The organism is Kitasatospora sp. NPDC091276 (assembly GCF_040684355.1).
Classification (GTDB): Bacteria; Actinomycetota; Actinomycetes; order Streptomycetales; family Streptomycetaceae; genus Kitasatospora.
In genome coordinates this window covers 54,947-110,324 of sequence record NZ_JBFBFU010000027.1, presented here as the reverse complement: position 1 = coordinate 110,324, position 55,378 = coordinate 54,947, and the positions used below count along the sequence as shown (strand labels likewise).

Here is a 55,378-nt window from a genome sequence, read left to right as displayed (position 1 = left end):
ACGGCGCCCGCCGCTGGGACGTCCTGCGCGCGGTCGAGCGGGCGCTCGACGCGATCGACCTCCAGGACGTCAACGGCACGGCGGCCGCCGCCCGTTCGGAGCTCACCGACGTGCTGGCCGCGCCCGCCGTGCCGTCCGCGCACCGGATCAGTGCGATCGGCCACGCGCACATCGACTCGGCCTGGCTCTGGCCGCTGCGCGAGACCGTCCGCAAGGTGGCGCGCACCACCGCCAACATGACCGCGCTGCTGGAGGACGAGCCGGACTTCCTCTACACCATGTCCCAGGCACAGCAGTTCGCCTGGATCAAGGAGCACCGCCCCGAGGTGTACGCCCGGGTGCAGAAGGCCGTGGCGGAGGGCCGGTTCGTCCCGGCCGGCGGCATGTGGGTCGAGTCCGACACCAACATGCCCAGCTCGGAGGCGATGGCCCGGCAGTTCGTGCACGGCAAGCGGTTCTTCCTGGACGAGTTCGGGGTGGAGAACCACGAGGCCTGGCTGCCCGACACCTTCGGCTTCACCGGCGGCCTGCCGCAGATCATCCGCAACGCGGGCTCCAAGTGGCTGTTGACGCAGAAGATCTCGTGGAGCCAGATCAACAAGTTCCCGCACCACACCTTCCTCTGGGAGGGCATCGACGGGACCAGGATCTTCACCCACTTCCCGCCCGTGGACACCTACAACTGCTCCATGAAGGGCAGCGAGATCGCCCACGCGGCACGGAACTTCAAGGACAAGGGGGTGGCCCGGCACTCGCTCGCCCCGACCGGCTGGGGCGACGGCGGCGGCGGCACCACCCGCGAGATGGTCGCCAAGGCGGGCCGGATGAAGGACCTGGAGGGCTCGGCCACCGTCCGCTGGGAGAAGCCCGCCGAGTTCTTCGCCAAGGCCGAGGCCGAGTACCCGAACCCGCCGGTCTGGGTCGGCGAGCTCTACCTGGAGCTGCACCGGGCCACCCTGACCAGCCAGGCGAAGACCAAGCAGGGCAACCGGCGCAGCGAGAACCTGCTGCGCGAGGCCGAACTCTGGTGCGCCACCGCCTCGTTGCGCACCGGCGCGGCCTACCCGTACGAGCAGCTGGACCGGATCTGGAAGACCGTCCTGCTGCACCAGTTCCACGACATCCTGCCCGGCTCCTCCATCGCCTGGGTGCACCGCGAGGCCGAGGCGACGTACGCGGCGCTGGCCGCGGAGCTGGACTCGCTGATCGACGGCGCCCAGCAGGCCCTCGCCGGGGACTCCGCCGGCGGGCGCGAGCTGGTGTTCAACTCGGCGCCGCACCCGCGCTCGGTCGTCCCGGCCGGCGGGGCCGCCCCGGCCGCGCTCGGCTCGGGCGCCTGCGAGGTCATCGAGCGGCCCGAGGGCGGCTTCCTGCTACGCAACGGGCTGCTGGACGTGGTCGTGGACGCCGACGGCCTGGTGGCGTCGGTGGTCGAGGTGGCGAGCGGCCGGGAGACCGTCGCCCCCGGCACCCGGGCCAACCTGCTCCAGCTGCACCCGGACTTCCCCAACATGTGGGACGCCTGGGACGTCGACCAGTTCTACCGCAACACCGTCACCGACCTGACCGCCGTGGACGCGCTGACGGCGCTCTCCGCCCCCGACCAGGCCGCCGTCCGGGTGGCGCGCTCCTTCGGCTCGTCCACCGTCGTCCAGACGCTCACCCTGCGGGCGGGCGAGCAGCGGCTCGACATCGACACCGAGGTCGACTGGCACGAGACCGAGAAGTTCCTCAAGGCCGCGTTCCCGCTGGACGTGCACACCGAGCGGTACGCCGCCGAGACCCAGTTCGGCCACCTCTACCGGCCCACCCACACCAACACCAGCTGGGACGCCGCCAAGTTCGAGGCCTGCAACCACCGCTTCGTCCACCTCGACGAGCCCGGCTGGGGCGTCGCCCTCGTCACCGCCTCCACCTACGGACACGACGTCACCCGCGCCGTCCGCGACACCGACGGCGGCACCACCACCACGGTCCGCTTCTCGCTGCTGCGCGCGCCCCGCTTCCCCGACCCGAAGACCGACCAGGGCCTGCACCGTTTCCGGCACGCCCTCGTCCCGGGTGCGGCGATCGGCGACGCCGTCCGCGAGGGCTACCGGATCGGCCTGCCCGAGCGGCGCGTCACCGGCAGCGCCGAGCAGGTCGCGCCGCTGGTGCAGCTGGACAACGACGCGCTGGTGGTCAGCGCGGTCAAGCTCGCCGACGACCGCAGCGGCGACCTGATCGTCCGGGTCTACGAGGCGGGTGGCGGCCGCGCCCGGGGCCTGCTCACCACCTCCTACCCGCTGGCCGGCGCCGTCCCCTGCGACCTGCTGGAGCGGCCCTGGGACGGTACCCGCGGCGAGGTGGCCGTGGAGGACGGCGCGGTGCGGCTGGCGCTGCGGCCGTTCGAGCTGGTCACGCTGCGCCTGAGCGCGGCGGGCTGAGCACCGCCGACTGACGGGCGGGCGGGGCCCCGCTGTTCGGAGCCCCGCCGTTCGGGGTCCCGCACCCCGCCCGCCGCGCCCCGCATGCCGCACTACGCTGATCGGCGCCCCGGCCCGCCCGCCGGGGCGCCGCCCCCGCCCGAACCCGCCTGGAGCCCGCCGCGATGACCCTCACCCCGCCGCCCGCCGCCACCCCGCTGTTCGCCGCCGTGGACATCGGCGGCACCAAGATCGCCGGGGCGCTGGTCGACGGCCACGGGCGGCTGCGGCACCGGCACCAACTGCCCACCCCGGCCCGGGAGCCGGGCGCGGCCGTGCTCGCCGTCGTGCACGAGGTGCTGGACCGGCTCGCCCGCACCGCCGACTGGGCCGCCGTGACGGCCGTCGGGATCGGCAGTGCCGGCCCGGTCGACCTCGTCGCCGGCTCCGTCAGCCCCGTCAACATCCCCGGCTGGCTCGACTTCCCGCTGGTCGCCGAGGTCGCCGCGCACCCGGCGGTGGCCGCCCGGCGGCTGCCCGTCCAACTGGCCGGGGACGGCGTCGCGATGGCCGCCGCCGAGCACTGGCAGGGCGCCGCCCGGGGCGCGGCCAACGCGCTGTGCCTGGTGGTGTCGACCGGGGTCGGCGCCGGGCTGGTGCTCGACGGCGCCGTCCGCCCCGGGCCCAGCGGCAACGCCGGCCACCTCGGCCACATCACCGTCGACCTGGACGGCGAGCCCTGCCCGTGCGGCTCGCGCGGCTGCCTGGAGGGCCTCGCCAGCGGCACCGCCATCGCCCGCCGGGCCCTCGCCGAGGGCTGGCGCCCGGCCGGGGAGGACCGCTCGGCCCGGGCCGTCGCCGCCGACGCCGAGGCGGGCGACCCGATCGCGCTCGCCTCCTTCGACCGCGCCGCCCAGGCCCTCGCCGCCGGGATCGCCGCCACCGCGGCCCTGGTCGACCTCGACCGGGTGGTGGTCGGCGGCGGCGTCGCCACCGCCGGCGACGTCCTGTTCGCACCGCTCGCCCGCCACCTCGACCGCTACGCCACGCTGTCCTACATCCGCGGCCTCGACGTCCGCCGCGCCGAACTCGGCACCGATGCCGGGCTGATCGGCGCGGCCGCGCTCTGCCGCTGACCCGAACCCCTCGGAGGCCGCGCCATGTCGCTCCCGCCCTTCGCCCTGCTCCACAACCCGGTCCGCCCGTACGCGTGGGGCTCGCCCACCGCCATCCCCGCGCTGACCGGCACCACGCCGACCGGCGCCCCGCAGGCCGAACTGTGGATGGGCGCACACCCGTCGGCGCCCTCCGAGCTGCTGGCTCCGGACGGCGCCGGCGGGCCGCAGCCGCTGGACGAACTCATCCAGCGGTACCCGAACGCCATGCTCGGGCCGGACACCGTGGGGCGGTTCGGCCCGACGCTTCCGTTCCTGTTCAAGGTGCTGGCCGCCGACCGGGCGCTCTCCCTCCAGGTCCACCCGACCCGGACCCAGGCGGCGGCCGGGTACGCGGCCGAGGAGGCTCGCGGCGTCCCGCTCGACGCACCCGAGCGGGTCTTCAAGGACCCCGGGCACAAGCCCGAACTCATCTGCGCCCTCGGGGACTTCGAAGCGCTGTGCGGCTTCCGAACGGCCGCCGACACGGCCCGGCTGCTGGACGCGCTCGCCGTCCCGCTGCTCGCCCCCTGGGCGGACGACCTGCGCGCGCACCCCGCCGCCGAGGCCCTGCCCGCGCTGCTGCGCCGGGTCCTGGCCGAGGACCGGCCGACCCGCACCCAACTCGGCGACGTCACCAGGGCGTTGCACCGGCTCGCGGCCGAGGGCGGCCCGTTCGCCGAGGCCTGCGCCGGCTACGCCCGCGCCGCCGCGCAGTACCCCGGCGACCCGGGCCTGATCGCCGCGCTGCTGCTCAACCACGTCCGGCTCACGGCGGGCCAGGCCCTCTACCTGGACGCCGGGGTTCCGCACGCCTATCTCCGGGGCGTGGGCGTGGAGTTGATGGCCAACTCGGACAACGTGCTGCGCTGCGGGCTCACCCCCAAGCACGTCGACGTCGACGGCCTGCTGGCGGTCACGTCCTTCCGCACCGATGAACCGCAGGTCCTCACGGCACTCCCGGGCGACCGATTCGAGGAGGAATTCCCCTCCCCCGCCGAGGAGTTCAGGCTCTCCCGGCTGCGCCCCGGCCCGGCCGCCGTCCGCGCCGAGCTGCCCACCCCGCAGATCCTGCTGTGCGTCGAGGGCCGCGCCCGGTTGCACGCCCCCGGCTTCGCGGACCTCGACCTCCCCCGGGGCGCGTCCGTCTACCTGCGGCCGGGCGCCGGACCGGTCGAGCTGACCGGCCGGGGTGCGGAGCTGTTCCGGGCCACCACCGGCGCGCCGGCCCAGGCCGGCACCGGGTGGCCGAACAGCAGGTCGTAGCCGTCCGGGAGCTGCTCGACCACGCGGTCGACCAGTTCCCCCGGGGCCAGGTCGGCGAGGGTGCCGAGCACGGCCCCGATGTCCCACGGCCCGGTCGCCTCGGTCGCGCCGTCGATCCAGCCGACCACGCCGCGCACGAAGCGCTCGGCGGTCAGCGGTTCGGCGGCGGGCCCGGCATCGCGCAGCAGCGGGGCGTACGCCTCGGGCAGCGCGTCGGCGAGCTCGGCCCGTTCGGCCCCGACCAGGTGCTCACCGAGCAGCGCGAGCACGACCCGGATGGCGTGCTCCGCCTCCGCCTCGCTCGGGTACTCCCCGCAGTCGACGACGCGGGCGCGGAAGTCCTCCGGGGAGATGGTCATCGCGTCCTCCTTCCGGTCGGCGGGGACCGGCTGCGCTCCGCCCGGAGGCCGGAGGCCGAGAGCCGCCGGCCCTCTCGCGGACGATCCCTGGCCCGGAGGCCCGGAGGCGGCGGACGGCTGGTGTGGCGGACGGCCCGTGGCGGACGGCTGGTGGCGGGGAGGTCCGGTCGGCTGCGCCGTCACGGCCCGTGACCGCCCGGGGTTCGCCGGTACCCGTGCTGCTCAGCGTACTGCGGCACGGCGGCAGGGAGACCGGCCGGACGGATCGACGCCGTTGTCGATCACGCCGCCGGCCCGCGCCCTGCCCGGCGCGGGGCCACCAGGGGGCCGGGTGTCAGGCCACCGACGCCCGACACCGTCTGCGGGTGCGGTGCGGCAGAGCGGCGCCCGAGCGGGCCGCCACGCGCTGCGGCGGAGGCGCCGTGACCGGCACGGCCGGTGCGGCGGGCACAACGGGCAGGGTGGACACAGCCGGCGCGGCCGGCGGGACCGCGACGGCCTGCACGGCATCCGGCATAAACGCCTCGAGAAAACGCCGCTCGTTCGAACTGAGTTTGCGCGAGCGGCCGGATTCACGGTCCCGCGCGACCACCACGGTCCTGGCCCGCATAAAGGTGATCGGGTCACGGCAGACATTCACTACGACATGCGTGGAACTCCGCCCGATCCGTTCAACCGTCAACTGCACCGACAAAGGCTCGGGCCGGTGGTACAACTGCTCCAGGAAATCGATCTCGTGCCGCGCGATAATGAATCCGGACGGGAACAGGGCGTCCCGGACGGCGGTCTCGTGGTGGCAGAACATGTCGTAAATCCCCTCCTGGACGTAGCCGACCAGCCGGGCGTTGTTGATGTGCCCGTTCTCGTCGACGTCGCTCCACCGGGTGGGGCAGGACAGCACGTGCACGCCCGGGTGCAGCGCGCTCACTGCTGCGTCAGCCCGGCGCCGGTCGCGGCGGGGAGCAGTGCCCGGCGCAACCTCGCGTAGTAACCGGACTGCTCCGCCGCCATCCGGGCCGCCGTCCAACCCTCCTCGGCCGCTTCCGCGGCGACCTGGACGACCAGGCTGTCGAGCACCGCGTCGACCGACCGGCAGAGTTCGGCGACCGCCGCGAGGCGCTCGGTGACATCGGCGCCGACGGCCGCACCCCGGGCCGGGAAAGCGGCCAGCGATTCCGCCGCGAGTTGCAGGTCGTCGACGGTGTCCGGCATTTTCTCCGGCATGTTTTCCGGCATCAAATTCGACACGTTTTTCTCCATGACTCATTCCGGCCATTACGGCCCGGTAACTAGTGTTCGAATACACCGAATCGGTGTCGGCCCCCCGACGCCTTCGACGCTATCCCAGCCGACACGGTCGACGGATGGTTTACGGACGGCGACGGGAAACTCACTCCTATTGGAGTAGTTTGGCGGGGTACACAATATGCCCCATCATCCGAATGCCGTCGGCAGAACGGGTGGCATCGCCGACCCGAACCCCGAAACCGACACCTGCACGTCGCGGATCTGCTACCAGCCTCCCCACCACCTCGCCTTGTAGAGATGCGTCCCGCGCAGCATCCGCGTCCCGTCCGGCCGGTGCAGGGTGATCACCGAGGTGCACCAGGAACACGGCCCGCTGTGGTCGGGGGCCACGGTCAGCAGCCGTCCGGTGCCGGGCTCGTCCCCGACGCTCTTCACGTCCCGGACGGCTGCGGGGTCGCCCAGCCGCACGGCGGTGAAGCGGTCGGCCGCCGGGTCGTACCGCCACAGGCCGGTCAGCGTGCTCACCCAGAACCGTCCGGGCTCGGCCAGCACCGGCGCGAGGTCGTGCCCGCCGTGGTCGGGCAGCGGCGTCGAGCGGACGGCGGTCAGGGTGGGCGCCGCCGGGGTGCCGCCCACCCGCAGCGCGGTCAGCACGTCGTCGCCGAGCACCCAGAGCAGGCCCGTCCGGCCGTCCCAGTGCACGCCGTGCGCGCCCGGGAGCGGGTAGCCTGCGTGGGCGGTGGCGCGCGGCCCCTGCGAGGCCGCGTACAGCCGCACCCACCCGCCGCCGCTCGCCGCGACCGCGACGTTGCCGTCCGGCAGCAGCTCGATGCTGTGCGGATTGACCGCCCCGCCCAGGTCCGCCGCCCAGCGGGTCGCGCCGGTGGTGGTGTCCACGACGGCGGCCAGGCCGCCGGAGGCGGTGGTCAGCAGGTAGCGCCGGCCCTGCCGCACCCGGCTCTTCGCCTCGTCCGGATTCGTCCAGCTCCGCGCGGGCGTCAGGTCCGCGAGCCCGGCCGCCCGGTCGGCGCTCCAGCCCCACACGACCGGCAGCCGCCCCGGGCCCCGGTAGGCCATCAGCTCCTCGGCGCTCTGCAGCACCAGGACGCTACGGGACTCCTGGTCCACCACCACGACCGCCCACCCGGGCGACCTGGCCTGCGCGCCGGTCGCCGGCACGCAGAACAGCAGGACGCACAGAGCACACAGGGCCACCAGCGTTCTCCTCAGCACGCCCCCACCGTGCTTGTTCCCGGGCCGCTTTGCACGGCGGAGCGTCCGAACGGCCGTGGCGAGCACGGTGGCGGATCCGGGGTGGCGAATCCGCCACCGTGCTCGCCACCGTCCGGATCCGCGCGGGTGCCCGCCCTCACGCCCGGACCCGCGCGGCCGCGTTCACTACCTCCCGGAGACGACGTCCGCGACGCGGGCGATCGGCGAGGTGGTGGCCCGTCCGCCCGCCTCCTGGCGGTCCGCCGCGTGGTAGGCCGCGTACATCGCGTGCACCCCGATCCAGCGCAGCGGCTCGGGCTCCCAGCGGCGCACGGTGTGGCCCACCCAGGGCAGCCCGGTCAGCCCGGTGTCCCGCCCGAGGACCAGGTCGCGCAGGGTCCGGCCCGCCAGGTTCGTCGTGGTCACCCCGCTGCCGACGTACCCGCCCGCCCAGCCGAGGCCACTCGCACGGTCCAGCTCCACCGTGGCGCACCAGTCCCGGGGGACGCCGAGCACGCCCGCCCAGGCGTGGTCGATCCGGGCGCTCGCGGCCGCCGGGAAGAAGCGGTTCAGGATCTGCCGGAGCTGGCGCACGGTCTCCACCTGGGTGCCGCCGTCCGCATCCGTCCGCGAGCCGAACCGGTACGGCACGCCCCGGCCGCCCAGCGCGATCCGGTCGTCCGCGGTGCGCTGCGCGTACATGTAGGCGTGCGCGAAGTCGCCCAGCACCTCGCGGCCCTGCCAGCCCGCGTCCGCCCAGAAGGCGGGCGGCAGCGGCTCGGTGGCGATCATCGCCGAGTTCATCGGCAGCCAGGTCCGCCGCTCGCCGCGCAGGCCGGCCGTGAACCCCTCGGTGGCGCGCAGCACGTACTCGGCGGTCACCGTGCCCTGCGGCGTCACCGCGCGCGGCCGGGCGTACGCGGTGCCCGGCAGGATCGCCGTCACCGCCGTCCCCTCGTGCACCGCCACCCCGAGGTCCCGCACCACCCGCGCCAACCCGCGTACCAGCTCGGCCGGTTGGATCCGCGCACCGTACGGCGTCCAGGTGCCGCCGAGGGCGCCCGCGACGGCGATCCGGTCGGCGGCCTCCTTGGCGCCCAGCAGCTCGACGCGGCCCTCGCCGTACGCCCGCTCGGCGGCGGCGAAAGCCTTGAGCCTCTCCAACTGGGCTCTGTTCCTGGCTACTTCGAGCACCCCGCCACGCACGATGTGCGCGTCGATCCGCTCGGCGGCGGCGACGTCCACGACCTCCCCGACCGCCTCGTCCATCGCCCGCTGCATCGCCGCCGCCGCGCCCGGGCCGTACCGCTTCGCGAACGCGCCCCGGCCCGCGAAACCGTTGTACAGCCACCCGCCGTTGCGGCCCGAGGCGCCGTAACCGCAGAACCGGCGCTCCAGCACCGCGATCCGCAGCGACGGCTCCGCCTTCTTCAGGTAGTACGCCGTCCACAGCCCGGTGTACCCGCCGCCGACGACGCACACGTCCACATCCGCGCTCCCGGGCAACGCCGGCCCCGGCTCCGGCAACCCGCTCGCCGCGTACCAGAACGACACCTCGCCGTTGACCGCCACCAGAACCTCCCACACCCGTCGCCGACCTGCCCGGACGCTACGCCGCACCGGTCACGCCGGAACACCCCCACACTGCCAAGATCCCCCCGCCCGGCCAGCCACCCTGTCAGACCGCCAGCAGCTCCAGCACCCGCGTCCAGCTGTACGCCCCCGGCGTGAACTCCGCGATCCGCACACCCATGCTCCGCAGCCTGGCCAAGCTCTCCCCGTACGCCGGATGCGCCGCCTGCGCCGCGCTCAGGCAGGGCTGCACCGCCACCGGGACCCGGGTGTCCGCCCCCGCGGCGCGCAGGGGCGGACACCATCACACAGCGCCGGCCGGATCGCCGTTCATACCCCGCAGGTCGTAGACCGTCAGGACCACGGCTCCGACCTGCCCTCCTCCTGCGCGCGGACGACCGTCGCCGGTGCCGCGTGGTGCCCTGGTGGTCCCGGGCGCGCCGGCCCGACGAGAGGAGACGCTCCGTGAACCCGTCCACCCCGTACAGGATTCGACCACTCCGGCTCAGCGCAGCGGCCGTCGCCGCGGGCGCCCTGCTGTTCGGCGTGGCCGCCGCGCCGGCAGCACAGGCGGCGGGCCCCCGAGCCGACCTCGTCCAACAGCGGCTCGACGCGCTGGTCCGGCAGGACGGTGTGCCCGGCGCGCTGGCCACCGTGCGGGACCGGAACGGGCACACCCGCACCTACACGGCCGGGGTGGGCGATCTGGCCACTGGCGCGGCGGTGCCCGTGGACGGGCAGGTCCGGGCGGGCAGCAACACCAAGTCCTTCACGGCCGTCGTCGTCCTGCAGCTCGTCGCCGAGGGCAAGGTCGATCTGGACGCCTCCCTCGACACCTACCTGCCGGGCCTCGTCCGCGGCACCGGCGCCAGTGGCGAGATCGACGGGCGGAAGATCACCGTCCGCCAGATCCTCCAGCACACCAGCGGCCTGCCCGACTACACCCACTTCCTGCCCGACCAGAGCCTCTCCCAGTACCACGAGCCCCGCGACCTGCTCGACCTCGCGCTCGCACAGAAGCCCGACTTCGAGCCCGGCAAGGGCTGGAAGTACTGCAACACCGGTTACCTGATCGCCGGTCTGATCATCCAGAAGGTCACCGGGCGGCCCGCCGGCGAGGAGATCACCCGGCGGGTCATCGACCGCATCGGCCTGCGCCACACGTACTTCCCCGCCCAGGGCGACATGACGGTGCACGAGCGCCACCCGCACGGCTACTTCACCGAGGAGCCCGGCGGCCAGCCGCTGGACGTCACCGAACAGGACATGTCCTGGGCCTGGACGGCCGGCGCCCTGGTGTCCACGAACAGCGACCTCAACCGCTTCTTCCGTGCCCTGCTCGGCGGCGAGCTGCTGGCCCCGGCCCAGCTCGCCCAGATGCAGGTCACCGTCCCCGCCGAGTACATGGGCCCCGGCGGCCGCTACGGGCTGGGCCTCGCCAGCCGCCCGCTGTCCTGCGGCGGCGTGTACTGGGGCCACGGCGGCACGCTCCCGGGCTACGTGACCCGCGGTGGTGTCACCGAGGACGGTCGCGCCGCCGACATCGCCGTCACCACCCTGCCCTCCGCCGACGTCAAGCAGCGCGTCGCCGACGCCGTCGACGCCGCGCTCTGCCGTTGAGGCGCTGAGGCGCTGAGGCGCTGAGGCGCTGAAACATCCAGGCCCGGAAGCGGCCCCGGGCGACGGCCGTGCCCGCCCCCGCGTCACGGGGCGGGCACGGTCGCTCATCCGCAGTCTCAGCCGATGGTGGAGCCGGTGACGGGCTCGGAGAGTTCGACGGTCCTGCCGTTCAGGCCGGCCTTGACGAACTGCCAGGTGAGGCCGTTGATGACGCCCTGGCCGAGCGGGGCCAGCTGGGCGAACGCGGGCTGGCTGAGGTCGAGGTGGCCGGCGTCACAGGAGGGGCACTTGTCCCGGACGGGGACGGTGACAGTCTTGCCCTGGTAGCTGACCTTGACCGAAATGCCCTGACACAGGGGGTCGTTGTTGGGGTTGGCGCTGGTCCACCAGGTGTGGGAGACCGCGACGAGCATCTGGTTGGAGGCGTTGATCTGGGTGCCGCAGGCGCCGTAGCCGGCGTCGTTGTAGTAGGTGGCCTTGCCGGACATGGGCGTGTTGATCGGTATCGCCGCGCTGGCGGTGCCGGCGGTGAGGGCGATGAGGGCGGCGGCCGCGAGCGGGGCGCCCGCGAGGATCCTGAGGTTCTTGCTGATGGCGCGCATGGTTCCCTCCGGTTCTCTAGCCATGGGCATGACAGGCAGAAGTCGCCGAAGCCGCAAGGGGGTTCAGCGAGATCGCCCGATGCCCGTCCGAGTGAAGAGAACGTATGCGCCCGACGGCGGCATGGTCCAGACCGCCGCCATGTTGACATGAACACAAGGCAGGAATCTTTACCAATACGGCCGAAGGGGCGAAGATACGTGACCGCACCGCGCCGCAGGGTGTTGACAGGCCACCACGCCCACCCCCGGAGGCCCCGCCCCATGCGCACCGCACTCGCCGCCCTGCTCCTCGGCGCCGCCCTGATCCCGGCCGCCGCCGCACCCGCCAACGCCGTGTCCGCCAACGGCGCGCCCGCGCCCCGCGCGGTGAACCAGGGCTACAGCATCCCCGTCGGCGCCGTCACCGACCTCGGCGCGCTGCCGGTGCTCGGCAGCCTCGGGCTGGACTTCGCCCGCCTGCTCGGGCAGTAGGGTCGCGCCCCCTCGAACCCGGCGCCGCCAGACCCGGACCCCTCACACCCGGACCCCTCACACCTGGACGCTGAACAGACCGCCGGACAGCGGGTGTTGGTCGGACCGGGCGGACGTGATGTAGAGCGTCCGCCCGTCCGGCCCGCCGAAGGCGCAACTGGTGACGCGCGGCACCGGCAGCTCGACCGACGCCAGCACCTCGCCCTCGGGCGAGAGGCAGCGCACCGCCCAGCCGTCCCAGAACGCCACCCACAGGTTGCCGTCGGCGTCGAGCGTCATGCCGTCCGGGTAACCCGGCAGGTGGGAGACGTCGAGCGTGCGGATCCGCTCGCCGAGGGGGCCGTGCTCGGGGTAGGGGTAGAGGGCGATGCGGCGCGTGGTGGTGTCGATGTGCCAGAGCCGGTCGGGCTCCGGCCAGGCGAGGCCGTTGGGGATGTCGAGCCCGCCGAGGATCGCCCGGACACCGCCGTCGCGCTCCAGCCGGTACAGCGATCCGGGCTCGCGCGGCTCCCCCCGCCCCATCGAGCCGGCGACCGGTCGGCCGTACGGGTCGGTCTTGCCGTCGTTCATCCGGCGGTCCGGGCGGTCGGCCTCGACGGCGGCGACCAGCGTGGTGCGGCCAGTGGCCGGATCGAACCGTTCGAAGCCGCGCTCGGTGGCGAGCATCAGCCCGCCGTCGCCGTACGGCATCAAGGTGCCGGGGGTGGCGTCGAGTTCGACCGAGCCGATCGCGCCCGAGGCCGGGTCCAGGGTGAGCACCCGCCGGTCGGGGATGCCGATCCAGCGCAGCAGTTGCGCGGACTGGTCCCACAGCGGGCCCTCGCCCAGCTCCAGGTACGGTGTGTCGGCGACCGGTTCGGCACGCACAGCGGGGCCCTCCTCGAACAAGGTGTCAGCGCAGCGGGGCTTCGGGCAGCATCGCGGTCGTTCCTCCGTCCACGGCGAGGCGGGCGGCACTGACGATCGAGGATTCCCCGCCCGCCAGGAAGCCGACCACCCGCGCGACCTCGGCCGCACTGCCGAACCGCCCCAGTGGGGACGACCGTAGCATCGCGGCGCTCGGCTGCGGAGCCGTCCACACGCGCCGGTTGCGCTCCACCGGGACGAAGCCGGGAGCGACCGCCGCCCTGGCCCGCCCGGCGCCCGGGCCGGCCTCGGAGCACTCGCCCAGTCCGTACGCTCCGTCACCGCCGGACGGTCGCGCCACCCGTCACGTGGTCCGCACCGGCACGCGGGCGTGCAGCAGTTCCAGCACGGGCACCGACCTCCCCTTCGCCAAGGCCCGAGGGCGCGCCCTCGGCCCGCTCCGAACTTACTTCCGCTCCGCAAGTTAGTAACCGCCGCGAGCCCGTCACAAGGTCGAACTCCCGCCCGCAACACACCCGCCACCCCCGCGACATCCGCCGCAACACACCGCAACGCGTCGGCAACACCCTTTCCCAGCAGTCAAGTTGACGATTGACAGCGCGCCCCGCCCTTCAGCACGATGAGCGCCGAGCCCACTCGCGGCAAGCCGGAAGGAGGGCCGATGCACACCGCTGTCCGCCGTGTCCCGCAGACCGCCCCGCAGACCGCCCCGCACACCGACCGGCCCGTCGACCCGCCCACCGACCCGCCGGCCGACCCCCGCCGCCGCGACCCCTGCGCCGCCGACGACCGCGCCAACTGACCGCTGCAGCAGGCCTTCGACCAGTACTACGGCGTCCTGGAAGGCCTGACCGGCCTCTTCCCCCCCTGCCCGTCACCGGGGCCGCTACGACGGCGGCTGGGACGAACTGCGCCGCAGCCGCTTCGCCCGCCAACTCGCCGCCGGACACTTCCCCGAGGGCACCCGCAGCTACTTCGGCCGCTTCCTCCACCACCCGAACCTGCCCGACGACTGGAGCCCGGACGTCGAGCGCGAGATCGCGCTCATCGGCGGCCCGCAGAGCCTGGTGCGCTACCCGCGCAGCTGGGGCCTGGCCTCGGCCGGCCGTCGAGGCACGGCGGCCGGCCGCTGCGGTCGCTGGACGGCGCCGAGCAGTACCGCGAGTTGGCCTCAGTGCTCCCGGTGCTCCCGGTGCTCCGGGTGGTCCCGGCGGATCTTCCCCGGAAGGCCCGCCGGGACCACCCCCACCCGGGTTAGGCTCGATCCGCGCGGCGGCCGTCCGCGCACCGACCGAGGGGGAGCGTGTGATCGGGGACCTGCTGCCGGACGCCGTCGTGACCGAGGTGTCCTACGACGACCCGCCGGAGGCCCGGCTGGAACCGGCCGAGGAGGCCGCCGTCGTCCAGGCGGTGGCCAAGCGCCGCCGAGAGTTCACCACCGTCCGCCACTGCGCCCGCACCGCCCTCACCCGCCTCGGCATCCCCTACCGCCCGCTGGTCCCCGGCCTGCGCGGCGCCCCGAGCTGGCCCGACGGCGTCGTCGGCAGCCTCACCCACTGCGAGGGCTTCCGAGCGGCGGCCGTCGCCCACTCCGGCGACCTCGCCTCGGTCGGCATCGACGCCGAGCCCGCCCTGCCGCTCCCGGACGACGTCCTGGACGTCATCGCGCTGCCCGAGGAGGGGAAGCGGATCGTCGAACTGCTCGCCGAACACCCCGGCACCCCGTGGGACCGCATCCTGTTCAGCGCCAAGGAATCCGTGTACAAGGCGTGGTTCCCGCTCACCGAGCAGTTCCTGGACTTCAGCGAGGCCGACCTGGTCCTCTCCCCCGACGGCTCCTTCACCGCCCGGCTGCTGGTCCCCGGCCCGAACGTCAACGGCCGCCGCATCGAGGGCTTCGAGGGCCGCTGGGCCGTCGGTGACGGCCTGCTCGCCACCGCCATCGCGGTCGCCCGGTAGTCCGGCGCACCGACGACCGCACTCGGCATATCCTCGACCCCGTGACCGTGACCTATGTGATAGCTGGCACCCGGATCCACACGCTGGACGACTTCTGGGACGTGGTCGGTGAGACCATCGGCAGCGACGGCTACTTCGGCCGGAACCTCGACGCCTTCGCCGACTGCCTGCGCGGCGGCTACGGCACCCCCGAGGACGGCGACTACCTGATCGAGTGGCGCGACCACGCGGTCTCCCGGCGCAACCTCGGCTACCCCGAGACGGTCCGCCAGCTGGAACTGCGGCTGGCCCACTGCCACCCCGCCAACCGCGAGCACGTCCGCGCCGACCTCGCCGCCGCCAGGGCCGGCAAGGGGCCGACGGTGTTCGACTGGCTGGTCCGGATCATCGAGGAGGAGCACCCGGGAGGCCTCCGACTGGCCTAACGCCGCAACGCGGTCCGCGCACGTCGCCGCAACGCGGCACGCCCGCGCCTCACCGCAGCACGTCCGACAGCCGGACGAAGCGCCGCCCCGCCGCCAGCAGCCCCGGCACCGCCGCCACCACCCCGGGGGCGGTGCCGCCGCCCGGGTGGTTCATGTGGCAGATCACGATCGCCCCGGGCGGGGCCGCCGCGATCTCCTGCCGTACCTCGGCGGCGCTGAGCGTCGCCCCGCCGTCGCCGTTCACGGTGAAGCCCGCGGCGCGTTCCCCCAGGTCGGCGACCACCCGGGCGGCGACGTCGTCGTAGTGCGCGGTGCCGGAGCGGAAGAAGCGCACCGGGCGGCCGAGCAGCCCGGCGAGCTTGTGCGCGTTGCCAGCGACCTCGTCGTACACCTCGCCGACGCCACCGGTGCCGGCGATGCCGTAGGCGGAGCGGCCGGTGACCGAGAGCGGGCGGTGGACGGTGCCGTGGTTGCCGATCTCGAAGAGCGGGTCGGCGGCGAGCTGCTCGAACACGTCCGGGTTGGCGTCGATCCAGCGGGCGTTCAGGAAGAGCGTGGCGGGGACGGAACGTTTCCGCAGGAAGTCGATCAGGTCGGCGTCGTACCCGTTCCCGCCGGGGCCGCCACAGGCGTCGAAGGTGAGCGCCGTCGCGCTCTCGCCGGCGGGCAGCTCGGTGATCACCCCGGCGACCTCCATCCCCCACTGCTTCGGCTCGGTGCCGCCGTACCGGGCGACCAGCTCGGTCCGGGTCGGCTCCGGGCGCCCGGGCGCAGCGGTCGGGTTGGTCGGGGTGGTCGGGGCGGGCGTCGGGGGCTCCGACGGCGTCGCCGCCGATATCGCCGAGGCCTCGGCGGCCTCGGAAACCGAAGCGGAAGCCGCCGGGGCCGCCGCCCCGCCGCCCGCCGAGGGCCCGCACCCCGCCAGCGTGCTCCCGGCCACCGCCGCCAGCAGCGCCCGCCGACTCAGTGCCACACCCGTCTCCTCCGCGATGATCCGATCCGCTCGCTATGAATATGAACGGACTATTCATCACCGCCCGCAACTCGCCGACCCGGCCGACGGCGACCCCCTTCACCGACCCGCCCCCCGCCCGTGGGCCCCGGCTCACCCCTGATTCACCACCACGGGTAAGGAGCCGAACGGACCCCGCCCGATCTGCCCCGGAGGACCCGATGCCCGCCGACCACGACACCCCACGCCCCGCCCGTCGCGACCTCCTCCGCACCGGCCTCACCACCGGAGCCGCCGCCGCCCTCGGCCTGGCCGCGACCACCCCCGCCGCCGCCTCCGCACCCGGCGCACCCGGCACCGAGCGGACCCTCACCCTCACCGGCCACCTCCCCACCGGCTCCCCCGACTTCGTCCACCTCCCCGTCGAAGTCCCCGCCGGTGTCCGCGAGATCGCCGTCAGCTACGGCTACGACAAGCCCCCGGTCCCGGCCGGCACTCCCGGCAACTCCTGCGACATCGGCATCTTCGACGAACGCGGCACCGACCTCGGCGGCCCCGGGTTCCGCGGCTGGTCCGGCGGTTTCCGTACCGAGTTCAGCCTCGCCCGCGACACCGCGACCCCCGGCTACCTCCCCGGCCCGATCAACCCGGGCACCTGGCACCTCGCCCTCGGCCCCTACCAGATCGCGCCGCAGGGGCTGGACTACCACGTCCAGGTCACCCTCCGGTTCGGCGCCCCCGGGCCGGCGTTCACCCCGCACTACCCGTCCGAGCGGGCCCGCGGCCGCGGCCGCGCCTGGTACCGGGGCGACTGCCACCTGCACACCGTGCACTCCGACGGACGGCGCCTCCCGGAGGAGGTGGCCGCCGGAGCCCGCGCGGCCGGCCTCGACTTCATCGTCTCCACCGACCACAACACCAGTTCCTCGCACGCGGTCTGGGGCCCGCTGGCCGGCCCCGACCTGCTGATCATCCCGGGCGAGGAGATCACCACCCGCAACGGCCACTGGCTGGCCCTCGGCCTCGAAGCGGGCCAGTTCGTCGACTGGCGCTACCGCTCCCGCGACGAGGAGCACCCGCGCTTCGTCCGTCAGGTCCACCGCTCCGGCGGCCTGGTGGTGCCCGCGCACCCGTACTGCCCGTACGTCGCCTGCCAGTGGAAGTTCGGCTACGAGCAGGCCGACGGCGTCGAGGTGTGGAACGGGCCCTGGACGTACGACGACGAGTCCGCGGTCGACACCTGGGACGGCCGGCTCGCCGTCGCCCTGCGCGAGGGCCGTTCCTGGCTGCCCGCCCTGGGCAACAGCGACGCGCACAGCGCCCCGCAGGTCATCGGCTCCCCGCACAACGTCGTCCTGGCCGAGGACCTCACCCGGGACGCGATCCTCGACGGGCTGCGCGACGGGCGCAGCTGGCTCGCCGAATCCGCCTCCGTCCAGCTGGAGTTCACCGTCACCGGGCACGGCCGCCGGGCCGGCATCGGCGAGGAGCTGGCCGTCCCGGCGGACGCCCCGCTGGACGTCCGGCTCGCCGTCTCCGGCGTCCCCGGCGGGACGGTCCGCCTCCTCACCGACGAGGGCCAGCTGCACCAGGAGTCACTGCCCGCCGACGGCTCCGGCACGGTGGTCTGGCGCACGACGGCCTCGCTCGCCGCCTACGTCCGGGCCGAGGTCCGCCACCCGAAGCCGGACGGGTCGCCCGGCAAGGGCAACGCGATGGGCCCGGACCTCCCCTGGGGCCCGATGGCGGCCCTCACCAACCCGATCGTGCTGCGCGTCGAGGACCGCTGAGCGCCCCGGTGCAGGAGTGGGGACGACTCGGGGCACCGGCGTGGACTAGGTTGATCCCCGAAAGCACCAGTCGTAGGGACGAGGCGGTCGGCTGTCCGTATCCGGGCCGGCCGGCCCGTCCGCACTCCGACCGCCTCGCCCCGGCTACCCGTCCGTCCCCGGCCCGCGAAGGGATCAGCAGCTGTGAACCGTACGACCGTAGGTGGGCCGGAGCTCGGGGGCGGCCGGGGCGCCGGCGGCGTCCTCGTGCTCGTCGACCCGGCCGGGGCCGGCCAGAGCCCGGTCGCGAGCCGGCTCGCGGAGGAGCTGCACCCGAGCGTCCACCTGCGTGCGCACGACTTCCTGCGGGTCATCCGGCGCGGCCAGCTCCCGCCGCACCTCCCCGAGGCCGAGCGGCAGAACACCACCGCCCTCGCCGCCGCCGCGCAGGCCGCCTTCGCCTACGCGACCGGCGGCTACCAGGTCATCGTCGAGTGCCCGGCCGCCCCGCCCACCCTCGACACCTTCCGCCGCGAGAGCCGCACCACCGGCGCCGCCCTCCACCTCGTCGTCCTCCAGCCCACCCCGGGCGCCGTCCCCGGCCCGCACACCCTGGACACCAGCTCCCTCACCCCCGCCGGCGCCGCCGAGTCCATCCTCGCCGCCCTCACCCGCCGCACCCACCTCCTCGGCTGGTGACCCCGCCGGGTGCCCGAGGCCCCGGCCCCGGGCACCCGGCCCCGCTACAGGACCGGCGCGGCGCCCCGCGTCAGGTCCTCGAAGACGTCCAACAGGTACCCGCTCACCAGGGAGCCGTCCAGGGCCAGCTTCGGGTTGACGACCAGGTTGGTGCCCCGCGTCATCGCCAGCCGGACGAAGCGGTCGAACTGCTCGTCGCTCAGGATCCCGGCCACCGTGAACGCGGGCAGCTCGACGCCGCTGCGCGCCCAGTTCCGCACGTAGGAGTCCAGCTCCAGCGGATCGGTGAGCAGTGTGATCACCCCGTCCACGACCACGGGGTCCCCGGTCTCCGCGTCCACCAGGTACGCCAGTGGCGCGTAGTACCGCCGGCAGTCCGAGTAGGCCTCCCCGATGGCCTGGGTGTACCGCACCGCCTTGGCCCGGACGCACGGGATCGGCTCCTCCCCTTGGCGGAGCAGCCTCGAGTAGGGGGCGAATCCGGAGCCGTCGGGCGTGTAGCACCAAGGGTCCCCCGACCTCCGCGCGGCGGCGAAGTCCGCGTTCATCCGCTCGGCGCCCTCCGCCGCCCTCCGCTCCGAGCGCCGGGCCACCCGACCGCGGTCGGTGACGTAGTTCGCGCCGCCGTCCTCCAACGAGATCCGGACACACCAGCCGCCCCGGGAGAAGTCGTCGTACTCCGACTTCCAGGCGATGCGGGCGACCGGCAGCTGCGCCCTCGCGATCCCGCCGAACATCCACTGGCCGCCCTGGAGGGCGGCGATCCAGCCCGCGTAGTCGAAGTTGCGCAACCGCGGATTCTCCCGGAGGAGTTCGCCGTCGACCCCGCCGAGCACCCGGTCCGTCGGCCGCAGGCACTCCTGGTGCACCAGGCCGATGTCCTCGGGGCGGCCCTCCTCGTCGACCTCGATCAGCGGTGCGCCCGCCTCGGACACGGCGTCGCCGCAGTGCCGGCAGCCGAAGGCGTCCTCGACGCGTTCGGCGAGGTTCGCGCAGTGCTCCGCGTGCGCGCGGGCCGCCGGTGCGTCACTCGGGTCGTCCGTGAACGTGGCGGGGATCATGAGCACCCGCCGGTCCCGGTACTCCTCCGCACGGTTTTCGAGGTGCCTTTCCAGTCCCGCCCAGGTGGCCCACCGTCCGACGACCCTCCACCGCTCCCCCGGCGCCCACTCGACGTGCCCGTCCGCGAAGGTGACGCGCTTCGCCCCGGCCTCGTCGAACCTGCGGAAGTCCGCGATGACGAGTTCGCGCCCCTCGAAGGAGGCCTCCGCGAGCACCACCTCCCGGCCGAACGCCAGCCCGGCCACCGTCTCCCGGTTCAGCAGCCCGCTCGCGCCGGGCCCCGGTGGCTCCGGGTGGTCCCGGACGTACTTGCCCATCCGTGCCCGCAGACCCTCGGCATCGATCGCGAGCCTGTCCCGTGCCAGCGACACCGCCAGCGCGATCAGGCCGCCCCAGAGCAGCCGCGGTCCGATCGCCGACCGGACGCTGAGCATCAGCAGTGCGGCCGACTCCAGCGAACCGCCCTCCCGCACGTCCAGCGAGCTGACCCTGATCCGGGCCAGGATCTCCCGCAGCTCCACCGCCGTGATCGCGCGCCCGGTCGCCGTCTCGTAGTGCGCCCGGACAAGCCCCTCGGTCTTCTCCAGGACGTCCCGCTCGGCCCCGTTGAGCGGAAGCTCCGCGCTGCTCGACCGGCTCAGCCGCGCGGCCTCCGTCAACTTGCGCAGTTCCCTGCGCACCCGGGCGGACGCCTCGGTCGAGGTCGCCAGCAGATAGACGTCCCCGGGCCGGCTGTCCGTCACGTACTGCCGCACGAACTGGCCCAGCACCGACCCGAAGTCCGAGGTCGGCGCGGCCGACACGCTGATCGTGTTCTTGGCCTGGACGAAGTACCGCACCCCGGGCCCGACCAGCACGAGGTCGTCGATCTCGTCCTCCGTCTCGAACCGCAACTCCTCGACCCGGACCGCGCCGTCGAGCCCCAGCAGGCTCAGATCGGCGAGGTCGCACAGCATGTGGCACATGGCGAGCGCCGCCACGCGCTGTTGGAAGTCGATGCCGGAATGCGCCGCGGCACCTCCGCTGTTCCCCAAGGAATCCCCTCTCCTGTTCAGACGTCCCGGTAACGGGCCGGGCGGCCCGCACGACACGCCCTGCGCCCCGGCGCCCCGGCGCCCCGTCGGCCGTCTCCCACAGGAAGTCCGCGCGCCCGGTAGCCGCCCCGGGTAGTGCGGCGGTGTTCTGAGCCCCCCGGGCCACCTCCGCGCCCCTTTCCCGCCCCGGACCGGGGTCCATCACGTACCGTGTTCGGATCACCACCGGTTTGGGTACGTACCTCGGCGCGCCCGACGGGCGCCGAACACCGCGGAGCCGGTCACAGCGCCGCCACACCGTCACACTGCGCGTTCAGCGCCCCCGGTCCGGGGTCGTCACTCCACCGCCGAGACCGGGTACATCACACACCGGGAGACCGACCATCATGAGCCACGACCACATCCCCGCCCCCGTACGCCGGACCTACGGTGCCGGCGATCTGTCCCGGGCCGCGAGCTTCGCCGGTGGATTCATCAACTTCGGCTACTGGCAGGACATGGACCTCACCGCCCCGACGACCGAGGACCGGGTCCACAGCCAGGAGCAGCTCTACCGCCGGGTCCTGCGGGAGTTCGCGGAGCCACGTGAGCGGCTGCGGCTGGCCGAGGTCGGCTGCGGGCGCGGGCTCGGCGCGGCGCTCGCCCTGCGCGAGTTCCGGTTCGGGGGCGTGACCGGCGTCGACATCCACCCGGACCAGATCGAGCGCGCCCGCGCCGTCAACGCCAAAGCCCTGGCCACCTACCCCGATCGGCTGGCCTACACCTTCGGATCGGCCAACCAACTCCCCTTCGCCGACGCCTCCCTGGACGGCGTCTACTCCGTCGAGGCCGCCCAGCACTTCCGCGAACTCACCGGCTTCGCCCGCGAGGCCGCCCGCGTCCTACGCCCGGGCGGCCGACTCGTCGTGACCACCTTCTTCGCCGCCGCCGGACCGGACATCACCGAGCGCCTGAGCATCCTCCTCGCCAGCTTCGCCGACGGCCTCGACGTCCCCCATCCCCTCGCCGCCTTCACCAGCGACCTCACCGCGGCCGGCTTCACCACCATCACCACCGAGTCCATCGGCGACGCCGTCTGGCCCGGTCTCGACCGCTATCTCACCGACGCCGTCCCTCCCGGTCACTGGAGCCGCAACTTCCTCCCCGCCTGGCGCAGCGGCCTCCTCGACTACCACGTCGTCACCGCCACCCGGCCCGGGCCGGCGGAAATGGCCCGCCAGCCGATCTGACGAGCCGCCCCGCGGCAGCGCGGCCGACCGCCCCCCCGGCACGTCACGAGGCCCTGACGCCCCCTCCGCCGTCCGTCCCGGCCCGCCGGCGGCACCGGGCCCGGCGGGCGCCCGGCGGCCGCGACGCGCCGGATCAGCCGACCGCCGCGCCCACCCGCGGCGACGGCTCGGCCGCCGGGCCGGCCAGCGCCGCCAGCCGGCGCAGGCTGGCCCGGCGCTGGAGCGCGCCGAGGCCGACGGTCGCCGCGCCGAGGGCCAGCCAGCCGGCCGGACCGGCCGTCATCACCACGCCGGTGAGCAGCAGCGGGCCCACCGACTTCTGCACCGACTGGGCCATCCCGGCCACCCCCAGGTAGGAGGCCTGGGCCCCCGGGGGCGCCAGGACGACCGCCAGCTCCCAGGAGCTCACCGAGCGCATCAGCTCCGCCAGCGTGACCAGCATCGCCGCGGCGAGCAGCGCGAGCGAGGCCGTCCACGGCCCGCCGCCGGTGGCGAGCGCGGTCAGCAGGCAGCAGCCGAGCAGCGTCAGGCCGTACCAGCCCACCGCCGCGGCCGCCCCGCGCGGGCCCTCCGCCCGCGCCGAGACGCGCAGTTGCAGGAGCACCACGAGCACCGTGTTGAGGATCAGGAAGGCCGGGACGACGGCGTGCGGCGCGCCGGTGTGGTGGACGAGCCAGAGCGGCAGGCCGACGTTGAGGATCGAGTCGTCGAGGTTCAGCGGCATGTCCAGCGCGACGAACAGCAGGTAGCCCCGGTCGCGCCAGGGGCTCGGCACGGCCGCCGGGGCGGCGGCGGGCTCCTCCCCGGAGGCCGCCGCGACCAGGCCGCGCCCGGCCGGCTCCCGGGTGCGCCAGACCAGGACGGCAGCGAGGACGAAGGAGAGCGCGTTGGCCACGATCAGCGCGCGGTAGGCGGTCGTGGTGCCCATCGCCAGGCCGATCGCCGCGATGCCCGCGCCGAGCGCGTACCCGGCGTTGGCCACGCTGCGGAACAGCGCCTGGTACGTGCCGCGCCGCTCGCCCGCGATCCGGGTGGCGAACAGCATCTCCAGGGTCTTGGCCGCCCGTTCGGCCAGGCAGGTCAGGGCGACGGCGGGGAGCAGCGGGGCGAAGTCGTCGACGACCAGCAGCAGGCCCATCGTCCCGATCCGCAGCAGGTGGCACCCGATCAGCAGCCACCGCACCGGCAGCCGTTCGGCCGCCCGCCCGGCGAGCGGGGATCCGGCGATGCCCGCCGCCGCGCCCACGCCCAGCAGCACGCCGAGCTGTCGGGCGTCCATTGCGCACACGTAGGTGAAGTACAGCACCGAGGCCGCCGCCCACACCCCGCTCCCGGTCCGGTCGACGCACTGCGCCAGCAGCATGATCCGCGCGTCCCGCCCGCCCGGCGGCTTCCGCAGCTGCGCCATCAGTCCGTTCCCCCGCATGGCAGGCCCCCGTTGCATGATCGGCATCAATCTCGACATCAAGATACTTCACGTCGAGATAGATGCGGAAGCCCCGGCCGCGCGCCCGCCGGAGCCCCGGCCCCCGGGCTCCGGACCTCGACGGCGGGCAGGCGGTGCGCCACACTCTCCCCAGCAGCATCCGCGCTCCCAACGCACCGGCACGACGTCACGATCCACCGCCACATCGGAGAGCCACACGGTGACCACTCGTCAACTGCTGCACATCGCCTTCTCGTCCGGCCGGGCCGGGTCCGGTCCCGCCACCTGGGGCCAACAGGCCATCCGGGACGCCGTGAGCCGGCTCGCCCCGGCCGACGCGCCGCGCTACAACATCGCCGCGGCTGCGCCGCTCGACCCCGGGCTGCCGCTGCCCGTCCTGCTCGCAGGCCTGGAGCGACTGCTCCATCTGCACGACTCGCTGCACACCCGCCTGGTGCCGGGCGAGGCCGGCCGCTTGCGCCAAGTAGTCGACCCCGAGGGCCGGTTGGAGGTGGAGGTACGGCACTGCGCGGAGTCGGCCGATCCGGTCGAGGCGGGCGCGCGGCTGCACGAGGAGCTGGCGGCGCTGCCGTTCGACACCACCGCCCAGTGGCCGATCCGGGTCGGCGTCGTGGAGACGGGCGGGTCGGCCCGGTACGTGAGCCTGGTGCTCTCGCACACCGCGGTCGACGGCACGGGGATGAACCGCCTGGTGGCCGACCTGACCGCGCTCTGCCAGGGCACCTCGCCGGACGAGCTGGCCAAGATCCGCGAGCCCGCCCAGCAACCGCTGGAGGAGGCGGAGTTCCAGGCCTCGGAACGCGGTCGGCGGCGGGACGAGGGCGCCCGCAAGCAGTTCCTGCGCAAGCTGCGGCTGGCCCCGGCCCGGCTGTTCCCCCCGCCCGGTGAGCCGGCCACGCCGGCCACCAGGTTCCCGAACGCCGTCCTGCGCTCGCCCGCGCTGCCCCGCGCGGTGGACCGGGTGGCGGCCGCCCACCGGGTGACCTCCTCCTCGGTGCTGCTGGCGGCGACGGCGGCGATGACGGCCCGGCTGTCGGGCTCGACGGACGCGGTGCTGAACGTCGTGGTGAGCAACCGCTTCCTGCCCGAGCTGACCAACGCGGTGAGCGTGGTCGCGGGCGACGGGCTGTTCCACCTCCCGGACGCCACCGCCGAGTTCGGGGACGTCGTCCGGCGCACCAACGCCGCCGCGATCGGCGCCTACCGCCACGCCTACTACGACAAGCTCCGGCTGGAGGCCGAGATCGGGCGGCTCGCCGCCGAGGGCGTCCCGCTCGCGGACCGGTCCTGCATCTTCAACGACACCCGCGAGCTGGCCACCGCGTCCCCCGACACCGGGACGGGCGAGGACGCGACCACCCTGACCTGGCCGGTGGAGTTCGAGCCCCGCCCCGGCCTGACCTACGCCCTGGACGCGCTGCAGTCCCCGGGCGCGCTGAGCCTGACCATGACGGCCGACCCGGCGGTGCTCCCGCGCCCGGCGATGGAACGCTTCCTCTACGGGATCGAGGAGTTGATCCTCACCGAGGCCCGCGCTCTCGAAGCAGCCTAGGCCCTTGTCCGGAGGGCACCGCGTGATGCGCGGTGCCCTCCGGCGCCCCCTCACCACCCGTTGTTCCCCCGGCCCGCCGCTACGCTGGGCCCATGCGGATCCTCCTCCTCGGCGGCACCTCCTTCGTCGGCCGCGCGATCGCCGACGACGCCCTGCGCAGTGGCGCCGAGGTCGCCCTGTTCACCCGCGGCCGGACCAACCCCGGTCTCTTCCCCGCCGCCGCCCACCTGATCGGCGACCGCGACACCGGCGACTACACCGCCCTGCGCGGCGGCCGCTGGGACGCGGTGGTGGACGTCAGCGGCTACCGCCCCCGCCAGGTCGGCCAGGCCATGGACGCGCTCGGCGACCGGGTCGGCCGCTACCTGTTCATCTCCAGCCACGCGGTGTACGAGCGCGCCGGTCTCGCCCCCGGCTCTGACGAGTCCGTCCCGCGCCGCGCACCGCTGCGCGACGCCGAGCAGCTCACCGAGGAGACGTACGGCCGGCTCAAGGTCGCCTGCGAGGACGACGTCACCGCCCGCTACGGGGACGGGGCGACGATCGTGCGCCCCGGAAAGGTGGCCGGCCCCCACGACGAGCAGCGCGGGCTCACCTACTGGGCGCGCCGGGCCGCCCGGGGCGGGCGGATCGCGCTGCCGGGGCGGCCGGAGCAGCCCGTCCAGGTGGTCGACGTGCACGACCTGGCCCGGCTGGTGGTCCGGCTGCTCCAGGACGGCCGGGCGGGTGCCTTCCACGCCGTCGGCCCGGCCGAACCGACCACACTGGGCGGGCTGATCGCCACCTGCGCCGAGGTCGCGGGCACCGAGGTGGAGGTCGTCCCGGTGCCGCCGGAGAGCGCGCCGCCGCCGTTCTTCCCGCTGGTCCGGGCCGCACCGCTCTGGCCCGGACAGCAGCGCAGCGCCGCCCGGGCCAGAGCGGCCGGGCTGCCGGCGACCCCGCTCGCGGTCACCGCCGCCGACGTGCTCGCCTGGGACCGCGAGCGCGGCGAACCGCCCCTCGGCCACGGCTTCACGCCCGAGCAGGAGGCCCGGGTGCTGGCCGAAGCGACGGGGTCGAGGCCCTGAACGGCCGCCGCCCCGGCACCGCACGCCCGAGCAGGACGGACTGCCGGACGGCCACCCTGTCCTGACCGGTTGTCAGTGTCACGCGCTATGGTCGGCCCCGAACGATCCCACCAGCACCTGCACAGCACCGCCAGGGGGCACCATGACCGCGCACCGCACCACCGCGCACAGCGCCGGCCCGCGCACCACCCCGCTCGACGCACCGCTCGAAGCGCCGCTCAGCACCGCCGATCTCGTCGAGGGCTGGCGGCGGGTGGGCGTCCGCGAGGGCATGGCGGTGATCGTGCACTCCTCGCTCTCCAGCCTCGGCCGGGTCGACGGCGGTGCCGCGTCCGTGGTGGCCAGCCTGCGCGAGGCGGTCGGGCCCGGCGGCACGGTCGCGGTGCCCACCTTCACCACCGCCGTCGTCCGGGACCCGGCACCGGAGCACACCGGCCTGCCGAGCCCCGAGGTCGCCGAACGGCGCGCCGCCGTCCCGCTGTTCCACCCCGGGCTCCCCTCACTGACGGGCGCCGTACCGGAGGCGCTGCGCGCGCTGCCGGAGAGCCTGCGCAGCACGCATCCGCAGGCCTCGGTCGCCGCGGTCGGGGCGCACGCCCGCGAGGTCACCGCCCGCCGCTCGCTGGGCTTCGCGGTCGGTCGCGAGTCGCCCTTCGGCGCGCTGCACGACCTCGGCGGGTACGTGCTGCTGATCGGTGTCGGGCACAACCGCAACACCTTCCTGCACTACGCAGAGACTTTCGCGCCCAACCGCCGCCTCAAGCTCCGGCGCTTCCCGATGGCGATCCAGGGCGAGCGGGTCTGGATCGAGGCACCCGACGTGGGCGACGACAACGACACCCACTTCCCTGCCGTGGGAAAGGAGTTCGAGGAGCGGGCGGGCATCCGCGAGGTGCTGGTCGGCAACGCGCCCTGTCGGCTGATCCCGGTCCGGGAGCTCATACCCTTCGCCGTCCGCCGCCTCACCGAGCTGCTGGCGGCGGACGGCCCCGGAGCGGCGTAGCCCGATCGACCGCCCGCTTCCTCCAGCGGCCGACCGGACCACGCCCGTCACCAGGTCACCAGGTCACATCCGGGGGCTCAACGGACCCAGGAATCAACGCTCCTCGTCGTGCAGCGAGTTGGTCTCCTGGATCTTCTTCCAGGACTTCGGCTCCGCCGGCAGCCGCCCGGCGTCCTGTCCCGCACCGGCACCCGGCGCGAGCGAGGCCGCCACTGCGGCCGGCGCCGGCCCGGCGGCCGGCTTCGAGGCGGTGAACAGCCAGGTGGCGAAGAGGTCCCCGAGCTTCTTCCCGGAGACCTTCTCCGCGTACGCCTGGAACTCCGGGACGGAGGCGTTGCCGTAACGGCGCTCGGTGGGCCAGCCCTTCAGGATCTGGAAGAACTTGTCGTCCCCGACGGCGTTGCGCAGCGCCTGGATGGCCACCGCGCCCCGGTCGTAGACGGCGTTCGCGAACTGGTTGGCGGCGCCCGGGTCGCCCGGCTTGACGGTCCAGAAGGGGTCGTCGGCCGGGTGCGAGGCGTAGACGTAGTCGGCGAGTTCCTGCGCCGTGCCCTCGTCCTCGTGCTCGGACCAGAGGAACTGCGAGTACCGGGCGAACCCCTCGTTCAGCCAGATGTCGCTCCAGTGCGAGACCGAGACGCTGTCGCCGTACCACTGGTGGGCCAGCTCGTGGACGACGACGGAGGTGTTGGAGCCGCGCGCGAACTGCCGGGGGCTGTAGAAGACCCGGGTCTGGGTCTCCAGGGCGAAGCCGGTCTTGACGTTGGGCACGTAGCCGCCGACCGAGCTGAACGGGTAGTCGCCGAAGTAGCCGCTCAGCCAGTCGACGATCTCGCCGGTGCGCTCGACGCTGGCCTTGGCCGCGTCGGTGTCCTCGCCGAGGTCCTTGCTGTACGCGTTGTAGACGGGCAGCCCGCTCGGCGTGGTGTCGGTCGTGACGTCGAACTTGCCGACCGCGAGGGTGGCCAGGTAGGTCGCCTGCGGCTTGTTCTCGCGCCAGCTGTAGCGGGTCCAGCCGGCCTGGGAGACGGCACTGGTCAGGATGCCGTTGCTGATCACCTGGTTGCCGTCCGGCACCTGGACCGAGACGTCGAAGGTGGCCTTGTCGCTCGGGTGGTCGTTGCTCGGGAACCACCACCACGCCGACTCGGGCTCGCCGGCGGCCACCGCGCCGTCCGGCGTGCGCAGCCAGGCGGTGAAGCCGTACTTCTTCACGGTGGACGGGACGCCCTTGTAGCGGACCACCACCGTCGCCTGGCTGCCCTTGGCGAGCGGCCGGGCGGGCGTGACCTCCAGCTCCTGCTCGCCGCTGGTGGCGAAGGTCGCCGGACGTCCGTTGACCCGGACCTCCTGGACGTTCAGCGCGAAGTCGAGGTTGAAGCGGGAGAGGTTCTCGGTCGCCGTGGCGAGGATGGTGGTGGTGCCCTCCAGCTCGTCGGTGGCGGGCTGGTATTTCAGCCGGATGTCGTAGTGCGAGACGCGGTACCCGCCGTTCCCGTAGGTCGGGTAGTACGGGTCTCCGATGCCGGCCGCGCCGGGTTGGAAGTCGGCCGCCGAGGCGGGGACGGCCAGGAACAGGCTCAGGGCGCTGGCAGCAGAGACGATCAGCCTCTTGCGCACGTGGTCCTCCAGGGTCACTGGGACGATGGGTCGGATCGATCCATGTCCCGGTGGCTCCCGCTCCACTCCCCAATTGTGAGATGTTCATGAAAAGAAACAGGCCGACACGGCACCGCCGCGGCACCGTCACACACCCCACCGGCCCCCCGCGCCCCACCCGTCCCTCACGCCCCGACCCCTCACCCCCCGGGCCCACTCGCTCCTGACCCCCTTCACCCGCCGCCCCCTCACCCGCCGAGCGTCACCGGCGCCCGCACCAGCGAGCCGTACTCCGTCCACGAGCCGTCGTAGTTCTTCACGTGCGGGTACCCCAGCAGTTCGGTGAGCGCGAACCAGGTGTGCGCCGACCGTTCGCCGATCCGGCAGTACGCGATCACCTCGCGCTCCGGTTCCACGCCCTTCCCCGCGTACAGCGCCCGCAGTTCCTCCGCCGAGCGGAACGACCCGTCGTCGTTGGCCGCCTGCGACCAGGGGACGTTCACCGCGCCGGGGATGTGCCCGGGCACCTGTGCCTGCTCCTGCGGCAGGTGCGGCGGCGCGATCAGCTCGCCCCGGTACTCGGCGGGCGAACGGACGTCGACCAGCACCGCGTCCGAGCCGGGCTTGGCGAACAGCTCGGCCTTGCCGAGCACTTCGTCCCGCAGCGCCCGCAGCTCCGGGCGCTCGGGCCCGGTCAGCCGGTAGGCGGTGTGCTGGTAGTCCATCACCTCTTCGGTGAGCCCGCGCCCCTCCAGCTCCCACTTCTTGCGCCCACCGTCCAGCAGCCGCACGGGCCCGAAGCCGCGCAGCCGCAGCAGCCAGTAGGCGTACGCGGCGAACCAGTTGTTGTTACCGCCGTAGAGCACCACGGTGGTGTCGTCCTCCACGCCGGCCGCCCGCAGCAGGTGCTGGACGCCCTCCCGGTCGGCGTAGTCGCGGCCGACCCGGCTGTGCAGGTCGGTGGTCCAGTTCCAGCCGATCGCGCCGGGGATGTGGTCCCGGTCGTAGGCGGTGGTGTCCTCGTCCACCTCGACGACCCGGATCGTCCCGTCGTCCAGGTGGCGGGCCAGCCACTCGGTGCGGACCAGCGCCTCGGGGTGTGCGTAGCCGTTGCCGGTCATCCCAGGCCCTCCTTCGCTCTGCCCAGGCTTGGGGCGCCCGACCACGGGCACAGCGAGCCGCGCACGGGCACGGCGGGGCGCCGGCGACCGGGCCGGACAGTTCGACGCTACGCCGACCGTCCGGCCCGGGCCACCCCACTCAGGAGAAGACCACGGAGCGCAGCTTCAGCCGGTCGCCGAGCTTCTTGCCGGGGTTCATGACGTAGAAGACGTCGCCGTCGCAGTCGAAGTCCAGGAAGACCGTGGCCGTCGAGGTGGTGAAGTTCTCCGGCGCGAAGGCCGGGTCCTTCTCGGTGGCCCCGAACAGGTTGATGCACTTGCCGCTCTCCGGGTCGGCGAGCCCGGCCGGCACGCCGGGGCCGACCTTGTAGAGGAAGTCGCCGGTGGCGGCGCCGGCGGAGGTCGGAACCGCGAGGACGAGGGCGACGGCGCTGGCGACGGCGAGTGCGGTGTTGCGGAGACGCATGATTGATGGCCTTTCAGGAGGTACCTGGTGGTACCTGATGCATTGATGCGAGATCACCCTAGAGGCCCAAAATCAGCAGAAACGGTTCTCCCAAGCCACTCTTTCGGGTGGTTTAAGCGATAAAGCCGCGACCTTCATCGGGAAACCGTCACCCGCACCCGCCGCCCCGCGCCCCCGCTCAGTTCGACGGGGCCGAGAAGGAGTACCCCTGGTCGACCAGCACCGGCAGGTACGCCTTCAGCGCCGCCACCGTCTGTGAGCGGTCGCCGCCACCGTCGTGGTTGAGCACGATCGACCCCGGCCGGACGTTCTTGAGGATCCGCTCGGTGATCACCGAGGTCCCGGGCGTGGCCCAGTCCTCCGGGTCCACCGTCCAGCCCATCGGCCGCATCCCGAGCTCGGTGGTCACCCTGAGCGCGACCGGCGACCAGTCCCCGCCGGGCGCGCGGAACCAGGACGGCTGGCGCCCGGTGGTCCGGTACAGCAGGTCGGAGGTGCGCTCCAGCTCGTCCCGCACCGCCTCGTCGGACATGTGCCGCAGGTCGGGGTGGGTCCAGGTGTGGTTTCCGATGTGGTGGCCGCGGTCCGCGATCTCCCGGACCAGCCCGGTGTTCTCGACGGCGCACTCGCCGACCAGGAAGAAGGTCGCCCGGATCCCGTACTGCTGGAGCAGCGCCAGGACGGTCGGCGTGTACCGGGGATCCGGCCCGTCGTCGATGGTGAGCCCCACCACCCGCTGGCCCGGGTCGAGTTGGTTGACCGGCTTGGCCTCCTCCTCCGTGAGCCGCCGGCGCGCGGGCATCGGCGGGGCGGCGGCGGGCGGCGGCGCAGCCGTGGGGGCGGGCGGGGGCGCCGCGGAGGGGGCGGCCTGGGCCGCCTCCGGCCCGGAGCCCGGTCCGGAGGCCTCCGGCGCGGCACCCGGCGTCCGCGCCGTGGCGCCCGCCCCGGCGTCGTCCGCGTCGCTCCAGGGGCTGCCGCAGCCGGCCGCCCCGAGCAGGGACATCCCGGCCGCGACCAGTAGCAGTCGCCGCGAGGGCATTCGTGCGTAAATCTGATGATCTGACAGCATTCTGAATGCTTCCCCCGTGTAGCGCCGCCGCTCCCCGATGGCGCCTCAGACGGGCCCGATCACCACTCCGACGGCGCAAGCGCACCCCGCCCGCCCCCGGCTTCCCCGCGACTTCCCCGACCGGACGCTCGGCCTCCCCTCCCGACCGCTACGCTGTGCCTTCCCCAGTGTGATGATCTGCCATCAGAGGACGTGGCCATGACGACAAGTCAGGACATCCCGGACCAGGACCGGCCCGACGACGACCCCGCCGAGCTGAGCCAGTGGGAACGGTTCGGCGTCGACACCACCGCCCCGCACTCGGCGCGCGTGTACGACTACTGGCTGGGCGGCAAGACCAACTTCCCGCCGGACCGCGCGATGGGGCAGGCCATCGAGGAGGCCGTGCCGAGCGTCAAGCAGATGGCCAAGGCGAACCGCGCCTTCCAGGGCCGGGCCGTCCGCCACCTCGCCCGGGAACACGGCATCCGCCAGTTCCTCGACCTCGGCACCGGCATCCCCACCTCGCCCAACACCCACGAGATCGCCGAGGCGGTCAGCCCCGGCACCCGGGTGGTCTACGTCGACAACGACCCGATCGTGCTCGCCCACGCCCGCGCCCTGATGGTGTCCAGCCCCGCCAGCCGGACCACCTACATCCACGCCGACCTGCGCAAGCCCGAGGAACTGTTCACCGACCCGGCGCTCACCGCCACGCTGGACCTCACCCAGCCGGTCGGCCTGCTGATGATCGCCGTGCTGATGCTCATCGCCGACGAGGACGACCCGTGGGGCCGGGTCGCCGCCCTGCGCGACGCCCTGCCCGCCGGCAGCTGCATCGCCCTCACCACCCCCACCCAGGACTTCGACCCGGAGGCGGTCGGCAAGGTCACCGAGGCCGCCCGGGCCGGCGGCATGACCCTCGTCCCGCGCACCCACGACGACGTCCTGCGCTTCTTCGACGGCTGGGACCTGGTCGAGCCGGGCCTCTCCCCCGTCCTCGCCTGGCGCCCGGACGGCGAGCCGCCGGCCGACCCGAAGGCCGCGTACTACTGGGGCGGCGTCGCCGTCAAGCGCTGAACCCGCGCCGGGCCCGCTCCCACCGGAGCCCCACGGAAACCCACCTCGGGTGGGGCGGGCCGCACCGGGCCCGCCCCACCCGCGCCCTCACTTCAGCAGCCGCGACAGCCGCCGGTCCGCCAGCGGCTTCCCCCCGGTCTGGCAGGTCGGGCAGTACTGCAGCGAGGAGTCCGCGAAGGACACCTCGCGCACGGTGTCCCCGCAGACCGGGCAGGGCAGGCCGGTCCGGCCGTGCACCCGCAGCCCCAGCTTCTTCTCCGCCTTGAGCTCCCCCGCCGCCAGCCCCCGCGAGCGCTCCACCGCGCCGCGCAACGTGGCGCCGAGCGCCTCGTAGAGCCGCGCCGCCTCCTCCTCGGTCAGGCTGGACGCCAGCTTGTACGGGGACATCCGGGCCGCGTGCAGCACCTCGTCCGAGTAGGCGTTGCCCACCCCGGCCAGCACGCCCTGGTCGCGCAGCACGCCCTTGAGCCGGCGCCGGTCGCCGCTCAGCAGGGCGGCGAAGTCCGCCAGGGTGAACGCCGGGTCCAGCGGGTCGGGGCCGAGCCGGGCCACCCCGGGCACCTCGGCCGGGTCCTTCACCACGTAGACCGCGAGGCCCTTCTTCGTCCCCGCCTCGGTCAGGTCGAAGCCGTCGCCGGCCTCCCCGGCCAGGCGCAGCCGCAGCGCCAGCGGGTTCCTCGGGCTCGGGCGCGGCGGTTCGGCGGGCAGGCCGTCCTTCCAGCGCAGCCAGCCGGCCCGGGCCAGGTGGACCACCAGGTGCAGCCCGCCGGCCTCGATGTCGAGGAACTTGCCGCGCCGGGTCACCGGGCCGACCGTCCGCCCCTCCAGCGCGGTGACCGGCGGGTCGTACGTCTTCAGCGCGCTGATCGCGACCGGCTGCACCCGGGCGATGACGCGCCCGGTCAGCCGCTCGGACAGGAAGTCGCTCAGCGCCTCGACCTCGGGCAGCTCCGGCATGCGCCCAGTCTCCCGCAGCCCCGCGCCGGCCGCCCGCCCGGGGGCGTGCCTTTGCCCGGCCCCCGCGCGGGGCGCAGGCTGGAACTACGCGCCGTACCCCGCGTCCCCCATGCGCCCCCGCCACGGAGCACCGTGATGAGCATCCTTGAGGAACAGATCGACCTCGCCGTCCCCGTCCTCGCCGCCTGGGAGCAGCTGCACCGGGTGCACGAGTACCCGCAGTTCGTCGACGGCGTCCGCAGCGCCCACCCGCACGGGCGGAACCTGGCGCACCTCGGGGTGGAGGTCGACGGCACCGAGCGGGCGGTGGACACCGAGATCACCGACCGCGGCCGGGGCCGGGTGATGTCCTGGCGGACGCTCGACGAACCCCGGCTGCACGGCGCGTTCGCGCTGCTGCCGCTGGACGCCCGGCACACCCGGCTGCAGATCCGGGTGGAGTACGACCCGGAGGCGATGCACGAGGCGTTCGGCGGGCCGCGCGGCTTCGCCCTGGCCGGGGCGATCGAGCGGACCGTGCGGGGCGACCTGGAGCACTTCCGGGAACTGGTCGAGGAGCGGGTCGGCGCGGCGGGCAGACGCGGGTGAGCACGGCCGGCAGGCCCGGGCGAGCGCGGCGGGCAGCCCCGGTGGGCACGACGGCCCGACCCGCGTAAGGGCCGCATAAGCCCAGCTCAGCGCCGGTGGTGAGGCTCTTCACAGCGGACCTCCGGCCCGACCGTTTCGCTTTCAACCTGTGGCAGACTCGGATGCCATGGACATCGGCCCGGTCACCAGGACGCTCCGCGCGGCGGTCTTCGCCGCGCTGGTCGTGCTGCTCGCCGGGCTCGGCCAGGTGCTGGTCACCGGCCGCGCGCTGCCGGCCGGCCCGATGGCCCTGGCCTGCGTCGCCGTGTTCGCGGTGGCGTACGCGTTGGCCGGCCGCGAGCGCGGCTACCCGGCGGTCGCGGCGGTGTTCCTGCCGCTGGAGCTGGGCGTCAGCGCGCTGTTCGACTTCGCCCAGACCACCTGCCCGTCCTTGCCGCCCGGCTCCGCGCGCGGCTTCCAGCCGCTGCTGTGCGGCGGCGGTTCGCTGGGCGGGTTCCTGCTCGGCCACGGCGTCTCCCAGCAGACCGGCGTCCTGCTGCTCCTGCTGCTGCACGCCGCGATCGCGCTGGCCGGCGCGTTCTGGCTGCGCCGCGCGGACGCCGCGCTGGCCGGCCTCGCCCGCACCGCCCGGATGCTGGGCGACTTCCTGCACCGGCACCTGCCGGCCGCCGCCCGCTGGCTGCGGCTGCTCGCCGCGCCCGTCCCGGCCCGTCCGGTGGCGCGGGTGCCGTTCCCCCGGGCCAGCCGGACCCTGGTCCCGGCCGAGGACGTCGTCGTCCGCCCGGCCGTCCGGCGCGGTCCGCCGGCGCTCGCCCTGGCCTGCTGACAGGCGCGCGCCGCTCGGCGCCGCTCCCGGCCGGTCCTCTCGCCGCGCGCCCCGCGCGCCCGCACCCCCGCACGCCCGAGAGCACAGGACGACACCTCATGAGCAACACCCGCAAGGCCGCCGCCAAGACCAGTGCCACCGACCGCATGCGCGCCGCCCGCGCCCAGGCCGAGCGCTCCGACCGGATCCGCCGCCGGGTCGTGGTCGGCGGCGCCTCCGCTGCCGTGCTCGCCCTCGTGGCGGGCGTGGCCTTCGCCGTCGGCGGCTCCTCCGGCTCCGCCGACGCGGCCGCGAGCGGCCCGCTGGTCGTCCCCGCCAACACGGGCGGCCAGGACGGCACCGTGATCACCTACGGCAGGGCCGACGCCCCGCACACCCTGGAGATCTACGAGGACTTCCGCTGCCCGTACTGCGAGCAGCTGGAGACCACCACCGGCAAGGCCGTCCAGCAGCTCGCCGACGACGGCACGTACAAGATCGAGTACCACCTGGCGACGTTCCTGGACAAGAACCTCGGCGGCAAGGGCTCGCGCACCGCGCTGGCCGCCGCCGGCGCCGCGCTCAACGAGGGCGTGGACAAGTTCAAGCAGTTCCACGACGTGCTCTACGCCAACCAGCCCGACGAGCGCACCGACGGCTTCGGCGACGTCAACCACCTCCTCGACCTGGCCGGCCAGGTGCCCGGGCTGAAGACCGACGGCTTCGTCAAGGCCGTCCAGGACGGCACCTACGCGCCGTGGGCGGCCAAGGTCAACGAGGAGTTCGACAAGAGCGACGTCACCGGCACCCCGACCGTCAAGCTGGACGGCAAGAAGCTGGACGTCCTCACCGGCGGCAAGGCCGCCACGCCCGAGCAGTTCACCGCGATGGTCAAGCAGGTGACCGGATGACGGCCGCCGCCCCCGCCGCGCGGACGTACGGCGCGAGCCGCCCGTTCGCCTGGCTGCTGCTGATCGGCGGCGCGGTCGGCCTGTTCGCCTCCTCGGTCCTCACCCTGGACAAGATCCGGCTGCTGAAGGACCCGTCGTACGTCCCCTCCTGCAACATCAACCCGATCATCAGCTGCGGCTCGATCATGCGCAGCGACCAGGCCGAGGCCTTCGGCTTCCCCAACTCGCTGCTCGGCCTGGTCGGCTTCGGGGTCGTCATCGCGATCGGCGCCGGGCTGCTCTCCGGGGCGACGTACCGGCGCTGGTTCTGGCTCGGCCTCCAGGCCGGGACGGTCTTCGGCGTCGGCTTCGTGACCTGGCTGATGTACCAGGCGCTCTACCGGATCAGCGCGCTCTGCCCGTACTGCATGGTGGTCTGGGCCTCGATGATCCCGCTGTTCTGGTACACCACCCTGCACAACCTGCGCTCCGGGATCATCCCCACCGGCCGCGCCCTGCGCCCGGTCGTCCGCGAGGCGGCGCGCTACCACTGGGTCGTCCCGGCGCTCTGGTACGCGGTGATCGCCCTGCTGGTCCTCAACCGGTTCTGGTACTACTGGAGCACCCTGCTCTGACCTCGGCCGCCCGGCCCCGGGCCCTACGCTCCGGGGCCGGGCGGCCGACCCGTCAGCCGCCGCCCAGGACAGTTCCTAGAAGCGGAACTCCTCGACCTCGGCCAGCAGTTCGGCCCGGCGCTCGTCGTCGATGAAGGAGGCCCGGAAGGAGTTGGCGGCGAGTCGGCGCAGCGTCTCCTCGTCGAGCGCGAGGGCCTGCTGCACGGCCCGGAAGTTGTCGTCGACGTAGCCGCCGAAGTACGCCGGGTCGTCCGAGTTGACGGTGACCAGCAGGCCGGCCTCCAGCATCTCGCGCAGCGGGTGGTCGGCGAGGGTGTCGATGCACCGCAGACGGACGTTGGAGAGCGGGCAGAGCGTCAGCGGGACCTGCTCGCGGACCAGCCGCGCGACCAGCTCGCCGTCCTCCAGGCAGCGCAGGCCGTGGTCGATCCGCTCGACGCCGAGCACGTCCAGCGCCTCGGTGATGTAGGACGCCGGGCCCTCCTCGCCCGCGTGCGCGACGCGGCGCAGCCCGGCCTCGGCGGCCCGCCGGTAGACCTCGCGGAACTTGGCCGGCGGGTGGCCGACCTCGGCCGAGTCGAGGCCGATGCCCGCGATCCGGTCGAAGTACGGGCGGGCGGCCTCGAAGGTCTCCAGCGCGGATTCGGCGGACTCGTCCCGCAGGAAGCACATGATCAGCCGGGTGCTGATCCCGTGCCGCTCCTCGCTGCGCGCCAGCGCCCGGGTCAGGCCGTCGACCACCACGCCGAGCGGCACGCCGCGCGCGGTGTGCGCCTGCGGGTCGAAGAAGATCTCCGCGTGCCGCACCCCCGCCTCGGCCGCCCGGGTGAGGTAGGCGTCGGCGAGGTCGGCGAAGTCCTCCTCGGTGCGCAGCACGGCCATCAGCGCGTAGTACAGGTCCAGGAAGGACTGCAGGTCGCTGAAGGAGTACGCCTTCCGCAGCGCCTCGGTGTCGGCGTAGGGCAGCGCGACCGCGTTGCGGGCGGCGAGGGCGAAGGCGAGTTCGGGCTCCAGGGTGCCTTCGATGTGCAGGTGGAGTTCGGCCTTGGGGAGCGGCATGGGGGATCTGTCCGAGCTGTAGGGGGCGGGAGCGAAGAGTCCAGAAGCATTCATCCTACGATCCGTTCGATCACGACCGGCCTGACGGGCGCGCCCCCGGCCACCCGAACTGGTGCACCGGCCGGGGGCAGCGGGCACCCTGGAGGAGGGGGCTTCCGCCGAGGAGGTACCAGATGCGGCACGTCGAGGATCCGCACATCCGGCCTGCGGGCGTCTCCCCGCACGCCCTGGGCAACGACACGCTCCTGCACGAGCTGGAACAGCTGCACCGCACGCGCCACGAGACCTTCCTGTACGGCTCGGAGGAGGCCCTCAAGCGGCACACCCTGCGCACCGGGCAGCTGGAGGCCGAGTACCTGCACCGCTTTCCCAGCCGGCTGGTGACGGCCGGGCGGACCAGGGCCGGCGCCCGGGCCCGCGAGGCGGCGGCCCGGGTGGAGTCGCTGCCCGAGTAGACGTGCCCGCGCCACCACCGCCCGGCGGGACACGCCGGGCGGTGGTGGCGTGCCCCCGGGCGGGCCGTCGGGGAGGGTGAGAGGCGCAGACGCACCGGACCCCGACCCCCCCTGGGAGCCCCGCATGCCCATCGCCAGCGTCAACCCCGCGACCGGCGAGATCCTGGAGACCTTCGAACCGCTCGACGCGGCCGGCATCGAGCAGCGGCTGGCCCGCGCCGAGGCCGCGTTCCACGGCTACCGCACCACCCCCTTCGCCGCCCGCGCCGACCTGCTGCGCCGGGCCGCCGACCTGCTGGACCAGGACCGGGAGGCGATCGCCCGCACGATGACCGAGGAGATGGGCAAGCCGCTCGCCGCCTCCCGGGCCGAGGCCGCCAAGTGCGCCACGGCGATGCGCTGGTACGCCGACCGCGCCGAGGAACTGCTCGCCGACGAGCACCCGGCCCCGGCCGACGTCGCCGACTCCGGCGCCGCCCGCGCCTACGTCCGCTACCGCCCGCTCGGGGCGGTGCTGGCCGTGATGCCGTGGAACTTCCCGTTCTGGCAGGTGGTCCGGTTCGCGGCGCCGGCCCTGATGGCGGGCAACGTCGGCCTGCTCAAGCACGCCTCCAACGTGCCCCGGACGGCGCTGGCGCTGGAGGAGCTGTTCCGGCGGGCCGGCTTCCCGGAGGGCTGCTTCCAGACCCTGCTGATCGGCTCGGGCGCGGTCGAGGGCGTGATCCGGGACCGCCGGGTGGCCGCGGTGACGCTCACCGGCAGCGAGCCCGCCGGGCGGGCGGTCGCCGCCACCGCCGCCGACGAGGTGAAGAAGGCCGTCCTGGAGCTGGGCGGCAGCGACCCCTTCGTGGTGCTGCCCAGCGCCGACCTGGACGCGGCGGTGCGCACCGCCGTCCGGGCCCGGGCGCAGAACAACGGGCAGTCCTGCATCGCCGCCAAGCGCTTCATCGTGCACACCGACGTGTACGACCGCTTCACCGCCGCCTTCACCGAGGCGATGCGGGCGCTGCGCGTCGGCGACCCGATGGACGAGGCGACCGACGTCGGCCCGCTGGCCAGCCGCCAGGGCCGGGACGACCTGGAGGAGCTGGTCGAGGACGCCCGCACCCACGGCGCCCGGGTCGAGTGCGGCGGCGGGCGCCCGGAGGGCTGGGACACCGGCTACTTCTACGAGCCGACGGTGCTGACCGGCATCACCCCGGCCATGCGGATCCACCAGGAGGAGACCTTCGGCCCGGTCGCCACGGTCTACCGGGTCGCCGACCTGGACGAGGCGGTGGCGCACGCCAACGACACGCCGTTCGGGCTCAGTTCCAACGTCTGGACCCGGGACGAGGGCGAGCAGGAGCGCTTCGTCCGCGACATCCAGGCCGGCGGGGTGTTCTTCAACGGGATGACCGCCTCCCACCCGGCGCTGCCGTTCGGCGGCGTCAAGCGCTCCGGGTTCGGCCGGGAGCTGTCCGGGCACGGGATCCGGGAGTTCTGCAACATCACCACGGTGTGGATCGGCTGAGCACCCCCGGACCGCCGGGCACGAGCCGGGCACGAGCCGGACGCGGACGCGGCCGGGTCAGGACGCCACGCGGTGCCTGCCCCGGCCGGGCGTCATCCAGCGGGCGACCACGCCGACCAGGGCGAGGACGGTCGCTCCCCAGACGATGGCCATCAGCACCAGCATCGGCAGCCAGCTCACCTGGGCGCCGACCATGGCCAGGCCGAGCGAGAGCGCGACCATGAACACGACGGCGGTCGGGTTGAGGCCGAGCAGCCAGTGCCAGGCCCGCTGCACCGGGCTCCGGTGCGGCGGTGGGGCCTCGGGGTCGGTTTCGGCGTCGAGTTCCTTGTACGTCAGCAGGTCCATCGGGATCGCCTCCGGTTCTCGGGGGGCTGCCGGATCCGCGGGGCTCAGGAGGCCTTGCGCGGAGCCGTGGACTTTCCGGTCGCGGTCTTTCCCGCCCCGGCCTTCGCGGTCGTGGACTTCGCGGTCGCGGTCTTCGCGGTCGCGGTCTTCGCGGTCGCGGACTTCGCGGTCGCGGTCTTCTTCGCCGGGGCGGTCCTCTTCGCCGGGGCGGCCTTCCCGGCGGCGGCCGCCGATCCGGCGGGCTTCTTCACCGGGGCGCGCTTGCGGGGCGCGGGCTGCTGCTCCTCCGGCCGGTCCTCATCGGGCCCGGCGGCGTGCCCCCGCCCGCCCTTGGCCCGCTTGAGGCTGCTGCGCAGCGCCTCCATCAGGTCGATCACGTTGTCGGGCGCCTCGCCCGGCTCCTCCTCGTGCGGGAGCTCGACGCCCTCCAACCGGGCCGTGATCACCTGCTGGAGCGCCCGCTGGTAGTCGTCGTGCAACTGGGCGAGGTCGAAGTCCTCGGAGAGGGTGTCCATCAGCGACCGCGCCATCTTGAGCTCCTGCGGCCGGACGGTGACGTCCTCCTCGGGCGCGATGCCGGCCGCGGGGCGGACCTCGTCGGGCCAGATGCAGGTCTGCAGCACCAGTGTGCCGTCGTGCACCCGCAGCACCGCCGGGGATTCCCGGGTGCGCAGCGCGATCTTGGTGACGGCGATCTGCCCGGACGCGGTGAGCGCGTCGCGCAGCAGGGCGTACGGCTTGGCGGCGGCCTGGTCGGCGACGCCCACGTAGTAGGCCTTGGAGAACATCAGCGGGTCGATCTCGTCGGCGTCCACGAAGGCCAGCACGTCGATGATCTTCTTGCTGGGCAGCGGCAGGTCGGCGAGGTCCTCGTCGGTGAGCGTGACGGTCCGGCCGTCGGGGGACTCGTAGCCCTTGGCGATCTCCGCGTACGGGACTTCCTTCTCCTCCCGCTCGCAGTACCGCTTCATCCGCACCCGCCCGCCGTCCTTGGCGTGCACCTGGTGCAGCGGGACGTCGTGTTCCTGGGTGGCCGAGTAGAGGTGGACGGGGATGCTGACCAGCCCGAAGCTGATCGTCCCCTTCCAGGTGGTCTGCATGGGGGTCGCTCCTTCCCGGAGTTTCCCGTTGCCGGAGGTTCCCGCCCGGCCCGGCGCCCTCCCGCCGAGGACGTGCCGAGGACGTGCCGAGAATCCCACTGTGCCCGGGTTTGCCCCGATCGGCCACACCGGGCCGACAATGGGCCGAGGAGGTCGATGCCGATGACCGTCCGGAGCCGTGCGCAGGGCGCACCGCCGCCGCCGCCGGAGCGGACCGTGTACCGGGTGGTGTACGCGGTGCGGGGCGAGGCCGGCGTGCGGCGGGCGGAGGTCGAGGTGGTGCCCGGATACTCGCAGGAGGACGACATCCCCCGGATCCTGGCGGCGCGGCTGACCGGCCGGCCCGCGGACGCGGCGCGGATCACCGTGCTGGACCTGCGCGGGCCGTGAGCCGCGACAGGGGTCCGAGCGCCTCCGACGCATTGGCGGTGCGTCAGATTTGAGCTTTTCGCACCGCTTTTCCACCCGCTCTGACCTGGCTTTTTGCGTCCGGTTACCGAACATTTACGGATGCTCTGTTCCGATACGCGGCCGTAGAAGTTAGGTTGCACCGCAATGCGCGGGTCCGTCCCCCACCCTCCGGCGCAACGAGCCGAGGGTCGCGCCGCGCGCGGGAAAGGCACAGGGCTCATCTGATGAGTGCGGACACCACCAGGCCTGCGGCAGCCGCCCAGGTCCCCCAGCAGGCCGGGCCGCCCGGGCACGGCGGCGAGGGCCACCTGAAGGCGGGGCTCAAGAACCGCCACCTGTCGATGATCGCCATCGGCGGGGTGATCGGCGCCGGCCTGTTCGTCGGCTCCGGCGCGGGCATCGCCACCACCGGGCCGGGCATCCTGCTCTCCTACACGCTGGCCGGCGTGCTGGTCGTGCTGGTGATGCGGATGCTCGGCGAGATGGCGGCGGCCGACCCGCAGAGCGGCTCGTTCTCGGCGTACGCGGACCGCGCGCTCGGCCGCTGGGCCGGGTTCACCATCGGCTGGCTGTACTGGTTCTTCTGGGTCGTGGTGCTCGCGGTGGAGGCGACCGCCGGCGCGAAGATCCTCAACGCCTGGATGCCCGGCGTGCCGCAGTGGGCGTTCGCGCTGCTCGTGATGGCGGTGCTGACCGCCACCAACCTGTTCTCGGTGGCCTCCTACGGCGAGTTCGAGTTCTGGTTCGCCGGGATCAAGGTGGTGGCGATCGCCGCGTTCCTGGTGATCGCCACGCTCGCCGTCTTCGGCCTGCTGCCCGGCACCCACGCGGTCGGCACCAGCAATCTGACCGGCCACGGCGGCTTCCTGCCGCACGGCGTGGGCGCGGTGTTCACCGGCATGCTCACGGTGGTCTTCGCCTTCATGGGCAGCGAGATCGTCACCCTGGCCGCGGGCGAGTCGGAGGACCCGGAGCGCGCGGTCAGCAAGGCCACCAACAGCGTGATCTGGCGCATCGGGATCTTCTACCTGGGCTCGATCCTGCTCGTGGTCACCCTGCTGCCGTGGGACTCGGACGCCGTCAAGGGCAGCCCGTACGTGGCGGTGCTGGAGCACGTGGGCATCCCGGGCGCCGGCCAGGTGATGAACGTGATCGTGCTGACGGCCGTGCTGTCCTGCCTCAACTCCGGGATGTACACGGCCTCCCGGATGGCCTTCTCGCTCGGCCAGCGCGGGGACGCGCCCAAGGCCTTCGCGACCGTGACCAAGCGGGGCGTGCCGCGGGTGGCCATCCTGTCCTCGGTGGTCTTCGGCTTCGTCGCGGTGTTCTTCAACTACACCTCGCCGGACACGGTGTTCGCCTTCCTGCTCAACTCCTCCGGCGCGGTTGCGCTGTTCGTCTGGCTGGTGATCTGCTTCTCCCAGCTGCGGATGCGCCGGATCATCGAGCGGGAGACTCCCGAGCGGCTGACCGTCCGCATGTGGCTGTACCCCTATCTGACCTGGACGGCCATCGGCATGATCGGGTTCGTGGTGGCGTACATGTTCACCGACGCCGACGGGCGCAAGCAGATGTACCTGTCGCTGGTCGCCGCGGCGATCGTGCTCGCGGCCTCGGCCGTGGTGGGCCGACGGCGGCGGGCCGCGGTGGCGGCGGACTCCTGACCCGTCCGCGCCGCGCGACGGTGCCGGGCCCGGGAGCCGTTGCGGAGGCTCCCGGGCCCGGTGCCGTTCGAGGGATGCGACCCACAGTTTGACAATGGCACGTCAAAGGGGATACCTGGGCATGGCGCTCCCCCACGAGCGCTCCCCCACCCCCCGGGAGACCCCTTGCCACCCCTCCCCGCCCCCGCGTCCGCACGCCTGCGCTTCGGCCACCGGCTGCGCCACTGGCGCGAGGCCCGCGGACTCAGCCAGGCCGAACTCGGCCGCCTGCTCGGCTACCACAACTCACTGATCAGCCGAGTGGAGAACGCCCGCCGCTGGCCACCCCCGGGACTCCCCGCCCGGGCCGACGAACTCCTGCTCACCGGAGGCGAGTTGGCAGCCCTCTGGCAACCCGTCCGGCAGGAGCGGGAGCACCTCGGCGAACTCTCCGCCCCGGCCCTGCCACCCCTCGGCGAGAGCGGCACAGGGCCCCCGACGGGCCGACCGGACGCCGCCACCTTCGCCGTGCTCGGCCACCTGCTCGACGTCTACCGCGCGGCCGCCACCCACACCGGCGGCGAACAGCTCGCCAGCGTCCTCGAACACCACGCCCGCACCCTGGCCGCCTGGCAGCACGCCGCCCCGCGCGAAACCGCCCCCGCCGTCCGCTCGCTCGCCGCCCGCTACGCCGAACTCGCGGGCTGGGCCCACTTCGAGGGGGACCGCCGCACCCGCGCGCTCGGCTGGTACGCGGCCGGGCTGGAGTGGGCCCGCGCCGCCGACGACCAGCCGACCGCGGCCGCCCTGCTCGCCCGGCAGAGCACCCTGCACTGGTGGAGCGGCGACCCGGCCACCGCCCTCGCCCTGGCCGAGGCCGCCCACGCCACCGCCCGCACCCTGCCCGGCCTGCGCGCCTGGGCCGCCCTCGCCCAGGCGCACGCCCACGCACTGGCCGGCGCGGCGCCCGAGACGTGGCGGGCCCTGGCGGACGCCGAACGGCTGACCGAGGCCGCCCTGCGGGCCGGCGAGCCGGCGCCCGGGGCCGCCCGGGCCGCCCTGGTGCTGGGCGTCGCCCACGGCACCTGCCACCGGGACCTCGCCGTCCGCACCGGCCACACCGCCCACGCGCACGCGGCGGTGGCCCACCTGGGCGCCGCCCTGGGGCGCCTGGACCAGGCCGCCCACCCGCACGACCACGCGTTGGTCGCCGGCCGCCTCGCCGGGGCGTACGCCCGGGCCGGGCGCCACGAGGCCGCGGCCGCCGTCCTCTCCCGGCTACCGCCGGACGCCACCGGCCGGATCGCCTACGAGCGGCGCCGGGCCCGGGCCTGGCTGGGCGGTTCGACGGCGCACCGGCCCCCGGCGGACGGCTGACCACGGACGGCTGACCACGGACCGCGGACGGCGGACGCGCCGGAGCGCCCGGTGGGGATCCCCCGGGCGCTCCGGTTCTTCGGCTCTTCGACTCTTCGGCTCTCCGGCGGTCGGCGGTCGGCGGTCGGCGGTCGGCGGTCGGCGTCAGAGCCCGGCCGCCGCCGCGGCGATGTCGGCCGCGTAGGTGCTGACCTTGGTGTAGACGCCCGGGTAGCCGGGCCGGGCGCAGCCGCTGCCCCAGCTGACGATGCCGACCTGGACCCAGCGGCCGGCCGCGTCCCGGTGGACCATCGGCCCGCCGGAGTCGCCCTGGCAGGTGTCGACGCCTCCCTGGTCGACGTAGCCCGCGCAGAGTGAGGCCGCGCTGTTCAGGCCCGGGTAGGCGTTGGCGCAGGCGGCGTCGTCGACGAACGGCACGGTGGCCTTGAGCAGGTAGCGCTGCTGCGCGCCGCCCTCGGTCGCGGCGCCCCAGCCCATGATGGTGAAGGTGCCGCTGTCGTAGGCGGTGGAGTCGGTGGTCGGCAGCGTGCTCACCTGGCTGCCGCCGACCGGCGAGGCCAGCTTGATCAGCGCCCAGTCGTCGCCGCTCTCCGCCCCGGAGAAGCCGGGCGCCTGGTACACGTACGACGAGCGGACCTTGACCGCGCTGCCGCTGCGCAGGTCGACCGCGCCGGCGGTCGCGGTGATGCTGGTGTCGGCGCCGGTGCCGTTGACGCAGTGGGCGGCGGTGAGCACGATCTGCGGGGTGTAGAGCGCGCCGCCGCAGCCCATCGAGAGCCGCACCACGAACGGGAACTCGCCCTGTGCCGCCCGCGTGCCGCCGACCACGCCCGGCGAGGGCGCCGAGGGTGCGGGCGAGGCGGCGGCGGGCAGCACGAGCGCGCCGGCGCCGAGCACCAGGGTGGCCAACAGCACGATGAATCTTCCGAATTGATGCTTCATCAGGCTCCTCCATCGACAGGTCGGGGAGCACCGAGGGTGGCCCCGCAGGCGTCACGACAGGAGGGGCCCGGCCCTGCCGGTCGAAACTGGCAGGAACACGGCAATGCGGGGTTCCGGAGGAGGAGCCCCTAAGGTGATCGCCCATGCGAGATCTTGTGGCGGGGATGAAGTACCTGGTCGGGGGCCAGAAGTGGGTGGGCCGGCACGGCCGCTGGTGGGGCTTCGGCATGCTGCCCGCGCTGCTCACCCTGGCCGGGTACGCCGTCGCGCTCGTCTTCCTCGGCGGCTGGTCGAAGGACCTCGCCGACTGGGCCACCCCGTTCGCCGACCGCTGGAGCTCGCCCTGGCAGGGCCTGCTGCGCGACGCGCTCGCCGCGATCGCCTTCGGCGGCGGCCTGCTGCTCTCGCTGCTCACCTTCACCGCCGTCACCCTGCTGGTCGGCCAGCCCTTCTACGAGGCGCTGTCCGCGAAGGTCGACGAGACCGAGGGCGGTGCGCCCGCCCCGCCGGAGTCGCCACTGTGGCGCGAACTGGTGATCGCGGTACGGGACAGCGCCCATGTCCTGGTGCGGGTGGCCGCGTTCGGCGTGGTGCTGTTCGCCTGCGGCTTCATCCCGGTGATCGGGCAGACGGTGGTGCCGGCGCTGGGCTTGCTGGTGTCCGGCTTCTTCCTGACCGTCGAGCTCGCCGCCGTCGCCCTCCAGCGGCGCGGGGTGCCGCAGCGCGAGCGGATCCGGCTGCTGCGCGCCCGGCTCGGGCTGGCGCTGGGCTTCGGCACGCCGCTGATCCTGGCGTTCCTGGTTCCGCTGGTGACGGTGCTCGCCATGCCGGGGGCCGTCGCGGGCGCCACCCTGCTGGCCCGGGACCTGGCCCGCGACCTCGCCCTCGACCCGGTCCACGACGCGGCCCCGGCGGGCGAGCAGGAACCGGAACCGGCGGCGGAGCCAGCCTCCCGGCCCTCCGCCGGAAGCCCGCACGCGACCTCCTGAGGCGGTGACCGGCCGGTCACCCTGCGCCGATCCCGGCCGTCCGGACATGTGAGGCCGCCCACACGGGGTTCGCCGTCTACGGCCCCCGATAGTGGATGGCTGCGGCCAGGGCGTCGGCCGGCCACCCGGCACGGGCTCCCGTCCCACGCCGGGCCGCCCGGAACACCTCGAAGAACGCAGGCCACCACACCTCGCACCCGCACATTCCGCCCGCGCCACCAGCCTCCGACCTACAAATACGCAAGTCGGACAAATTCCCCCAAAACCATCACCGCTTCTCGCCACGCCCGCCCTGCGGCTACTACCCGCCGTAGTGGCAACTGCCTTTGCGACCCGTCCCCGGCCCTGCCAAGAATGGCCCGTCGCCAGGCAGCGCAGCCGGCCCCGTCCGCCGCGCAGCCGACCCGCCCCGCCACTTCCGCCGGGGCACCACGGCCGTCCCGGACGGCCGCGCGGGCCCCGCTCACCCGGGCGCCCGTGCGATGCCCCGCACCCGGTGCCACCGGCACGGCCCCCGACGGAAAAGGATTGTCCGCTTCATGCAGCTCAGCCATGCCCGCCGCAACTCCCTGATCACCGGCATCGCCACCCTCGTCGTCGCGAGCGCCGCCACCGCCGCCCTCGCCCTCCCGCAGGCCGGGAGCACCACCGAGGCCGCCGCCCCCGCGGCCGCCGTCACGGTGGACGACAAGGCGGCCGCCGACCAGGCCCAGGCTGACACCGCTGCCGCTGCCGCCGCCGCCGACCAGGCCGCCCAGGAAGCCCAGGCGCAGGCCCAGGCCGAGGCGGAGTCCGCCGCCCAGGCCCAGGCCGAGGCCGACGCGAAGGCCCAGGCGGACGCCAAGGCCAAGGCCGACGCGGACGCCGCCGCCTCCCGCTCCCAGGCGCGCCAGAACCTCACCAGCGCCCCGGCCCTCACCGGCAGCCCGCAGCAGATCGCCGCGCAGCTCGTCCCGGCCGGCCAGCTCCAGTGCTTCAGCAACATCGTGTCCCGCGAGAGCAGTTGGAACCACCTCGCCGTCAACGCCTCCTCCGGCGCGTACGGCCTGGTGCAGGCGCTGCCCGGCAGCAAGATGGCCTCGGCCGGCTCCGACTGGCGCACCAACCCGGCCACCCAGATCAAGTGGGGCCTGGACTACATGAACTCCCGCTACGGCAGCCCCTGCGCCGCCTGGTCGTTCTGGCAGAACCACCACTGGTACTGAATCGAGGCCGCCAAGCCTCGGCCCCCCGGGCCCGCGACGCAGCACGCGTCGCGGGCCCCGGCGCGTTCCGGCTGTCGTGGACGCGTCCGGCAGGCCGCGTGAAGATATGGCGTACGGTCGTACGATTTGGCGGTGATTGCCCGGTATTACGCACCGTCAGGGCTTTGCCACGGTCAGCGCGTCCTCTTACGCTCCGGCGTCATGCCCTCACCCCTCATCAGCGTCGTGCTCCCCGCCTACGACCAGCACGAACAGCTCGCGGACTGCCTGGACTCGCTGCTCGCGCAGTCCCTCCAGGACGTCGAGGTGATCGTGGTCGCCGACCGCTCCCCCGACGCCGCGGGCGAGCTCGTCGACGCGTACGCGGCCCGGCACCCGCGGTTGTCGGTCCTGCACCTCAACGCGGCGGTCGGGGTCGGGGTGAGCCGGAACGCGGGGGCGGCGCGGGCGGCCGGCGAGTACCTGCTGTTCCTGGACGCCGACCACCAGCTGCCCCAGGACGCGCTGCGGACCCTCGCCGACCGGCTCGGGCAGACCGGCCCGGTGGACCTGCTGCTGTTCGGCCACTCCCGCCGGCACAACGACCGGGACTGGCCGGGCGGGGCGGAGTCGCTGCTCGCCGAAACCGGCCCCGAGGTGTTCGAGCCCTTCGACCAGCCCGCGCTGTTCGGCGCGCCGCCGCTGGTCTGGGACCGGCTGATCCGCCGCGGCCACTGGGAGGAGCTGCGGCTGGCCTTCCCCGACGGCCGGTACGAGGAGATCCCGGTGGTGCACGCGGCGCTGCTCGGCGCCCGCCGCGTCGCCGTGCTGGCGCGCGAGTGCGTGCAGCTGCGCCGCCGGGAGACCGTCCACCCCACCGGCTCCCCGGGCAGCGGCGTGTTCGACCTCTTCGACCAGTACGAGCGCAGCTTCGCGCTGCTGGAGGACCAGCCGCACCTGTACGCGGTGCGGGACGCGCTGTTCGTCCGGATGATCCGGCACTACCTGTTCGTCTTCGACCTGGCCGGGTGCGTCACCCGCGCCGAGCGGCCGCAGTTCTTCCACCGGGCCGCCGAGCACCACCGGCGCTTCCAGCCGCCCGGCCACCGGCGGCCGGGCGGCCGCGAGGGGATCAAGTTCTCGCTGCTGGCCGGCGGCGCCTACCCGGCGTTCGAGATGGCCAAGCTCTCCCACATCGCCCGCGGCACGCTCACCGGGCGGCGGTGACCGGACTCCGGACGTGTGCGGCCCCGCCTCCGCAGGCGGCGGGGCCTAGGCCCTGGCCGGGTGGCCGCCCGCCGACACCCCATCGGCGGTACCCCGGCCGTGGCCGGTACCCCTGCGGGCGCGCGGCTGCCATGATCGGCCGGAGCCGTCGCCGCACCCGCCCGGAGGTCCCTGGTGAGCCGTCCGTCCGCAGCCCCCGGGGCCGAGCTGGCCCGCGAACTGGCCGCCGTGCTGCGCGGGGAGGTCCGCTTCGGCACCGCCGAGCGGACCGTCTACAGCCACGACGCGTCCAACTACCGGCAGCTGCCGCTCGGCGTGGTCAAACCCGCGGACCTCGACGACGTCCGCACCGCCCTCGCGCTCTGCCGCCGGTACGGCGTGCCGGTGGTGCCGCGCGGGGCGGGCACCAGCATCGGCGGGCAGGCGATCGGCCCGGGCGCGGTGGTGCTGGACTTCCGCCGCCACCTCGGCGCCGTCCTGGACGTCGACCCGCAGGCCCGCACCGCCCGGGTCCAACCGGGCACCGTGCTGGACGACCTCCAGCGCGCCGCCCGGCCGTACGGGCTGCGCTTCGGCCCCGACCCGTCCACGCACAGCCGCTGCACCCTCGGCGGCATGATCGGCAACGACTCCTGCGGCTCGCACTCGCTCGCCTGGGGGCGCACCTCGGACAACGTCGAGCGGCTGGACCTGCTGCTCGCGGACGGCACCGAGCTGACCGTGGGCGGCCGGCTCACCCCGCAGGAGCGCGCCGCGCTCCGCACCCTGCCCGGGCGGCCCGGTGAACTCCACCGGCAGCTCCAGGAGTTCACCGACCGCAACCTCGCCGCCATCCGCCAGGGCCTGCCCGCGCTGCCCCGCCGCACCTCCGGCTACCCGCTGGACGCCCTGCTGCCCGAGCACGGCCACGACCTGGCCCGCGCGCTCACCGGCACCGAGGGCACCTGCGCGCTGCTGCTCGGCGCGACCGTCCGGCTGGTCGAGGAGCCGCCCGCGCGCGCCCTGGTGGTGGCCGGCTACCCCGACGAGGGCGCCGCCGCCGACGCCGTCCCCGCGCTGCTGCCGCTCGGGCCGCTCACCGCCGAGGGCATGTCCGCCGACCTGATCGCCGCACTGCTCGCCGCCGGCCCCCGCCCGCCCGCACTGGACCGGCTGCCCGCGGGCGAGTGCTGGCTCTTCCTGGAGACCGGCGGCGCCACCCCGGTCGAGGCCTACCAGGCCGCCCGCCGGCTCGCCGACGCGGTGCGCCGCGAGCGCTCCGCCTCCGTCGCCCTCGTCACAGACCCGGCCGAGCAGCGCCAGCTCTGGGCCGTCCGGGAGGCGAGCGCCGGCATCGTCACCCGGCTGCCCGGCGGCGGGGAGGCCTGGCCCGGCTGGGAGGACTCCGCCGTCCCGCCCGAGCGCCTCGGCGACTACCTGCGGGACCTGCGCGCCCTGCTGCGCCGGCACAGCCTGCACGGCGTGCCGTACGGGCACTTCGGCGACGGCTGCGTGCACCTGCGGATCGACTTCCCGCTGGACGAGCCCGCCGGGGTACCGGTCTTCCGGGAGTTCCTGGAGCAGGCCGCCGACCTGGTGGTCTCCTACGGCGGTTCGCTGTCCGGCGAGCACGGCGACGGGCAGGCCCGCGGCGAACTGCTGCCCCGGATGTACCCGCCCGACGTGATCGCCCTGTTCGGCGAGTTCAAACGGATCTGGGATCCCGAGCACCTGCTCAACCCGGGGGCCCTGGTCGACCCGCGCCCGCTCGACGCCGACCTGCGCTTCGTCACCGCCCCGCGCCGCCCGCTGCCGCTCGCCCTCCCGTACGAGCAGGACGGCGGCAGCCTGGCCAAGGCCGTGCACCGCTGCGTCGGCGTCGCCAAGTGCGTGGACCCGAACACCGGGGTGATGTGCCCCAGCTACATGGCCACCGGCGAGGAGCGGCACTCCACCCGGGGCCGGGCCCGGCTGCTGGCCGAGATGCTGCGCGGCATGACAGCGCCTCCCGGCCACCAGGGCGGCGCGGCGATCGCCGACGGCTGGCGCTCGACGGAGGTCCGGGAGGCCCTGGACCTCTGCCTGAGCTGCAAGGGCTGCGCGAGCGACTGCCCGGTCCATGTCGACATGGCGACCTACAAGGCCGAGTTCCTGCACCAGCACTACCGGCACCGCCCGCGCCCGCTCGCCCACTACTCGATGGGCTGGCTGCCGCTCTGGCTGCGGGCCGCCGCCCTCGCCCCCGGCGCCGCCAACACCCTCGCCCGCTCCCCGGCCGCCGGGCCGCTCAAGCGGCTCGCCGGGATCGACCGGCGCCGGGTGCTGCCGGTCCTCCCGCCGGAGACCTTCACCCGCTGGTACCGCCGCCACCGCGCCGCGCACCCGGCCCCGGCGGGGGCACGGCCGGTGCTGCTGTGGCCGGACACCTTCTCCGACCACCTCCAGCCGAACGTGCTGCGCTCCGCCGTCGAGGTGCTGGAGCACCTGGGCTTCGACGTACGGCTGCCCGCCGGCCCGGTCTGCTGCGGCCTGACCTGGTACTCCACCGGCCAACTCGGCACCGCCCGACGGGTGCTGCGGCGCAGCCTGCGGACGCTGGCCGGCACCGGGCTGCCCGCCGACACCCCGGTGGTCGGCATGGACCCGAGCTGCACCGCCGCCCTGCGCGAGGACCTGCCCCGGCTGCTCGGCCCGGACGGCCGCCCGCTCGCCGAACGCACCCGCACCTTCGCCGAGTTCCTCGACCAGTACGCCCCCGACACCCCGCTCCCCCAGGTCCCGCTGGACGCCGTCACCCAGACCCACTGCCACCAGCACGCCGTCCTCGGCAGCGCCGCCGACCGCCGGATCGAGGACCGACTCGGCCTGCACAACCGGGTGCTGGACTCCGGCTGCTGCGGCCTGGCCGGCAACTTCGGCTTCGAGCGGGGCCACTTCGAGGTGTCCGAGGCGATCGCCGAGCGCGTCCTGCTCCCCGAAGTCCGGGCCGCCGCCCCCGACACGGTGGTCCTGGCCGACGGCTTCAGCTGCCGCACCCAGATCGCCCAACTCGCCCAGGGCCGCCAGGCCCTGCACCTGGCGGAACTGATCGCCCGGGCGCTTCGGGAGCGCGGTTAGGGCGCGGCGTGCTCGCCGAGGAAGGCCCCGGCGCGGCCGCGGCCTCCTCCTTCGTCGGGTAGCCGCAGTCGGCCGCGTCCGATGCCCTGACTGATCGCAACGGCCCTGATCCGCCGGCCCGATCCGCCGCCGTCGTCAGACCCCGACGCCGTCAGGCCCCGGCCTTGGCCGCCTCCTCCGTGGCCGCCTCCTCCGTGGGCGCCTCCTCTGCGCAGACCGCCGACACGAACTCCGCGACCCGGGCCTGCGGCAGCCCGCGCGCGATGTCCGCCTCGCTGATCATCCCGACCAGCTTGTGCTCCGGGTGGTTGATCACCGGCAGCCGGCGCACCCGGTACTGCTCCATCACCCGTAGCACCTGCTCCGCGTCCTCGTCCGCCTCCACCGTCATCGGCCGGCCCAGGGCCAGCTCGCCCGCCGTCACCCCGGCCGGGTCCCGGCCCTCGGCGACACAGCGCAGCACGATGTCGCGGTCGGTCACGATGCCCAGCAGTTTGTCGTCCTCCCCGCAGATGGGCAGCGCGCCGACGTGCCGTTCCCGCATGATCCGGGCGGCGGCGGCGAGCGTCTCGTGCTCGCGGATGCACTCCGCGCCCGGGTGCATGATGTCGCTGGCTCTGGTCATGGTCCCGCCTCCTGGCCTGGCTTCCGCCCCCCTGTCCATCCTGGTCCGGGCCCGCGGAGGCCGCCACCGGGCACCGGTCAGGCCGCCTGGTCCGGCTCCGCGCGCCCGCCCGGCGCGTCCGCGCCCGGAAGCGGCGACTGGTCCAACAGTTCCTCCAGCGGCGGGAGTTCGTGCTGCGACCGGTCCTGCTCGACCTCCGCCTTCGCTGCCTCCTCCCGCTCCACGGCGGCCCGTTCGGCGGCCTTCGCCGCTGCCGCCGCGGCATTCACCGCGGCCCGCTGCTGGTTGTCCGTCGCACTGTCCAGGAAGCGCAGCAGCTCCACCGGGAAGGGCAGCACCAGCGTCGAGTTCTTCTCCGCCGCCACCTCCACCACCGTCTGCAGCAGCCGCAGTTGGAGCGCCGCCGGGGTCGCGCTCATCACCGCCGCCGCCTCCGACAACCGGGCCGAGGCCTGGTACTCACCGTCCGCCGTGATGATCCGCGCCCGCCGCTCCCGCTCGGCCTCCGCCTGCCGCGCGATCGAGCGCTTCATCGACTCCGGCAGCGCGACGTCCTTGATCTCCACCCGGTCGATCTGGACGCCCCAGCCCAGCGCCGGGCTGTCGATCATCAACTCCAGCCCCTGGTTGATCGGTTCGCGGTTGGCCAGCAGGTCGTCCAGCTCGCTCTTGCCGATGATCGAGCGCAGCGAGGTCTGCGCCACCTGGGAGATCGCGAACTGGTAGTCCTGCACGTTGACGGTCGCCCTCACCGGGTCCTCGACCCGGAAGTACACCACCGCGTCCACCCGGACGGTCACGTTGTCCCGGGTGATGCCCTCCTGCGCCGGGATCGGCATCGTCACGATCTGCACGTTCACCTTGCGCAACTTGTCCGCGATCGGCAGCAGCGCCACCAGCCCTGGCTCGCGCACCTCCCTGCGCACCCGGCCGAAGCGGAACACCACTCCCTTCTGGAACTGCTGGACGACCCGGACGCTCAGGCCCGCCCAGATCGCCCCCAGCCCGACCAGCCCCCCGATGGCACCCAGCACCGCATCGACGATCATCGCGGCCTCCTTGCGGCCTCGGCGAGGCCTCCTCGCGCGCCAGCCAGCCCCGGCCGTCGCCGACCCGGCCCAGCCGGGGGCCGCCGGAGCAGCTGATTCCACGCTACGCCTGCCCGGGCAGGCCGGCGCAGGGCCGACGCGGGGCCAGAGCCGGACCGTAGGATCGTGGCCATGCCGCAGTCCGCCGCCGACGACCCCGGCCACCCCCGCCACCCCGCCGAGGCCGCCGCCCGCGCCACCTCGCTCACCGCGCTGGACCGCGTCGTCACCGACTGCCGGGCCTGCCCGCGCCTGGTCCAGTGGCGCGAGGAGACCGCCCGCACCAAGCGCCGCGCCTACCTGGACTGGGACTACTGGGCCCGCCCGATCCCCGGCTTCGGCCCGCCCGACGCCCCGCTCGTCCTGGTCGGCCTCGCCCCCGCCGCCCACGGCGCCAACCGCACCGGCCGGATCTTCACCGGCGACCCCTCCGGCGACCTGCTCTACGCGGCGCTCCACGACCTCGGGCTCGCCAACCGCCCCGAGTCCGTCCGGTACGGCGACGGCCTGCGCCTGTACGGCGTCCGCATCACCGACCCGGTCCGCTGCGCCCCGCCCGACAACAAGCCCAGCACCGCCGAACGCGACACCTGCCGCCCCTGGATCACCCGCGAACTCCAGTTGCTGCGCCCCACCGTACGAACCGTCGTCGCCCTCGGCGGCTTCGCCTGGCAGGCCCTCCTGCCCGCCCTCGCGCAGGCCGGCTGGCAGGTCCCCCGGCCCCGACCCGCCTTCGGTCACGGCGCCCTGGCCGTCCTCCCCGCCACCGACGGCGGCCCCGCCCTCCAGCTGTACGGCTGCTACCACGTGAGCCCGCGCAACACCAACACCGGCCGCCTCACCACCCCCATGCTCCGCGCCCTGCTCCGCACCGCCGCCCGGTCGGCCGGGCTGGAACCGGCGCCGGAGTAGGCCCGGCGGCACCGACCCCCGTACGGTGCCGCCGGGCCCGCCCCGACCGGCCGGGCCTTCCCCGAACCGGCCGGGCCCGCGCTCAGTCGAACCGCCGGGTCGCGGTGATCCCGCCGTCCACCGGCAGGGTCACCCCGGCCACGTACGACGCCCGGTCGCTCAGCAGCCAGGCCGCCGCCTCCGCGATCTCGGTGTCCGAGCCCGCCCGGCCCAGCGGGGTCGAGCGGACCACCAGGGCGTCGAACTCCGGGCCGGACGCGAAGAACTGCTCCGTCGAGGGCGTCCGCACCACGCCGGGCGCGACGGCGTTGACCCGGATGCCGTGTCGGGCGTAGTCGGCGGTGGCCGCCTTCACCAGGCCGGTCAGGCCGTGCTTGGCAGCCTGCTGGACGCCGTCCCCGAAGCCGCCGACCAGCGCGCCCACCCCGGAGTTGAGCACCACCGCGCCGCCCCGACCGCCCGCCGCCATCGCCCGCAGCTGGGCCCGCAGGCAGAGCCAGCCGCCGCGCAGGTTGAGCGCGTGGGTGTCGTCCCACTCGGCCTCGGTGCGCTCGGCGAGCGGGGCCGGCGACAGGCCGGAGCCCGCGTTGTCGAAGGCCGCGTCCAGCCGGCCGTACGTCGTGAGCGCCGCCTCGACCGTCCGCTCGGCGCCCTCCGCGGTGGTCAGGTCGGCGACGACGGCCACCGCCCGGGCCCCGCCGGCCCGCAGCTCGGCGGCCAGCGCCTCCACCTCGGCGCCGGAGCGGGCGGCCAGCACCAGCAGCGCGCCCTCCCGGACGAACAGCCGGGCGGCGGCCGCGCCGATGCCGCGCCCGGCGCCGGTGACGATCGTGACCTTGTCGTCGAGAAGTCCCATGCGACGAGCCTCCCGGCGCCCCGCCCGGACCACCAGCGGCCAGCCCTTCCCGGGGACGGGCCGACCAGGGACCGGCCGACCGGGGACCGGCCGACCGGGGACGGGCCGGCCAGGGACGGCCAGGTCCTGGTTAACCCCGCCCGGCTGTGGCAGCGTGACCGCATGCCCGAGACCCCGCTGGGCGCGTTCCTGCGCGCCCGCCGCGCCCGCCTCGCGCCCGCCGAGGCGGGTCTGCCCCCGGCCGGGCGCCGCCGGACGCCCGGGCTGCGCCGCGAGGAGGTGGCGGCCCGTGCGGGCATCTCCGCCGACTACTACGCCCGGCTGGAGCAGGGCCGCCCGGCCCCGGCCGGCTCCACATCCGCCATCCGGCACTGGACACCGACGTCCTGG

At 74.4% G+C, this 55,378-nt stretch carries 53 protein-coding genes and 2 pseudogenes (1 of these 55 only partly in view); 31 read left to right on the top strand and 24 right to left on the bottom strand.

All coding sequences use genetic code 11. From position 1 onward, the window contains the following. The 3 genes from AB0O19_RS29080 to manA all read left to right on the top strand — a co-directional run. Positions 1–2,426: the 3' portion of a glycoside hydrolase family 38 C-terminal domain-containing protein gene (locus tag AB0O19_RS29080; protein ID WP_363623714.1), read on the top strand. Its footprint begins 616 nt before the window's first position; 2,426 of the gene's 3,042 nt are visible here — the last part of the coding sequence; its start codon lies off the left edge, out of view; the stop codon is at positions 2,424–2,426. Positions 2,427–2,590: 164 nt separating this feature from the next. Beyond that, positions 2,591–3,541, top strand: a complete 951-nt coding sequence (locus AB0O19_RS29075) for an ROK family protein (protein WP_363623712.1) — start codon at positions 2,591–2,593, stop codon at positions 3,539–3,541. Between the two features lie 24 nt (positions 3,542–3,565). Beyond that, on the top strand, positions 3,566–4,825 hold the full coding sequence (manA, locus tag AB0O19_RS29070; protein WP_363623710.1) for a mannose-6-phosphate isomerase, class I: 1,260 nt from the start codon (positions 3,566–3,568) through the stop codon (positions 4,823–4,825). Here manA and AB0O19_RS29065 read toward each other — a convergent pair. From AB0O19_RS29065 to AB0O19_RS29040, 6 genes are all read right to left on the bottom strand, one after another. Beyond that, the gene (locus AB0O19_RS29065; protein ID WP_079135401.1) at positions 4,708–5,184 is read right to left on the bottom strand and encodes a DUF2267 domain-containing protein; all 477 of its coding nucleotides are present in this window, start codon (positions 5,182–5,184) and stop codon (positions 4,708–4,710) included. The genes manA and AB0O19_RS29065 overlap by 118 nt on opposite strands. 334 nt (positions 5,185–5,518) lie before the next feature. Further along, a complete protein-coding gene (locus tag AB0O19_RS29060) occupies positions 5,519–6,112 on the bottom strand; it encodes a thioesterase family protein (protein ID WP_363623708.1) in 594 nt (197 codons plus the stop codon). Beyond that, complete coding sequence (locus AB0O19_RS29055; protein WP_363581794.1) at positions 6,109–6,444, bottom strand: hypothetical protein; 336 nt, start codon at positions 6,442–6,444, stop codon at positions 6,109–6,111. The genes AB0O19_RS29060 and AB0O19_RS29055 overlap by 4 nt, the downstream gene beginning before the upstream one ends. A 252-nt stretch (positions 6,445–6,696) precedes the next feature. Further along, positions 6,697–7,647: a DUF6528 family protein gene (locus AB0O19_RS29050; protein ID WP_363623706.1), complete on the bottom strand. Its 951-nt coding sequence runs from the start codon at positions 7,645–7,647 to the stop codon at positions 6,697–6,699. Between the two features lie 183 nt (positions 7,648–7,830). After that, a complete protein-coding gene (locus AB0O19_RS29045) occupies positions 7,831–9,219 on the bottom strand; it encodes an FAD-binding oxidoreductase (RefSeq protein WP_363623727.1) in 1,389 nt (462 codons plus the stop codon). 103 nt (positions 9,220–9,322) lie between these two features. Further along, positions 9,323–9,475, bottom strand: coding sequence for a hypothetical protein (locus AB0O19_RS29040; protein WP_363623704.1), 153 nt, complete (start codon positions 9,473–9,475; stop codon positions 9,323–9,325). A 206-nt stretch (positions 9,476–9,681) separates the two neighbouring features. Here AB0O19_RS29040 and AB0O19_RS29035 point away from each other — a divergent pair, with 206 nt between their 5' ends. Next, positions 9,682–10,836: a serine hydrolase domain-containing protein gene (locus tag AB0O19_RS29035; protein ID WP_363623702.1), complete on the top strand. Its 1,155-nt coding sequence runs from the start codon at positions 9,682–9,684 to the stop codon at positions 10,834–10,836. Positions 10,837–10,952: 116 nt separating this feature from the next. Here AB0O19_RS29035 and AB0O19_RS29030 read toward each other — a convergent pair whose 3' ends face one another. Further along, the gene (locus AB0O19_RS29030; RefSeq protein WP_363623700.1) at positions 10,953–11,438 is read right to left on the bottom strand and encodes a cysteine/serine endopeptidase inhibitor; all 486 of its coding nucleotides are present in this window, start codon (positions 11,436–11,438) and stop codon (positions 10,953–10,955) included. Between the two features lie 261 nt (positions 11,439–11,699). Between AB0O19_RS29030 and AB0O19_RS29025 the strand changes: the two genes are divergently transcribed. Then, positions 11,700–11,909, top strand: coding sequence for a hypothetical protein (locus AB0O19_RS29025; protein ID WP_363581784.1), 210 nt, complete (start codon positions 11,700–11,702; stop codon positions 11,907–11,909). Positions 11,910–11,966: 57 nt separating this feature from the next. Here the strand turns inward: AB0O19_RS29025 and AB0O19_RS29020 are convergent, their stop codons facing one another. Further along, positions 11,967–12,776, bottom strand: a complete 810-nt coding sequence (locus AB0O19_RS29020; RefSeq protein ID WP_363623698.1) for an SMP-30/gluconolactonase/LRE family protein — start codon at positions 12,774–12,776, stop codon at positions 11,967–11,969. 25 nt (positions 12,777–12,801) lie between these two features. Further along, positions 12,802–13,116: an SDR family oxidoreductase gene (locus AB0O19_RS29015; protein WP_363623696.1), complete on the bottom strand. Its 315-nt coding sequence runs from the start codon at positions 13,114–13,116 to the stop codon at positions 12,802–12,804. 321 nt (positions 13,117–13,437) lie between these two features. Between AB0O19_RS29015 and AB0O19_RS29010 the strand changes: the two genes are divergently transcribed. From AB0O19_RS29010 to AB0O19_RS28995, 4 genes and pseudogenes are all read left to right on the top strand, one after another. After that, positions 13,438–13,578, top strand: a complete 141-nt coding sequence (locus tag AB0O19_RS29010) for a hypothetical protein (RefSeq protein ID WP_363623729.1) — start codon at positions 13,438–13,440, stop codon at positions 13,576–13,578. After that, positions 13,555–13,876: pseudogene (locus tag AB0O19_RS29005) on the top strand (hypothetical protein); the annotation flags it as partial. The gene AB0O19_RS29010 and the pseudogene AB0O19_RS29005, both read left to right, overlap by 24 nt. Before the next feature lie 205 nt (positions 13,877–14,081). After that, entirely contained in the window at positions 14,082–14,735 is a 654-nt protein-coding gene (locus tag AB0O19_RS29000; protein WP_363581774.1) for a 4'-phosphopantetheinyl transferase superfamily protein, read from the top strand. Positions 14,736–14,776: 41 nt separating this feature from the next. Next, positions 14,777–15,160, top strand: coding sequence for a barstar family protein (locus tag AB0O19_RS28995; RefSeq protein WP_063346419.1), 384 nt, complete (start codon positions 14,777–14,779; stop codon positions 15,158–15,160). 49 nt (positions 15,161–15,209) lie between these two features. Here the strand turns inward: AB0O19_RS28995 and AB0O19_RS28990 are convergent, their stop codons facing one another. After that, positions 15,210–16,133, bottom strand: coding sequence for a polysaccharide deacetylase family protein (locus tag AB0O19_RS28990; protein WP_363623694.1), 924 nt, complete (start codon positions 16,131–16,133; stop codon positions 15,210–15,212). A gap of 200 nt (positions 16,134–16,333) precedes the next feature. On the opposite strand from AB0O19_RS28990, the gene AB0O19_RS28985 reads away from it, so the two are divergent. Together AB0O19_RS28985 and AB0O19_RS28980 are read left to right on the top strand one after the other, a co-directional pair. Continuing rightward, complete coding sequence (locus AB0O19_RS28985; protein WP_363623692.1) at positions 16,334–17,902, top strand: CehA/McbA family metallohydrolase; 1,569 nt, start codon at positions 16,334–16,336, stop codon at positions 17,900–17,902. A gap of 183 nt (positions 17,903–18,085) precedes the next feature. Then, positions 18,086–18,580, top strand: coding sequence for a hypothetical protein (locus AB0O19_RS28980; protein ID WP_350883659.1), 495 nt, complete (start codon positions 18,086–18,088; stop codon positions 18,578–18,580). 44 nt (positions 18,581–18,624) lie between these two features. Here the strand turns inward: AB0O19_RS28980 and AB0O19_RS28975 are convergent, their stop codons facing one another. Next, positions 18,625–20,676, bottom strand: a complete 2,052-nt coding sequence (locus AB0O19_RS28975) for a hypothetical protein (RefSeq protein ID WP_363623690.1) — start codon at positions 20,674–20,676, stop codon at positions 18,625–18,627. Between the two features lie 386 nt (positions 20,677–21,062). Between AB0O19_RS28975 and AB0O19_RS28970 the strand changes: the two genes are divergently transcribed. Further along, positions 21,063–21,905 carry a methyltransferase domain-containing protein gene (locus AB0O19_RS28970; RefSeq protein ID WP_363623688.1) on the top strand — a complete coding sequence of 281 codons (843 nt, stop codon included), beginning with the start codon at positions 21,063–21,065 and terminating at the stop codon, positions 21,903–21,905. 133 nt (positions 21,906–22,038) lie between these two features. Here AB0O19_RS28970 and AB0O19_RS28965 read toward each other — a convergent pair whose 3' ends face one another. Continuing rightward, entirely contained in the window at positions 22,039–23,313 is a 1,275-nt protein-coding gene (locus AB0O19_RS28965; protein WP_363623686.1) for an MFS transporter, read from the bottom strand. A gap of 238 nt (positions 23,314–23,551) precedes the next feature. On the opposite strand from AB0O19_RS28965, the gene AB0O19_RS28960 reads away from it, so the two are divergent. The 3 genes from AB0O19_RS28960 (at position 23,552) to AB0O19_RS28950 (ending at position 26,974) form a co-directional block, all read left to right on the top strand. Beyond that, positions 23,552–24,904 (top strand): condensation domain-containing protein, encoded by a 1,353-nt coding sequence (locus tag AB0O19_RS28960; RefSeq protein ID WP_363623684.1) that lies wholly within the window; start codon positions 23,552–23,554, stop codon positions 24,902–24,904. Between the two features lie 92 nt (positions 24,905–24,996). Next, a complete protein-coding gene (locus AB0O19_RS28955) occupies positions 24,997–25,971 on the top strand; it encodes an NAD-dependent epimerase/dehydratase family protein (protein WP_363623682.1) in 975 nt (324 codons plus the stop codon). Between the two features lie 142 nt (positions 25,972–26,113). Beyond that, positions 26,114–26,974 (top strand): AAC(3) family N-acetyltransferase, encoded by an 861-nt coding sequence (locus AB0O19_RS28950; protein ID WP_363623681.1) that lies wholly within the window; start codon positions 26,114–26,116, stop codon positions 26,972–26,974. A gap of 93 nt (positions 26,975–27,067) precedes the next feature. Here the strand turns inward: AB0O19_RS28950 and AB0O19_RS28945 are convergent, their stop codons facing one another. The 4 genes from AB0O19_RS28945 to AB0O19_RS28930 form a co-directional block, all read right to left on the bottom strand. Then, positions 27,068–28,594, bottom strand: a complete 1,527-nt coding sequence (locus AB0O19_RS28945) for a M1 family metallopeptidase (protein WP_363623680.1) — start codon at positions 28,592–28,594, stop codon at positions 27,068–27,070. Positions 28,595–28,821: 227 nt separating this feature from the next. After that, complete coding sequence (locus AB0O19_RS28940) at positions 28,822–29,694, bottom strand: sulfurtransferase (RefSeq protein WP_363581754.1); 873 nt, start codon at positions 29,692–29,694, stop codon at positions 28,822–28,824. Between the two features lie 139 nt (positions 29,695–29,833). Next, positions 29,834–30,160 carry a hypothetical protein gene (locus AB0O19_RS28935; protein WP_363623679.1) on the bottom strand — a complete coding sequence of 109 codons (327 nt, stop codon included), beginning with the start codon at positions 30,158–30,160 and terminating at the stop codon, positions 29,834–29,836. Positions 30,161–30,338: 178 nt separating this feature from the next. Beyond that, positions 30,339–31,199 (bottom strand): polysaccharide deacetylase family protein, encoded by an 861-nt coding sequence (locus AB0O19_RS28930; RefSeq protein WP_363623677.1) that lies wholly within the window; start codon positions 31,197–31,199, stop codon positions 30,339–30,341. Between the two features lie 228 nt (positions 31,200–31,427). Between AB0O19_RS28930 and AB0O19_RS28925 the strand changes: the two genes are divergently transcribed. Next, positions 31,428–32,288: an SAM-dependent methyltransferase gene (locus tag AB0O19_RS28925; RefSeq protein ID WP_363369625.1), complete on the top strand. Its 861-nt coding sequence runs from the start codon at positions 31,428–31,430 to the stop codon at positions 32,286–32,288. Between the two features lie 87 nt (positions 32,289–32,375). Here the strand turns inward: AB0O19_RS28925 and AB0O19_RS28920 are convergent, their stop codons facing one another. Continuing rightward, entirely contained in the window at positions 32,376–33,245 is an 870-nt protein-coding gene (locus AB0O19_RS28920; RefSeq protein WP_363623675.1) for a DNA-formamidopyrimidine glycosylase family protein, read from the bottom strand. Positions 33,246–33,380: 135 nt separating this feature from the next. Here AB0O19_RS28920 and AB0O19_RS28915 point away from each other — a divergent pair, with 135 nt between their 5' ends. The 4 genes from AB0O19_RS28915 to AB0O19_RS28900 all read left to right on the top strand — a co-directional run bounded on the left by AB0O19_RS28915 (position 33,381) and on the right by AB0O19_RS28900 (position 36,163). After that, entirely contained in the window at positions 33,381–33,833 is a 453-nt protein-coding gene (locus AB0O19_RS28915; RefSeq protein ID WP_363623673.1) for an SRPBCC family protein, read from the top strand. 166 nt (positions 33,834–33,999) lie between these two features. After that, a complete protein-coding gene (locus AB0O19_RS28910; RefSeq protein WP_363623672.1) occupies positions 34,000–34,659 on the top strand; it encodes a hypothetical protein in 660 nt (219 codons plus the stop codon). Between the two features lie 98 nt (positions 34,660–34,757). Next, complete coding sequence (locus AB0O19_RS28905; protein ID WP_363623671.1) at positions 34,758–35,549, top strand: thioredoxin domain-containing protein; 792 nt, start codon at positions 34,758–34,760, stop codon at positions 35,547–35,549. Then, positions 35,546–36,163: a vitamin K epoxide reductase family protein gene (locus AB0O19_RS28900; protein WP_363581740.1), complete on the top strand. Its 618-nt coding sequence runs from the start codon at positions 35,546–35,548 to the stop codon at positions 36,161–36,163. Before AB0O19_RS28905 ends, AB0O19_RS28900 begins: the two co-directional genes overlap by 4 nt. Positions 36,164–36,238: 75 nt before the next feature. Here the strand turns inward: AB0O19_RS28900 and AB0O19_RS28895 are convergent, their stop codons facing one another. Next, complete coding sequence (locus AB0O19_RS28895) at positions 36,239–37,222, bottom strand: adenosine deaminase (protein WP_363581738.1); 984 nt, start codon at positions 37,220–37,222, stop codon at positions 36,239–36,241. A gap of 173 nt (positions 37,223–37,395) precedes the next feature. Here AB0O19_RS28895 and AB0O19_RS28890 point away from each other — a divergent pair, with 173 nt between their 5' ends. Together AB0O19_RS28890 and AB0O19_RS28885 are read left to right on the top strand one after the other, a co-directional pair. Then, on the top strand, positions 37,396–37,677 hold the full coding sequence (locus tag AB0O19_RS28890; protein WP_350883625.1) for a DUF6158 family protein: 282 nt from the start codon (positions 37,396–37,398) through the stop codon (positions 37,675–37,677). Positions 37,678–37,801: 124 nt separating this feature from the next. Continuing rightward, on the top strand, positions 37,802–39,190 hold the full coding sequence (locus AB0O19_RS28885) for an NADP-dependent succinic semialdehyde dehydrogenase (RefSeq protein ID WP_363581736.1): 1,389 nt from the start codon (positions 37,802–37,804) through the stop codon (positions 39,188–39,190). Between the two features lie 57 nt (positions 39,191–39,247). Here AB0O19_RS28885 and AB0O19_RS28880 read toward each other — a convergent pair whose 3' ends face one another. Together AB0O19_RS28880 and AB0O19_RS28875 are read right to left on the bottom strand one after the other, a co-directional pair. Further along, complete coding sequence (locus AB0O19_RS28880) at positions 39,248–39,538, bottom strand: hypothetical protein (protein WP_363623669.1); 291 nt, start codon at positions 39,536–39,538, stop codon at positions 39,248–39,250. Positions 39,539–39,582: 44 nt separating this feature from the next. Continuing rightward, the gene (locus AB0O19_RS28875; RefSeq protein ID WP_363623668.1) at positions 39,583–40,638 is read right to left on the bottom strand and encodes a Ku protein; all 1,056 of its coding nucleotides are present in this window, start codon (positions 40,636–40,638) and stop codon (positions 39,583–39,585) included. A gap of 162 nt (positions 40,639–40,800) precedes the next feature. Here AB0O19_RS28875 and AB0O19_RS28870 point away from each other — a divergent pair, with 162 nt between their 5' ends. From AB0O19_RS28870 to AB0O19_RS28860, 3 genes are all read left to right on the top strand, one after another. Beyond that, complete coding sequence (locus tag AB0O19_RS28870) at positions 40,801–41,028, top strand: hypothetical protein (RefSeq protein WP_363623666.1); 228 nt, start codon at positions 40,801–40,803, stop codon at positions 41,026–41,028. A 245-nt stretch (positions 41,029–41,273) separates the two neighbouring features. Then, the gene (locus AB0O19_RS28865; protein ID WP_363623664.1) at positions 41,274–42,713 is read left to right on the top strand and encodes an amino acid permease; all 1,440 of its coding nucleotides are present in this window, start codon (positions 41,274–41,276) and stop codon (positions 42,711–42,713) included. Between the two features lie 165 nt (positions 42,714–42,878). Then, entirely contained in the window at positions 42,879–44,069 is a 1,191-nt protein-coding gene (locus AB0O19_RS28860) for a helix-turn-helix transcriptional regulator (RefSeq protein WP_363623662.1), read from the top strand. Between the two features lie 144 nt (positions 44,070–44,213). On the opposite strand, the gene AB0O19_RS28855 is transcribed toward AB0O19_RS28860, so the two are convergent. Beyond that, entirely contained in the window at positions 44,214–45,011 is a 798-nt protein-coding gene (locus AB0O19_RS28855; protein ID WP_363623660.1) for a serine protease, read from the bottom strand. Positions 45,012–45,154: 143 nt separating this feature from the next. Here AB0O19_RS28855 and AB0O19_RS28850 point away from each other — a divergent pair, with 143 nt between their 5' ends. From AB0O19_RS28850 to AB0O19_RS28835, 4 genes are all read left to right on the top strand, one after another. Further along, positions 45,155–46,000 carry an EI24 domain-containing protein gene (locus AB0O19_RS28850; protein WP_363623658.1) on the top strand — a complete coding sequence of 282 codons (846 nt, stop codon included), beginning with the start codon at positions 45,155–45,157 and terminating at the stop codon, positions 45,998–46,000. 539 nt (positions 46,001–46,539) lie between these two features. Next, positions 46,540–47,205, top strand: coding sequence for a lytic transglycosylase domain-containing protein (locus AB0O19_RS28845; protein ID WP_363623656.1), 666 nt, complete (start codon positions 46,540–46,542; stop codon positions 47,203–47,205). A gap of 201 nt (positions 47,206–47,406) precedes the next feature. Continuing rightward, positions 47,407–48,411: a glycosyltransferase family 2 protein gene (locus AB0O19_RS28840; RefSeq protein WP_363623655.1), complete on the top strand. Its 1,005-nt coding sequence runs from the start codon at positions 47,407–47,409 to the stop codon at positions 48,409–48,411. 174 nt (positions 48,412–48,585) lie between these two features. After that, positions 48,586–51,507 carry an FAD-binding and (Fe-S)-binding domain-containing protein gene (locus AB0O19_RS28835; RefSeq protein ID WP_363623653.1) on the top strand — a complete coding sequence of 974 codons (2,922 nt, stop codon included), beginning with the start codon at positions 48,586–48,588 and terminating at the stop codon, positions 51,505–51,507. A gap of 151 nt (positions 51,508–51,658) precedes the next feature. Here the strand turns inward: AB0O19_RS28835 and AB0O19_RS28830 are convergent, their stop codons facing one another. Together AB0O19_RS28830 and AB0O19_RS28825 are read right to left on the bottom strand one after the other, a co-directional pair. Then, on the bottom strand, positions 51,659–52,132 hold the full coding sequence (locus AB0O19_RS28830; protein ID WP_363623651.1) for a CBS domain-containing protein: 474 nt from the start codon (positions 52,130–52,132) through the stop codon (positions 51,659–51,661). A 77-nt stretch (positions 52,133–52,209) separates the two neighbouring features. Further along, entirely contained in the window at positions 52,210–53,181 is a 972-nt protein-coding gene (locus AB0O19_RS28825) for an SPFH domain-containing protein (RefSeq protein ID WP_363623649.1), read from the bottom strand. Positions 53,182–53,352: 171 nt separating this feature from the next. Between AB0O19_RS28825 and AB0O19_RS28820 the strand changes: the two genes are divergently transcribed. Beyond that, positions 53,353–54,132: a uracil-DNA glycosylase gene (locus AB0O19_RS28820; RefSeq protein WP_363623648.1), complete on the top strand. Its 780-nt coding sequence runs from the start codon at positions 53,353–53,355 to the stop codon at positions 54,130–54,132. A gap of 82 nt (positions 54,133–54,214) precedes the next feature. Here AB0O19_RS28820 and AB0O19_RS28815 read toward each other — a convergent pair whose 3' ends face one another. Then, positions 54,215–54,988, bottom strand: coding sequence for an SDR family oxidoreductase (locus AB0O19_RS28815; RefSeq protein ID WP_363623646.1), 774 nt, complete (start codon positions 54,986–54,988; stop codon positions 54,215–54,217). 162 nt (positions 54,989–55,150) lie between these two features. Between AB0O19_RS28815 and AB0O19_RS28810 the strand changes: the two are divergent. Then, positions 55,151–55,321 (top strand): annotated as a pseudogene (locus AB0O19_RS28810) (helix-turn-helix transcriptional regulator); the annotation flags it as partial. Positions 55,322–55,378 lie beyond the last annotated feature (57 nt).

What these genes read in the sequence shown, in the direction of transcription:
- AB0O19_RS28940 (WP_363581754.1), bottom strand. Translation starts at nt 29,694, where the DNA reads ATGACCGGCAACGGCTACGCACACCCCGAGGCGCTGGTCCGCACCGAG.
- AB0O19_RS28885 (WP_363581736.1), top strand. Translation starts at nt 37,802, where the DNA reads ATGCCCATCGCCAGCGTCAACCCCGCGACCGGCGAGATCCTGGAGACC.
- AB0O19_RS28965 (WP_363623686.1), bottom strand. Translation starts at nt 23,313, where the DNA reads ATGGCGCAGCTGCGGAAGCCGCCGGGCGGGCGGGACGCGCGGATCATG.
- AB0O19_RS29030 (WP_363623700.1), bottom strand. Translation starts at nt 11,438, where the DNA reads ATGCGCGCCATCAGCAAGAACCTCAGGATCCTCGCGGGCGCCCCGCTC.
- AB0O19_RS28930 (WP_363623677.1), bottom strand. Translation starts at nt 31,199, where the DNA reads ATGCCCTCGCGGCGACTGCTACTGGTCGCGGCCGGGATGTCCCTGCTC.
- AB0O19_RS28970 (WP_363623688.1), top strand. Translation starts at nt 21,063, where the DNA reads ATGAGCCACGACCACATCCCCGCCCCCGTACGCCGGACCTACGGTGCC.
- AB0O19_RS28915 (WP_363623673.1), top strand. Translation starts at nt 33,381, where the DNA reads ATGAGCATCCTTGAGGAACAGATCGACCTCGCCGTCCCCGTCCTCGCC.
- AB0O19_RS28850 (WP_363623658.1), top strand. Translation starts at nt 45,155, where the DNA reads ATGCGAGATCTTGTGGCGGGGATGAAGTACCTGGTCGGGGGCCAGAAG.
- AB0O19_RS28920 (WP_363623675.1), bottom strand. Translation starts at nt 33,245, where the DNA reads ATGCCGGAGCTGCCCGAGGTCGAGGCGCTGAGCGACTTCCTGTCCGAG.
- AB0O19_RS28950 (WP_363623681.1), top strand. Translation starts at nt 26,114, where the DNA reads ATGACCGCGCACCGCACCACCGCGCACAGCGCCGGCCCGCGCACCACC.
- AB0O19_RS28910 (WP_363623672.1), top strand. Translation starts at nt 34,000, where the DNA reads ATGGACATCGGCCCGGTCACCAGGACGCTCCGCGCGGCGGTCTTCGCC.
- AB0O19_RS28890 (WP_350883625.1), top strand. Translation starts at nt 37,396, where the DNA reads ATGCGGCACGTCGAGGATCCGCACATCCGGCCTGCGGGCGTCTCCCCG.
- AB0O19_RS28870 (WP_363623666.1), top strand. Translation starts at nt 40,801, where the DNA reads ATGACCGTCCGGAGCCGTGCGCAGGGCGCACCGCCGCCGCCGCCGGAG.
- AB0O19_RS28865 (WP_363623664.1), top strand. Translation starts at nt 41,274, where the DNA reads ATGAGTGCGGACACCACCAGGCCTGCGGCAGCCGCCCAGGTCCCCCAG.
- AB0O19_RS28825 (WP_363623649.1), bottom strand. Translation starts at nt 53,181, where the DNA reads ATGATCGTCGATGCGGTGCTGGGTGCCATCGGGGGGCTGGTCGGGCTG.
- AB0O19_RS29075 (WP_363623712.1), top strand. Translation starts at nt 2,591, where the DNA reads ATGACCCTCACCCCGCCGCCCGCCGCCACCCCGCTGTTCGCCGCCGTG.
- AB0O19_RS28875 (WP_363623668.1), bottom strand. Translation starts at nt 40,638, where the DNA reads ATGCAGACCACCTGGAAGGGGACGATCAGCTTCGGGCTGGTCAGCATC.
- AB0O19_RS28985 (WP_363623692.1), top strand. Translation starts at nt 16,334, where the DNA reads ATGCCCGCCGACCACGACACCCCACGCCCCGCCCGTCGCGACCTCCTC.
- AB0O19_RS28895 (WP_363581738.1), bottom strand. Translation starts at nt 37,222, where the DNA reads ATGCCGCTCCCCAAGGCCGAACTCCACCTGCACATCGAAGGCACCCTG.
- AB0O19_RS28815 (WP_363623646.1), bottom strand. Translation starts at nt 54,988, where the DNA reads ATGGGACTTCTCGACGACAAGGTCACGATCGTCACCGGCGCCGGGCGC.
- AB0O19_RS28925 (WP_363369625.1), top strand. Translation starts at nt 31,428, where the DNA reads ATGACGACAAGTCAGGACATCCCGGACCAGGACCGGCCCGACGACGAC.
- AB0O19_RS28880 (WP_363623669.1), bottom strand. Translation starts at nt 39,538, where the DNA reads ATGGACCTGCTGACGTACAAGGAACTCGACGCCGAAACCGACCCCGAG.
- AB0O19_RS28900 (WP_363581740.1), top strand. Translation starts at nt 35,546, where the DNA reads ATGACGGCCGCCGCCCCCGCCGCGCGGACGTACGGCGCGAGCCGCCCG.
- manA (WP_363623710.1), top strand. Translation starts at nt 3,566, where the DNA reads ATGTCGCTCCCGCCCTTCGCCCTGCTCCACAACCCGGTCCGCCCGTAC.
- AB0O19_RS28845 (WP_363623656.1), top strand. Translation starts at nt 46,540, where the DNA reads ATGCAGCTCAGCCATGCCCGCCGCAACTCCCTGATCACCGGCATCGCC.
- AB0O19_RS28955 (WP_363623682.1), top strand. Translation starts at nt 24,997, where the DNA reads ATGCGGATCCTCCTCCTCGGCGGCACCTCCTTCGTCGGCCGCGCGATC.
- AB0O19_RS28935 (WP_363623679.1), bottom strand. Translation starts at nt 30,160, where the DNA reads ATGCGTCTCCGCAACACCGCACTCGCCGTCGCCAGCGCCGTCGCCCTC.
- AB0O19_RS28840 (WP_363623655.1), top strand. Translation starts at nt 47,407, where the DNA reads ATGCCCTCACCCCTCATCAGCGTCGTGCTCCCCGCCTACGACCAGCAC.
- AB0O19_RS28820 (WP_363623648.1), top strand. Translation starts at nt 53,353, where the DNA reads ATGCCGCAGTCCGCCGCCGACGACCCCGGCCACCCCCGCCACCCCGCC.
- AB0O19_RS28830 (WP_363623651.1), bottom strand. Translation starts at nt 52,132, where the DNA reads ATGACCAGAGCCAGCGACATCATGCACCCGGGCGCGGAGTGCATCCGC.
- AB0O19_RS29065 (WP_079135401.1), bottom strand. Translation starts at nt 5,184, where the DNA reads ATGACCATCTCCCCGGAGGACTTCCGCGCCCGCGTCGTCGACTGCGGG.
- AB0O19_RS29055 (WP_363581794.1), bottom strand. Translation starts at nt 6,444, where the DNA reads ATGGAGAAAAACGTGTCGAATTTGATGCCGGAAAACATGCCGGAGAAA.
- AB0O19_RS28905 (WP_363623671.1), top strand. Translation starts at nt 34,758, where the DNA reads ATGAGCAACACCCGCAAGGCCGCCGCCAAGACCAGTGCCACCGACCGC.
- AB0O19_RS29025 (WP_363581784.1), top strand. Translation starts at nt 11,700, where the DNA reads ATGCGCACCGCACTCGCCGCCCTGCTCCTCGGCGCCGCCCTGATCCCG.
- AB0O19_RS29010 (WP_363623729.1), top strand. Translation starts at nt 13,438, where the DNA reads ATGCACACCGCTGTCCGCCGTGTCCCGCAGACCGCCCCGCAGACCGCC.
- AB0O19_RS28855 (WP_363623660.1), bottom strand. Translation starts at nt 45,011, where the DNA reads ATGAAGCATCAATTCGGAAGATTCATCGTGCTGTTGGCCACCCTGGTG.